This window comes from uncultured Bacteroides sp. (assembly GCF_910585845.1).
Classification (GTDB): Bacteria; Bacteroidota; Bacteroidia; order Bacteroidales; family Bacteroidaceae; genus Bacteroides.
In genome coordinates this window covers 57,672-115,342 of sequence record NZ_CAJUHF010000001.1, presented here as the reverse complement: position 1 = coordinate 115,342, position 57,671 = coordinate 57,672, and the positions used below count along the sequence as shown (strand labels likewise).

60 protein-coding genes and 1 pseudogene (1 of these 61 only partly in view) are annotated in these 57,671 nt (G+C 44.0%); 23 read left to right on the top strand and 38 right to left on the bottom strand.

Annotated elements, in window-relative coordinates:
* Positions 1-301, top strand: the 3' end of a protein-coding gene (gene topA / locus QZ323_RS00565) for a type I DNA topoisomerase (protein WP_294631933.1). Its footprint begins 2,054 nt before the window's first position; the window shows 301 of its 2,355 coding nt (coding positions 2,055-2,355); its start codon lies beyond the left edge, outside the window; its stop codon occupies positions 299-301.
* A 341-nt stretch (positions 302-642) separates the two neighbouring features.
* Here topA and argS read toward each other — a convergent pair whose 3' ends face one another.
* Positions 643-2,436, bottom strand: coding sequence for an arginine--tRNA ligase (gene argS / locus QZ323_RS00560; protein WP_294631931.1), 1,794 nt, complete (start codon positions 2,434-2,436; stop codon positions 643-645).
* Between the two features lie 326 nt (positions 2,437-2,762).
* On the opposite strand from argS, the gene QZ323_RS00555 reads away from it, so the two are divergent.
* Positions 2,763-3,503 (top strand): hypothetical protein, encoded by a 741-nt coding sequence (locus tag QZ323_RS00555; RefSeq protein ID WP_294631929.1) that lies wholly within the window; start codon positions 2,763-2,765, stop codon positions 3,501-3,503.
* Between the two features lie 546 nt (positions 3,504-4,049).
* Here QZ323_RS00555 and QZ323_RS00550 read toward each other — a convergent pair.
* A complete protein-coding gene (locus QZ323_RS00550) occupies positions 4,050-5,180 on the bottom strand; it encodes a glycoside hydrolase family 97 catalytic domain-containing protein (protein ID WP_294631927.1) in 1,131 nt (376 codons plus the stop codon).
* Between the two features lie 1,322 nt (positions 5,181-6,502).
* Between QZ323_RS00550 and QZ323_RS00545 the strand changes: the two genes are divergently transcribed.
* The 5 genes from QZ323_RS00545 (at position 6,503) to secDF (ending at position 14,886) form a co-directional block, all read left to right on the top strand.
* A complete protein-coding gene (locus tag QZ323_RS00545) occupies positions 6,503-7,237 on the top strand; it encodes a rhomboid family intramembrane serine protease (RefSeq protein WP_294631926.1) in 735 nt (244 codons plus the stop codon).
* Positions 7,218-8,108, top strand: a complete 891-nt coding sequence (locus QZ323_RS00540; RefSeq protein WP_294631923.1) for a rhomboid family intramembrane serine protease — start codon at positions 7,218-7,220, stop codon at positions 8,106-8,108. Before QZ323_RS00545 ends, QZ323_RS00540 begins: the two co-directional genes overlap by 20 nt.
* A 155-nt stretch (positions 8,109-8,263) precedes the next feature.
* Positions 8,264-9,358: an endonuclease/exonuclease/phosphatase family protein gene (locus QZ323_RS00535; RefSeq protein WP_294632006.1), complete on the top strand. Its 1,095-nt coding sequence runs from the start codon at positions 8,264-8,266 to the stop codon at positions 9,356-9,358.
* Between the two features lie 118 nt (positions 9,359-9,476).
* Positions 9,477-11,561 carry a M3 family metallopeptidase gene (locus QZ323_RS00530; protein WP_294631921.1) on the top strand — a complete coding sequence of 695 codons (2,085 nt, stop codon included), beginning with the start codon at positions 9,477-9,479 and terminating at the stop codon, positions 11,559-11,561.
* Positions 11,562-11,877: 316 nt separating this feature from the next.
* Positions 11,878-14,886, top strand: a complete 3,009-nt coding sequence (gene secDF, locus QZ323_RS00525) for a protein translocase subunit SecDF (RefSeq protein WP_294631919.1) — start codon at positions 11,878-11,880, stop codon at positions 14,884-14,886.
* Between the two features lie 434 nt (positions 14,887-15,320).
* Here secDF and QZ323_RS00520 read toward each other — a convergent pair whose 3' ends face one another.
* The 23 genes from QZ323_RS00520 to QZ323_RS00410 all read right to left on the bottom strand — a co-directional run bounded on the left by QZ323_RS00520 (position 15,321) and on the right by QZ323_RS00410 (position 39,617).
* On the bottom strand, positions 15,321-15,938 hold the full coding sequence (locus tag QZ323_RS00520; protein WP_065539750.1) for a DUF6549 family protein: 618 nt from the start codon (positions 15,936-15,938) through the stop codon (positions 15,321-15,323).
* The gene (locus QZ323_RS00515) at positions 15,928-16,524 is read right to left on the bottom strand and encodes an N-acetylmuramoyl-L-alanine amidase (protein ID WP_005650556.1); all 597 of its coding nucleotides are present in this window, start codon (positions 16,522-16,524) and stop codon (positions 15,928-15,930) included. The genes QZ323_RS00520 and QZ323_RS00515 overlap by 11 nt, the downstream gene beginning before the upstream one ends.
* Positions 16,521-17,120, bottom strand: coding sequence for a hypothetical protein (locus QZ323_RS00510; protein ID WP_009038912.1), 600 nt, complete (start codon positions 17,118-17,120; stop codon positions 16,521-16,523). Before QZ323_RS00510 ends, QZ323_RS00515 begins: the two co-directional genes overlap by 4 nt.
* Entirely contained in the window at positions 17,117-17,497 is a 381-nt protein-coding gene (locus QZ323_RS00505; protein ID WP_005650559.1) for a hypothetical protein, read from the bottom strand. Before QZ323_RS00505 ends, QZ323_RS00510 begins: the two co-directional genes overlap by 4 nt.
* Positions 17,494-17,922 (bottom strand): hypothetical protein, encoded by a 429-nt coding sequence (locus tag QZ323_RS00500; RefSeq protein ID WP_005650561.1) that lies wholly within the window; start codon positions 17,920-17,922, stop codon positions 17,494-17,496. The genes QZ323_RS00505 and QZ323_RS00500 overlap by 4 nt, the downstream gene beginning before the upstream one ends.
* A complete protein-coding gene (locus tag QZ323_RS00495) occupies positions 17,885-19,072 on the bottom strand; it encodes a reverse transcriptase/maturase family protein (protein WP_008642534.1) in 1,188 nt (395 codons plus the stop codon). Before QZ323_RS00495 ends, QZ323_RS00500 begins: the two co-directional genes overlap by 38 nt.
* Before the next feature lie 332 nt (positions 19,073-19,404).
* Positions 19,405-20,766, bottom strand: a complete 1,362-nt coding sequence (locus QZ323_RS00490; protein ID WP_294631912.1) for a hypothetical protein — start codon at positions 20,764-20,766, stop codon at positions 19,405-19,407.
* Positions 20,767-20,768: 2 nt separating this feature from the next.
* Positions 20,769-21,065: a hypothetical protein gene (locus tag QZ323_RS00485; protein ID WP_024986348.1), complete on the bottom strand. Its 297-nt coding sequence runs from the start codon at positions 21,063-21,065 to the stop codon at positions 20,769-20,771.
* 173 nt (positions 21,066-21,238) lie between these two features.
* Complete coding sequence (locus QZ323_RS00480; RefSeq protein ID WP_257469843.1) at positions 21,239-26,632, bottom strand: LamG domain-containing protein; 5,394 nt, start codon at positions 26,630-26,632, stop codon at positions 21,239-21,241.
* Positions 26,614-27,798: a hypothetical protein gene (locus tag QZ323_RS00475; protein WP_008642527.1), complete on the bottom strand. Its 1,185-nt coding sequence runs from the start codon at positions 27,796-27,798 to the stop codon at positions 26,614-26,616. The genes QZ323_RS00480 and QZ323_RS00475 overlap by 19 nt, the downstream gene beginning before the upstream one ends.
* A gap of 1 nt (position 27,799) precedes the next feature.
* Entirely contained in the window at positions 27,800-28,309 is a 510-nt protein-coding gene (locus tag QZ323_RS00470) for a hypothetical protein (RefSeq protein ID WP_005655404.1), read from the bottom strand.
* Positions 28,310-28,311: 2 nt separating this feature from the next.
* Positions 28,312-33,723: a tape measure protein gene (locus QZ323_RS00465; RefSeq protein WP_065539752.1), complete on the bottom strand. Its 5,412-nt coding sequence runs from the start codon at positions 33,721-33,723 to the stop codon at positions 28,312-28,314.
* Positions 33,723-33,851 carry a hypothetical protein gene (locus tag QZ323_RS00460; RefSeq protein WP_005655406.1) on the bottom strand — a complete coding sequence of 43 codons (129 nt, stop codon included), beginning with the start codon at positions 33,849-33,851 and terminating at the stop codon, positions 33,723-33,725. The genes QZ323_RS00465 and QZ323_RS00460 overlap by 1 nt, the downstream gene beginning before the upstream one ends.
* Before the next feature lie 104 nt (positions 33,852-33,955).
* Positions 33,956-34,612 (bottom strand): hypothetical protein, encoded by a 657-nt coding sequence (locus tag QZ323_RS00455; RefSeq protein ID WP_032592241.1) that lies wholly within the window; start codon positions 34,610-34,612, stop codon positions 33,956-33,958.
* Positions 34,613-34,680: 68 nt separating this feature from the next.
* The gene (locus QZ323_RS00450; protein WP_024986349.1) at positions 34,681-35,190 is read right to left on the bottom strand and encodes a hypothetical protein; all 510 of its coding nucleotides are present in this window, start codon (positions 35,188-35,190) and stop codon (positions 34,681-34,683) included.
* An 11-nt stretch (positions 35,191-35,201) separates the two neighbouring features.
* On the bottom strand, positions 35,202-35,591 hold the full coding sequence (locus QZ323_RS00445) for a hypothetical protein (protein ID WP_294631906.1): 390 nt from the start codon (positions 35,589-35,591) through the stop codon (positions 35,202-35,204).
* Positions 35,592-35,626: 35 nt separating this feature from the next.
* Positions 35,627-36,097 carry a hypothetical protein gene (locus tag QZ323_RS00440; RefSeq protein ID WP_005655410.1) on the bottom strand — a complete coding sequence of 157 codons (471 nt, stop codon included), beginning with the start codon at positions 36,095-36,097 and terminating at the stop codon, positions 35,627-35,629.
* A complete protein-coding gene (locus QZ323_RS00435) occupies positions 36,088-36,420 on the bottom strand; it encodes a hypothetical protein (RefSeq protein WP_005655412.1) in 333 nt (110 codons plus the stop codon). Before QZ323_RS00435 ends, QZ323_RS00440 begins: the two co-directional genes overlap by 10 nt.
* Position 36,421: 1 nt before the next feature.
* Positions 36,422-36,757 (bottom strand): DUF6706 family protein, encoded by a 336-nt coding sequence (locus QZ323_RS00430; protein WP_005655413.1) that lies wholly within the window; start codon positions 36,755-36,757, stop codon positions 36,422-36,424.
* A gap of 5 nt (positions 36,758-36,762) precedes the next feature.
* The gene (locus QZ323_RS00425) at positions 36,763-37,089 is read right to left on the bottom strand and encodes a hypothetical protein (RefSeq protein ID WP_024986351.1); all 327 of its coding nucleotides are present in this window, start codon (positions 37,087-37,089) and stop codon (positions 36,763-36,765) included.
* Positions 37,090-37,100: 11 nt separating this feature from the next.
* Positions 37,101-38,336 (bottom strand): hypothetical protein, encoded by a 1,236-nt coding sequence (locus QZ323_RS00420; protein WP_065539753.1) that lies wholly within the window; start codon positions 38,334-38,336, stop codon positions 37,101-37,103.
* Positions 38,337-38,355: 19 nt separating this feature from the next.
* Positions 38,356-39,003, bottom strand: a complete 648-nt coding sequence (locus QZ323_RS00415) for a hypothetical protein (protein ID WP_065539754.1) — start codon at positions 39,001-39,003, stop codon at positions 38,356-38,358.
* 8 nt (positions 39,004-39,011) lie between these two features.
* Positions 39,012-39,617: a hypothetical protein gene (locus tag QZ323_RS00410; protein ID WP_005655418.1), complete on the bottom strand. Its 606-nt coding sequence runs from the start codon at positions 39,615-39,617 to the stop codon at positions 39,012-39,014.
* A 476-nt stretch (positions 39,618-40,093) separates the two neighbouring features.
* On the opposite strand from QZ323_RS00410, the gene QZ323_RS00405 reads away from it, so the two are divergent.
* The 16 genes and pseudogenes from QZ323_RS00405 (at position 40,094) to QZ323_RS00330 (ending at position 46,282) form a co-directional block, all read left to right on the top strand.
* Positions 40,094-40,345 (top strand): hypothetical protein, encoded by a 252-nt coding sequence (locus QZ323_RS00405; RefSeq protein WP_065540489.1) that lies wholly within the window; start codon positions 40,094-40,096, stop codon positions 40,343-40,345.
* 11 nt (positions 40,346-40,356) lie between these two features.
* A complete protein-coding gene (locus QZ323_RS00400; RefSeq protein ID WP_065539755.1) occupies positions 40,357-40,722 on the top strand; it encodes a hypothetical protein in 366 nt (121 codons plus the stop codon).
* A gap of 43 nt (positions 40,723-40,765) precedes the next feature.
* The gene (locus tag QZ323_RS00395; protein ID WP_024986355.1) at positions 40,766-40,945 is read left to right on the top strand and encodes a hypothetical protein; all 180 of its coding nucleotides are present in this window, start codon (positions 40,766-40,768) and stop codon (positions 40,943-40,945) included.
* Positions 40,946-40,987: 42 nt separating this feature from the next.
* Positions 40,988-41,128: a hypothetical protein gene (locus tag QZ323_RS00390; protein ID WP_162223847.1), complete on the top strand. Its 141-nt coding sequence runs from the start codon at positions 40,988-40,990 to the stop codon at positions 41,126-41,128.
* 11 nt (positions 41,129-41,139) lie between these two features.
* Entirely contained in the window at positions 41,140-41,319 is a 180-nt protein-coding gene (locus QZ323_RS00385; protein ID WP_024986356.1) for a hypothetical protein, read from the top strand.
* Positions 41,320-41,330: 11 nt separating this feature from the next.
* Positions 41,331-41,543 (top strand): hypothetical protein, encoded by a 213-nt coding sequence (locus QZ323_RS00380; protein WP_008642513.1) that lies wholly within the window; start codon positions 41,331-41,333, stop codon positions 41,541-41,543.
* A 164-nt stretch (positions 41,544-41,707) separates the two neighbouring features.
* Positions 41,708-41,983 (top strand): DUF3846 domain-containing protein, encoded by a 276-nt coding sequence (locus QZ323_RS00375; protein ID WP_024986357.1) that lies wholly within the window; start codon positions 41,708-41,710, stop codon positions 41,981-41,983.
* Positions 41,983-43,043: pseudogene (gene dcm / locus QZ323_RS00370) on the top strand (DNA (cytosine-5-)-methyltransferase). Before QZ323_RS00375 ends, dcm begins: the two are co-directional and overlap by 1 nt.
* Before the next feature lie 5 nt (positions 43,044-43,048).
* Entirely contained in the window at positions 43,049-43,282 is a 234-nt protein-coding gene (locus tag QZ323_RS00365) for a hypothetical protein (protein ID WP_128824230.1), read from the top strand.
* A complete protein-coding gene (locus QZ323_RS00360) occupies positions 43,279-43,512 on the top strand; it encodes a hypothetical protein (RefSeq protein ID WP_024986359.1) in 234 nt (77 codons plus the stop codon). Before QZ323_RS00365 ends, QZ323_RS00360 begins: the two co-directional genes overlap by 4 nt.
* A gap of 178 nt (positions 43,513-43,690) precedes the next feature.
* Positions 43,691-43,945, top strand: a complete 255-nt coding sequence (locus QZ323_RS00355; protein WP_024986361.1) for a hypothetical protein — start codon at positions 43,691-43,693, stop codon at positions 43,943-43,945.
* An 11-nt stretch (positions 43,946-43,956) separates the two neighbouring features.
* A complete protein-coding gene (locus QZ323_RS00350) occupies positions 43,957-44,241 on the top strand; it encodes a hypothetical protein (RefSeq protein ID WP_024986362.1) in 285 nt (94 codons plus the stop codon).
* A gap of 5 nt (positions 44,242-44,246) precedes the next feature.
* Positions 44,247-44,576: a hypothetical protein gene (locus QZ323_RS00345; protein WP_024986363.1), complete on the top strand. Its 330-nt coding sequence runs from the start codon at positions 44,247-44,249 to the stop codon at positions 44,574-44,576.
* A 339-nt stretch (positions 44,577-44,915) separates the two neighbouring features.
* On the top strand, positions 44,916-45,191 hold the full coding sequence (locus QZ323_RS00340) for a hypothetical protein (RefSeq protein WP_024986365.1): 276 nt from the start codon (positions 44,916-44,918) through the stop codon (positions 45,189-45,191).
* A 1-nt stretch (position 45,192) separates the two neighbouring features.
* A complete protein-coding gene (locus tag QZ323_RS00335) occupies positions 45,193-45,966 on the top strand; it encodes an ADP-ribosylglycohydrolase family protein (protein ID WP_024986366.1) in 774 nt (257 codons plus the stop codon).
* A complete protein-coding gene (locus tag QZ323_RS00330; protein WP_024986367.1) occupies positions 45,959-46,282 on the top strand; it encodes a hypothetical protein in 324 nt (107 codons plus the stop codon). Before QZ323_RS00335 ends, QZ323_RS00330 begins: the two co-directional genes overlap by 8 nt.
* A gap of 40 nt (positions 46,283-46,322) precedes the next feature.
* Here the strand turns inward: QZ323_RS00330 and QZ323_RS00325 are convergent, their stop codons facing one another.
* The 13 genes from QZ323_RS00325 to QZ323_RS00265 form a co-directional block, all read right to left on the bottom strand.
* Positions 46,323-48,932: an ADP-ribosyltransferase gene (locus QZ323_RS00325; protein WP_065539757.1), complete on the bottom strand. Its 2,610-nt coding sequence runs from the start codon at positions 48,930-48,932 to the stop codon at positions 46,323-46,325.
* Between the two features lie 134 nt (positions 48,933-49,066).
* Positions 49,067-49,396, bottom strand: a complete 330-nt coding sequence (locus tag QZ323_RS00320) for a hypothetical protein (protein ID WP_024986368.1) — start codon at positions 49,394-49,396, stop codon at positions 49,067-49,069.
* Positions 49,396-50,820 carry a phage portal protein gene (locus QZ323_RS00315; RefSeq protein WP_005655441.1) on the bottom strand — a complete coding sequence of 475 codons (1,425 nt, stop codon included), beginning with the start codon at positions 50,818-50,820 and terminating at the stop codon, positions 49,396-49,398. Before QZ323_RS00315 ends, QZ323_RS00320 begins: the two co-directional genes overlap by 1 nt.
* A gap of 15 nt (positions 50,821-50,835) precedes the next feature.
* Positions 50,836-52,266 (bottom strand): phage terminase large subunit, encoded by a 1,431-nt coding sequence (locus tag QZ323_RS00310; RefSeq protein ID WP_008642503.1) that lies wholly within the window; start codon positions 52,264-52,266, stop codon positions 50,836-50,838.
* Entirely contained in the window at positions 52,253-52,645 is a 393-nt protein-coding gene (locus QZ323_RS00305; RefSeq protein WP_226766595.1) for a hypothetical protein, read from the bottom strand. The genes QZ323_RS00310 and QZ323_RS00305 overlap by 14 nt, the downstream gene beginning before the upstream one ends.
* A gap of 182 nt (positions 52,646-52,827) precedes the next feature.
* Positions 52,828-53,067, bottom strand: a complete 240-nt coding sequence (locus tag QZ323_RS00300; RefSeq protein WP_005655447.1) for a hypothetical protein — start codon at positions 53,065-53,067, stop codon at positions 52,828-52,830.
* Between the two features lie 32 nt (positions 53,068-53,099).
* Positions 53,100-53,705 (bottom strand): hypothetical protein, encoded by a 606-nt coding sequence (locus tag QZ323_RS00295; protein ID WP_005655448.1) that lies wholly within the window; start codon positions 53,703-53,705, stop codon positions 53,100-53,102.
* A 6-nt stretch (positions 53,706-53,711) separates the two neighbouring features.
* A complete protein-coding gene (locus QZ323_RS00290; protein WP_032530958.1) occupies positions 53,712-54,827 on the bottom strand; it encodes a DUF4417 domain-containing protein in 1,116 nt (371 codons plus the stop codon).
* Positions 54,817-55,254, bottom strand: a complete 438-nt coding sequence (locus QZ323_RS00285; protein WP_065539758.1) for a hypothetical protein — start codon at positions 55,252-55,254, stop codon at positions 54,817-54,819. The genes QZ323_RS00290 and QZ323_RS00285 overlap by 11 nt, the downstream gene beginning before the upstream one ends.
* A gap of 84 nt (positions 55,255-55,338) precedes the next feature.
* Positions 55,339-55,674, bottom strand: a complete 336-nt coding sequence (locus tag QZ323_RS00280; RefSeq protein WP_294631904.1) for a hypothetical protein — start codon at positions 55,672-55,674, stop codon at positions 55,339-55,341.
* A gap of 104 nt (positions 55,675-55,778) precedes the next feature.
* Positions 55,779-56,195 (bottom strand): hypothetical protein, encoded by a 417-nt coding sequence (locus QZ323_RS00275; RefSeq protein WP_065539760.1) that lies wholly within the window; start codon positions 56,193-56,195, stop codon positions 55,779-55,781.
* Positions 56,192-56,449, bottom strand: coding sequence for a demethylase (locus QZ323_RS00270; protein WP_065539761.1), 258 nt, complete (start codon positions 56,447-56,449; stop codon positions 56,192-56,194). The genes QZ323_RS00275 and QZ323_RS00270 overlap by 4 nt, the downstream gene beginning before the upstream one ends.
* Before the next feature lies 1 nt (position 56,450).
* Complete coding sequence (locus QZ323_RS00265) at positions 56,451-57,458, bottom strand: Fe-S-oxidoreductase (RefSeq protein WP_065539762.1); 1,008 nt, start codon at positions 57,456-57,458, stop codon at positions 56,451-56,453.
* Between the last annotated feature and the right edge of the window lie 213 nt (positions 57,459-57,671).

Here is a 57,671-nt window from a genome sequence, read left to right as displayed (position 1 = left end):
GAAAAATGCAGACCCCATGGAAATCGAACTGGAAGAAGCCTTGGAACTGATAAAGAAGAAAGCGGAAGCGGAAGCGAAAAAGCACCTCAAGAGGTTCGAGGAAGAACCGGAACTGGAAATCATGAACGGAAAGTACGGTCCATACATCGCCTACAAAGGCAGCAACTACAAAATCCCCAAAGATATTGTCCCGGAGGATTTGAACCTGCACGCCTGTATGGAGATCATCAAACTGCAAAGCGAGAAAGCCGCAGCATCTCCCAAACCGAAGCGCGGCAAATATGCCAAGAAAAAGGCATAAGCGCAGCAGAGTTTCATAAACAATCAGCCTCGGAATGTATGGATTCATCATTCCGAGGCTGATTGTTTATACAAGTTTCGCAAAAACGTAACCTTGTCCGCATTCTGAATATGCTTATTTACATTCTGAGTATGCTTGTTTGCATTCTTGAGTATGTTTACATACATGGCTAAGTATCTAAACATACATGGCAAAGTATCTTAAGATACTTTGCTGAATATCTTTACAGGGTGTTTTTCCTATGAGGTGCGCCATTGCATTTTAGACACACCTCACCGATTATTTATAAAACACTGCCCTGCGTTCTATAGGCACAAGCAAGCCTCAACATCGGTGCTCGATTACATTCTGTCCGGCACTTCGATGCCCAGCAGTCCCATACCGAGGCGAACGATCTTCGCCACATTTTCCGACAAGGCAAGGCGGAACACCTTCACTGCCTCATTCTCTTCGCGCAGGATGCTGAAATCATGATAGAACTGATTGTACTCCTTCACCAAGTCATAGGTATAGTTGGCAATGATGGAAGGGCTGTAATCTTCGCCTGCCTGCTTCACGATTGCCGCAAAGTCCGCCATCATCTGGATAAGACCTTCTTCCTTCTCGCTCAACTCGATGCCAGCAGGCACCTCTTCCGGTATGACTATACCTGCTTCCGCAGCCTTGCGGAGCACGGACTGGATACGTGCATACGTATATTGGATGAACGGTCCCGTGTTTCCGTTGAAGTCGATGGATTCCTTCGGATTGAAAGTCATGTTCTTGCGTGCATCTACCTTCAGGATGAAGTATTTCAGCGCGCCCAAGCCGACGATACGGGCAATGTCGTCAGCCTCTTCCTGAGACAGTCCGTCCAACTTGCCCAACTCGTTGGAGGTATCTTTGGCGGTCTTCACCATCTCTTCGATCAAGTCGTCAGCATCCACCACCGTACCTTCACGGCTCTTCATCTTGCCTTCGGGCAGTTCCACCATACCGTATGAGAAATGCACGAGGCTCTTTCCCCACTCAAAACCAAGCTTGTCGAGCAGGATGGAAAGTACTTGGAAGTGGTAGTTCTGCTCGTTACCCACCACGTAGATCATCTTGTCGATAGGATAATCGGCAAAACGGAGCTTGGCGGTACCGATGTCCTGCGTCATGTACACAGACGTGCCGTCCGCACGCAACAACAGTTTGTGGTCCAGTCCCTCGGGAGTCAGGTCCGCCCATACGGAACCATCCTCTTTTCGATAGAAGAAACCTTTCTCAAGGCCTTCCACCACTTTCTCCTTCCCTTCGAGGTAGGTATTTGACTCATAATATATCTTGTCGAAGCTGACACCCATCTTACGGTAGGTCTCATCGAATCCCTCGTACACCCAGTTATTCATCTTTGCCCAAAGTGCACGCACCTCAGGGTCTCCGGCTTCCCACTTCACCAGCATCTCACGCGCTTCGTTCATTAAGGGGGAAGCAGCCTCGGCCTCTTCCTTGGTCATGCCTTTCGCCATAAGCTCCGCCACTTCTGCCTTAAAGTGCTTGTCGAAAGCCACGTAGTAGTCGCCTACCAGATGGTCGCCCTTCTTACCGGAAGATGCCGGTGTCTCACCGTTTCCATACTTCAGCCATGCCAGCATGGACTTGCAGATATGGATACCGCGGTCGTTTACGATGTTCGTCTTTACGACCTTGTTGCCGTTTGCCATAACGATATTGGCGAGGGCATTGCCCAGCAGGTTATTGCGCACGTGTCCCAAGTGGAGCGGCTTGTTGGTGTTGGGCGAAGAATATTCAATCATAACCAGCGGAGAATTATCCGTAGCAGCCACGATGCCATACTGCTTGTCGGCATGGATGCTGTTCATCAGTTCAATCCAGGCGGAAGAAGCGATAGTCAGGTTCAGAAAACCTTTAATGACATTGAATGCAGCTACCGAAGGCTCATTGGCTTTCAGGTATTCGCCAATCTCCTGCGCAGTCTGTTCCGGTCCTTTTCGGGACATGCGGAGGAAAGGAAAGACGACCAGCGTGAGATGGCCTTCAAATTCTTTCTTTGTTTTTTGCAGTTGCACCTGTGCGGCAGGCACATCTTGTCCGTACAACGTCTTCAGTCCATTGACAACGGACACTACCAGTTTATCTTCTATATTCATGATTTAAAAGTATTTTCCGAGTGCAAAGATAGTTCAAACCGGAAGCAGTACAAAATATGCCTGCTTATTTTTAATGTCAAGTCACGGTTTTTCACGGCTTTGGCACTTGGTTACACAACTCCGAAATCCCGGCCAGAAGCATGTATTCTACGTATTTTCTCCGTACTTTCTCCAAGCAAAGGTACTTTTGCACGGAGAAAGTACGGAGAAGGTACGGAGAAGAAGCGTTTCGGATACAACGCGGACAGGGGCTTAACAAGCCAATAATTCTGCCAATAGTTCTTGCTAATTCAATATTTATTCTGCACTTTTGTCTCAGAAAAGCTATGAAACAGACCATACGAACCATATTGCCCCTCTTTTTCCTACTTGTCCTCTGCTCTTGTAAGGACAAGCCGAAGGAGGCTACGGAGAGTTCGAACAACTGCCTCACCGCCATCACCATTGCCAGCATACTGATACTGATCCATTCGAATGCCTATATAGACAACCTCAGGCAAAAAAGAAACCAAAACAGAATATTCGCCCAACAACTTGAGACCATTAAAGAAAATATCTGCCAGGAAAACGACCGGATTATCAAAGAGAGCCAAAAGAGAATTGAAGAACTGGAACGGAAGATAGAAGACACGAGCCATGCGAACACCCTCTTGCAAGCCCAACTCCAAAAACAGAAACACATCATCTTATGCACCAACAAGCCCGCAACTACAGCCTTGAATGAGCAGGAGCAGGCCGAAACGAACTTCCGGAACTCAGAGATTTATCTCCGTTTCAAAAGGAATATCGATACCCCGAAAAGCAGTTCCGACTGGCAGGCATTGCAAGATGCCGTGGATAAAACATACAATAACTTTACCGAAAGCCTCTACAGATTCTACAGTTTCAGCAATCACGAGTTGCAAGTCTGCCTTCTGATAAAGATAAACATGCAGCCATCGGATATAGCCAAGCTGACCAACCATACCAAGGAAGCGATCACCGCCACACGAAGGAGATTATACGAAAAAGTCTTTCAGGAAAAGGGAACTCCCAAGTTATGGGATGAGTTCATCCATGCGCTGTGATGCCCCGCACACATAAACCTACGGCCACTCGGACTGCCCACCTGTCAAATGTACACTAATTGTACACAGCAAATTTTTGCCCAATAACCCAATTCCGCTTCTTTTGCAGAAAAAAGTTTTCAATTATCCACTATTCAATTCGACCGATTATGGAAAGAAAGAATCAAAGATCAACTCCGGAAATGATTATTCATTTTCTCCTCCACAACAGATTAGTAAGCTGTGTCAGCAATATCCTGTTCCTGATCATATTTTGCTTGATCTCATTCAACAATAAAAATGTAATAAGCTATATCTTTACAGCACTATTAAGTATCATGGCTTTGATTGATGTCACTGCCCTGCTATATTTGTCTTGGAAAAAGTACAAGAAGAAGAACAACAAGAAGAATAAGAAATAAGGATAAAGGCAACGCGTAATATACAGATTCGGCGGATAACCGCAGACTGTTCACTGGTATTCAAGGGAACAATCCGAGGTCATCTGCCGAATGCAGGATTTAAGCAACGGCGTATAAGCCGCTTCGATGTATTCCAGCCCTACGATTATTCGGCCTTCGTTATCCTGATGGCATATCCGCCTCCGGCAGCTGTCCAAATTTTCAGGCGGGTTTTAGGAGTCACTTTCTGGCTGCTGATGGTGTATGCCTGCGGATTCTCCTTATAGTGGGCATCTTTTCCGTCCTTGTAGATGGTGGCAACATACTTGCCAGCAGGCAAGAAGCTGAGGTCTACCTGCGAGGTACGCGGCTGTTCGCCGTTGGTGCCGCCTATGTACCATTCGTCTTTGCCTTTCGCCTTACGGGCGATGGTGAGGTACTCCATCGGTTCGGCTTCCAGATACCAACTCTTTTCCCAGTCTATGGCTACATCTTTGATGAACTGGAAAGCATCGAGGAATCTATCATAGTTCTCCGGCAAGTCGGCAGCCATTTGTAACGGGCTGTACATGGTGACGTAGAGCGAGAGTTGGTTGCACAGTGTAGTGTTGACCCAGGAATGATTGTCGGGATTCAGCTTATGGATATCATTCTCGAAGATACCCGGCGTGTAGTCCATCGGGCCTCCTATCAGACGGGTGAAGGGAAGGATGGTAGTATGGCTGGGCTTGCTGCCGCCGAATGCCTGATACTCGGTACCCCGTGCGGACTCGTTGCCGATGAGGTTGGGCCAGGTACGGCAGAGGCCGGTGGGGCGTACGGCTTCGTGGGCGTTGACCATGACTTTATAGTCGGCTGCTTTCTTCACGGCATAGAGGTAATGGTTCACCTGCCACTGGTTGTAGTGGTTCTGGCCGTTGGGGATGATGTTACCCACGTAACCGCTCTTCACGGCGTCATATCCGTTCTCCTTCATAAAGCGGTAGGCATCATCCATGCAGCGCTCGTAGTTGCGGATAGAAGCGGAAGTCTCGTGATGCATAATCATCTTGATCCCCTTCTGCTTGGCATAGTCGCGTATTTTGGCTACATTGAAGTCGGGATAAGGGGTAACGAAATCAAAGACTTCATCTTTGGAGTTGCCGAACCAATCTTCCCAACCGATGTTCCAGCCTTCGACCAACAGGGCGTCGAAGCCGTGCAGGGAGGCGTAATCGATGTAGCGTTTCACGTTGGCAGTAGTGGCACCATGACTGGAAACAGAGTTTCTGTTCTTTTTGAGACGCATATACATCACGTTGTTCTATCTCCCGGTCCAATACCTTAAGGATAGAATCAATGTTCATTCCAAAGTTCTGCTTTGAGGCGGCGGCCGAGGCTGCACAAATAATTAGCAGAAAGGAAAACAAATGCCTCTTGATACAAATATTTTTCATAGATGGCAAAGATAGTCTATTTATTGAAAAAACAGATTGATATTTCATGAAAAAATGCAGTTTTCGTAAATTAAGCTGTAATCTCTAACGTTGAGTTTATTTAAAGTACTCCATTAAATTAAGTACAACACTCATATTTCAGATGCCATCAATTTTGAAATTAACAGGATGCAGCCTACCCTGCCAAACAATCGGTTAGCGGAACCGGCTTTAGAATAAATTCGGGTCAAAACTTTATCAAAACAGACGCCGCTCCGTATCTGCTCCGTACTTTCTCCAAGCAAAGGTACTTTTGTACGAAGAAGATACGGAGCAGATGCGTTTCGGATATGGCGCGGATAAAATAATTATCAAATTTCAGCCTCACAACAAATTAATAAGTTGTGTCAGCAATATACGCGATGCGCTATCCGGTCGCGATTGAATCAATGAATCAATCTGTACCAGCCACAGCACTTGACACAATAACTCCCATGGATTAATACATTTTCATCCCATGTTTCAATCCAATAGAATCCTTCATTATCAATCAGCCACAGTCGTGGTTCAGCTGCTCTACAGTTATGGTTCACGCTCTCCACGGATGTGGAACAGCTAATCCACGACTGTGGAGAACATGAACCACGGATGTGGAAATATAAACAACATCGGAGGTCAATCGGAAGAACATACGTGGTTATCCGAACAAAAACAGGATGTTATCACAAATAACTCCCGCCCGAAGCCAACGGATGCAAACATGAATACTGGGAAAAAACAAGAAAAACAGCATGGGAAAGAAAGAAAACACGTCCAAACCGGAAGTGGTGTAGGCAAATTTACCTACACCGTATCTACACCCCTGCCTACACCAATCATATAGCATTGTTATACAGCAAGATATCTCAGATGGTGTAGGTGGTGTAGGTAAAATGTGCAAAACTTTCATGTATGCGCGCTCGCGAGAGAGAGAAGAGCATAGGGAACAAGACGGGCTAAGAAAACAAAACGAGAACAAAAAAGGGTAAAAGAAAGGAAAGAGAAAGAACTTTCCACCCGACACGAAGACGCTAACAATTCTGAATATCAAATAAAAACATTAAAAAACTGCTCTCTTTTCGCGAAAAAGAAGGAATAGGGTACTGTTTTTCTGTTATAGAACAGAAATTATTCGTATTTTTGTCGAATTGAAACAATAGAATGTATGAATGCGATACCGACAGTTACAAAAAACATACTGATCATCAACGTCCTGGTTTTCTTCGCGACCATAGTCGCTGCAAGCTACGGCATCAATCTGGACCATTACTTAGGACTTCATTTCTTCCTTTCCGAAGACTTCAATGCCGCACAGTTCATCACCTACATGTTCATGCACGGTGGATTCACCCACTTGTTTTTCAATATGTTTGCCGTATGGATGTTCGGCCGTATCCTCGAGCAGGTCTGGGGACCGGGGCGATTCCTGTCCTACTACATGATGTGCGGCATCGGTGCAGGACTGATCAACATGCTGGTGGTCTACCTGCGCATCCGGTCGGTAGAAACCGGAATGACACCGGAGATGATTGACGTCGTCTACCAAGAAGGAACCAAAATATGGCATCAGAGCATGAACTACACCGACCCTGCCATGGCAAGCCTGAACGCACTGATCAACGTACCGACCGTAGGAGCTTCAGGAAGTGTGTACGCCATCCTGTTAGGATTCGGAATGCTGTTCCCCAACCAGCCGCTGTTCATCTTTCCGTTTCCGTTCCCGATCAAGGCGAAGTATTTCGTGATAGGTTATGCGCTGATTGAACTCTATTCGGGCTTTGCCAACAATCCGAACGACAACGTTGCCCACTTCGCACATCTGGGCGGAATGATATTCGGGTTCATATTGATTACGTATTGGAGAAAAAAAGACAGAGGAAATGACTACTATTATAACTGACCTTAAAGAGGCGTTCCGCAGAGGGAATATCTATATCCAGCTGATTTACATCAACGTCGGCGTCTTTGTCATCACCACACTGACGGAAGTCCTGCTACAATTGTTCAACCGCAGCCTTGGCGGCGTGTTCGAGTGGCTGGAATTGCCGGCTTCTGTAACGCGGCTTGCCTTGCAGCCCTGGTCGCTGTTCACTTACATGTTCATGCATGCGGGATTTCTGCATATTCTGTTCAACATGTTATGGCTGTACTGGTTCGGGGCTTTGTTCCTCATGTCGTTCTCGGCGAAACACCTGCGCGGAGTGTACGTCTTGGGAGGTTTGTGCGGCGGACTGCTGTACATGGCGGCGTATAACGTCTTCCCCTATTTCCGCCCGATGGTGGACTACTCCTTCATGCTGGGTGCATCTGCTTCCGTACTTGCCATTGTGGCCGCTACGGCTTACCGCGAACCGAACTATCCGATACGTCTGCTTCTGTTCGGCACGGTAAGACTGAAATATTTGGCGCTCATCGTGATCGGTACGGACTTGCTATTCGTCACTTCCAGCAATGGAGGTGGACATATCGCTCATCTGGGTGGTGCGCTGGCGGGTCTATGGTTTGCCTCCGGCATCAGCAAGGGAAGAGACGTGACCGCTTGGATCAACAAGTTTCTGGATAGTGTCACCGCGCTGTTCAGTGCCAAACCCCGCAAACCCAAAATGAAAGTGCACTACGGCAACAGCCGCCAGCAAGATTACGATTACAACGCCCGCCGAAAGGCGCAATCCGAAGAGATAGACCGTATCCTCGACAAACTGAAAAAGTCGGGCTACGACAGCCTGACCACGGAAGAGAAGAAGAGCCTGTTTGATGCAAGCAAACGATAGGATACAAGCAAACGATGGGATGTGAAGAAATGGCAGGATGTGAAGAAATGGCAGGATGTGAAGAAACGACAAGATACGGAGAAACGATGGAGTGGAGAAGCGATAAGAGGCAGAGAAACATAGATGCGAGCAAACAATAATAGAAGGAAATGAAGATAAAGCATATTGGTAAAGTCGTCACGTACCTGATTTTGGCGGTCAACACTTTCTTTATAGGTCTGTTGTTGCTCACCGCCTACAGCCCGCATATCAAGCCGGTAGCCCATCCGGTTGAGTCCTGTTTCGGACTGACTTTCCCCATTTTCCTGGTGATAGACATCTGTTTCCTTCTCTTCTGGCTTATCATCCAGAAATATAAGTTTGCACTCCTTCCGCTGACAGCCCTACTCTTCTGCCATTCGCAGATCCACACGTACTTCCCCATCAACTTCCATACGCGGAACGTACCGGAAGGAAGTTTCAAAGTGTTGTCGTACAACATTATGGGATTCAACGGAGCCGTCAAGAAAGAGGGAGAGAATCCTATTCTGAACTACCTGAAAGAGAGCGGAGCCGACATCCTGTGTCTGCAAGAGTATCAGACGATAGAATCGCCGCGCTATCTCAGGCAGAAAGATGTGGAAAATGCATTGAAAGATTATCCCTATCACCGTATCCATACCGTAGGTAAAGGAAAAAATCATAGCAACCGAATTGCCTGCTATTCGAAGTTCCCCATCCTCACGGCGCATGAACTGGATTATGCCAGTGAATACAATGGTTCGATAGCCTACGAATTGAAAATCGGTGAAGACACTTTGCTGTTAATCAACAACCATCTGGAGTCCAACAAACTAACCAAAGAGGACAAAGTGGTGTACGAAGAAATGTTCAAAGATCCCGAAACGGAAAGAGTGAAAAGCGGTGCACGCCTACTTATCCGCAAACTGGCAGAAGCTTCCGCCCTCCGTTCGCCGCAAGCCGACAGCATCGCACGGGAGATAGCCTCTTCACCGCATCCCTACATCATCGTATGCGGCGACTTCAACGACACTCCGATCTCCTATGCCCACCGTGTCATCAGCCGAAACCTGAACGATGCCTTCACCCAATCAGGGTGCGGACTCGGTATCTCCTACAACCAAAACAAGTTCTACTTCCGGATAGACAATATCTTAGCAAGCAAAAATCTGAAATCTTATAATTGCACCGTAGACCGTTCGATAAAAGAATCCGACCATTATCCTATCTGGTGTTATTTTACAAAGTAAATGAAAAATGGAAAAGGGGAAATGGGGATTCGTAAATTATAAACCATGAATCATAAACCGTGAATTATAAATCATAAACCGTAAATCGCAGATTATAAATTATAAATCAAATCTAATCATGTTCAAAAAATCCATTCTAATTTTAGCAGCAAGTTGTATGATGTACTCCTGTACCACGCAAACGGAGAGTAATCCGTTCTTAACCGATTTCCAGAACGAACATGGTGTACCGCCTTTCGACAAGATCAAACTGGAACACTACGAACCTGCCTTCATGAAAGGTATCGAAGAGCAGAACACGAACATCGATGCCATAGTAAACAACCCGGAAGCTCCGACATTCGAGAACGTAATCGTTGCCTTCGACAACAGTTCGCCGATACTCGACCGCGTCGGTGCCATCTTCTATAATATGACGGATGCGGAAAAAACGGACGGACTGAACGATCTATCCATCAAACTCGCCCCCACCTTGTCCGAGCATAGCGACAACATCTCACTGAACCAGGAACTCTTCAAGAAAGTAAGCGCCGTATACCAGCAGAAAGATTCCTTGCAACTGACCATCGAACAACAACGTCTGTTGGAGAAGACCTACAAAGGATTTGTCCGTTCCGGCGCCAACCTTCCTGCCGAGAAACAAGCACGCCTGCGCGAAGTCAACAAGCAACTCTCCACATTAGGTCTGAAATTCAGCGACAACGTGCTGAACGAGAACAACGCCTTCAAACTGTATATAGATAAGGAAGAAGACCTTGCCGGATTGCCCGAATGGTTCCGCCAGAGCGCAGCCGAGAAAGCAAGCGCAGACGGGCAACCGGGCAAATGGCTGTTCACACTGGGTAATGCCAGCCGTATCCCCTTCCTGCAATATTCGGCAAACCGCCCTTTGCGCGAACAGATGTACAAAGCCTACATCAACCGCGGTAACAACAACGACAAGAACGACAACAAAAAAATCATAACCGACATCGTCAGCCTGCGCCTTGAGAAAGCCAAACTGTTAGGTTTCGATTGCTACTCCAACTTCGTACTGGACAATACGATGGCAAAAAACTCAGCCACGGTCATAGAGTTCCTGAATAACCTCTGGAGCTATGCCCTGCCGAAGGCCAAAGCCGAAGCTGCAGAATTGCAGAAAATCATGGATAAAGAAAGCAAAGGCGAGAAACTGGAAGCATGGGACTGGTGGTATTACACCGAGAAACTCCGCAAAGAGAAATACAACCTCGAAGAAGACGAAATCAAACCTTACTTCAAGCTGGAGAATGTGCGCGAAGGTGCTTTCAGTGTCGCTAACAAGCTCTACGGCATCACGCTGACTAAGCTAGACGGTATCCCTGTGTACCATCCCGACGTCGAAGTCTTTGAGGTGAAAGATGCAGACGGCTCGCATCTGGGCGTGTTCTACGTAGACTATTTCCCCCGTCCGGGCAAAAGCGGAGGCGCATGGATGAGCAACTACCGCGAACAGCAAGGTGACATCCGTCCGCTGGTATGCAACGTATGCAGTTTCACCCAGCCCGTAGGCGATATGCCTTCCCTGCTGACCATCGATGAAGTGGAGACTTTGTTCCATGAGTTCGGTCATGCCCTGCACGGACTGCTGACCCGCTGTGCCTACAAAGGCACTTCCGGTACCAACGTAGCACGCGACTTCGTAGAACTGCCTTCTCAAATCAACGAACACTGGGCTACCGAACCCGAAGTGTTGAAGATGTATGCCAAACATTACCAGACCGGCGAAACCATCCCCGACAGCCTGATCGAAAAGATCCTGAACCAGAGGACCTTCAACCAAGGCTTCATGACTACCGAACTGCTGGCCGCTGCCATTCTGGATATGAACCTGCACAACCTGACCGACACCAAAGGACTGGACGTGCTGGAATACGAAAAAGACGCCATGACCAGTTTGGGACTTATCCCGGAAATCGCTCCGCGTTACCGCACCACCTATTTCAATCACATCATCGGTGGTTATGCCGCAGGTTACTACAGTTACTCGTGGGCGAACGTACTGGACAATGACGCCTTCGAAGCCTTCAAAGAAAATGGTATCTTCGACAAGCAGACAGCCACACTCTTCCGTAGCAATGTCCTCGAAAAAGGCGACAGCGAAGATCCGATGATGCTTTACAAGAAATTCCGCGGTACAGAACCACAACTGGAACCGATGTTGAAAAACCGCGGAATGAAATAAAAAGCGATGCCGTATAGAGGCAGTAATTTCGTTGCCAAGTGCAAATATTTAGAGAGGCTATAGAGCCTGTTTGAATTTTATTCAGCATTTTTTCAGAGTTCCTGTTTTCTTGCTTTTATAAGGAGTATAGTGAGCTATGTGACAAATAAAAACAAGAAAACAGTCCGAAAAGAGACTCAAAAGAAGCTGAACAAAAAACTTTTTGAAGAAAATTTAAACAGGCTCTTACTTCCAAATGTGAAAAAAAAACTATATTTGCAGCCTTATATACAACAGAAATTAATTAAAAAAGTAATCATAATAAATTAAACGTAACATGCAAAACAAAGGATTCGTAAGGATTTTTGCAGTATTGCTCACACTGGTATGTGTGTTCTACCTTTCCTTCTCTTTTGTTACTCGCCACTACAACAATAAGGCTAAAGAGTATGCAAATGGAGATGTGAAGTTGGAGCAAGACTACCTGGACTCTCTGGCTAACGAGAAAGTGTGGTTCGGCAACTGGACACTGAAACAGTGTCGCGAGATGGAAATCAGTTTAGGTTTGGACTTGAAGGGCGGTATGAACGTCATTCTCGAAGTTTCCGTACCCGATGTAATCAAGGTATTGGCCGACAACAAAACCGATGAAGCATTCAACCAAGCATTGTCAAATGCCGCTAAACAGGCTATCACAAGCCAGGATGACGTCATCACTTTGTTTGTGAGAGAGTTTCACAGAATAGCTCCGGATGCCCGTCTTTCCGAACTGTTCGCCACGCAACAATTGAAAGACAAAGTCAACCAAAAATCTACCGATGCAGAAGTTGAGAAAGTGCTGCGTTCAGAAGTTAAAGCAGCTGTAGACAACTCATATAATGTACTCCGTACTCGTATCGACCGCTTCGGTGTGGTTCAGCCCAACATCCAAAGTTTGGAAGACAAAATGGGCCGTATCATGGTGGAACTTCCGGGTATCAAAGAGCCTGAACGTGTAAGAAAGTTACTACAAGGTTCTGCCAATCTGGAGTTTTGGGAAACATACAATGCGAAGGACGTTGCTCCCTATCTGCAAGCAGCCGACAACAAATTGCGCAGCATTTTGACCGCTCAGACTCAGAACGACGACGCTGTAGAAGCAAACGACGCAACTGCAACTCCCGCAGTAGCGGAAACGACCATCAGCAAGACCGACAGCCTTGCCGCCGCATTGAAAGGCGAAAACAAAACTCCTGCTTTCGACATGGAACAGCTCAAGAAAGAGCATCCGTTGCTGGCTATCCTGCAAGTCAACGGAAGCGGACAAGGTCCTGTCGTAGCTTATGCCAACTATAAGGATACGGCAGACATTAACCGCTATCTCTCCATGAAAGAGATTCAGGCAGAACTGCCGAGAGACCTTCAACTGAAATGGGGTGTTTCTCCTTTTGAATATGATCCGAAGAAACAGACTTTCGAACTTTACGCTATCCGCTCTACCGAACGTAACGGCAAAGCTCCACTGGAAGGCGATGTCATGGTGGATGCCAAGGACGACTATGACCAATACGGCAAACCGTGCGTAAACATGACCATGAACTCTGACGGTGCACGCCGTTGGGCTCAACTCACCAAGCAGAACATCGGAAAGAGCGTTGCCATCGTATTGGACGGCTATGTATATTCTGCTCCAAACGTACAGACTGAAATTACGGGTGGAAACTCTGTTATCACCGGTCACTTCACATTGGATCAGACCAAGGACTTGGCAAACGTATTGAAATCCGGTAAGATGCCTGCTCCTGCACGTATCGTTCAGGAAGACATCGTCGGTCCGTCACTGGGACAGGCTTCCATCAACGCTGGTGTATTCTCATTCATCGTAGCATTAATCCTGTTGATGATCTATATGTGCTCCATGTACGGATTCGTTCCGGGTATGGTAGCCAACTGTGCACTGGTTCTGAACCTGTTCTTCACGCTGGGTATCCTCTCTTCTTTCCAGGCAGCCTTGACCATGTCCGGTATCGCCGGTATGGTATTGTCACTGGGTATGGCTGTGGATGCCAACGTATTGATCTACGAACGTACCAAAGAGGAGTTGCGTTCCGGCAAGGGTGTGAAGAAAGCCCTCGCAGACGGTTACTCCAATGCGTTCTCTGCGATCTTCGACTCTAACTTGACGTCTATCATCACCGGTATCATCCTGTTCAACTTCGGTACAGGTCCTATCCGCGGTTTCGCCACGACATTGATTATCGGTATCCTGATTTCATTCTTTACCGCCGTATTCATGACACGCTTGTTCTACGAGCACTTCATGAGTAAAGACAAGTTGCTGAACCTGACGTTCTCTTCTAAGATTTCCAAGAACCTGATGGCGAACGTACATTTCGACTTCATGGGCGGAAACAAGAAGTGGTTGACCACTGCCGGCGTTATCCTTGTCTTCTGCATTGGTTCGCTCGTTGTACGTGGCCTGAGCCAAAGCATCGACTTCACTGGCGGTCGCAACTTCAAGGTACAGTTTGAAAACCCGATAGAGCCAGAAGAGGTACGTGCATTGATTTCCAGCAAGTTCGGTGATGCCAACGTAAGTGTAATCGCCATCGGTACAGACAAGAAAACCGTACGTATCAGCACGAACTACCGCATCGAAGAAGACGGCAACAACGTAGACTCTGAAATCGAAGCCTACCTGTATGAAACTCTGAAACCGATGTTGACGCAAAACATCACGCTGGAGACATTCATCGACCGCGAGAACCACACAGGCGGCAGTATCGTAAGTTCACAAAAAGTAGGTCCGAGCATTGCCGACGACATCAAGACTTCCGCAATATGGTCTGTATTCCTTGCCCTGATTGCCATCGGTCTGTATATCCTGATCCGTTTCCGCAACATTGCTTATAGTGTAGGTTCCATCGCAGCGCTGACCAGCGATACATTAATGATCCTTGGTGCTTACTCGTTGTGCTGGGGCTGGATGCCGTTCTCTCTGGAAATTGACCAGACGTTTATCGGTGCTATCCTGACAGCTATCGGTTATTCTATCAATGACAAGGTGGTTATCTTCGACCGTGTACGTGAGTTCTTCCACCTGTATCCGAAGCGAGACAGGAAGCAGTTGTTCAACGATTCTCTGAACACGACTTTGGCTCGTACCATCAATACTTCACTGAGTACGTTGATTGTGTTGCTGTGTATCTTCATCCTTGGTGGTGATTCCATCCGCAGCTTCGCATTCGCTATGATTCTTGGTGTTGTCTTCGGTACGTTGTCTTCTCCGTTCATCGCATCTCCTATTGCTTACATGATGTTGAAGAACAAGAAGATTACTGAACCGGTTGCAGAGAAAACGAAATAATATATTTATTAAGGAGTTATCGGAAGATAAAAGGGTTATCACTCCCGATAACTCCTTAACAACAATCTCCTAAGAACCAAAAAGGGGAAGCCGATTAATCGTCGGCTTCCCCTTTTTGGTTCTCACATCTTTCTGAGTAGTCCCGAGGGGAATCGAACCCCTATCTAAAGTTTAGGAAACTTCTAATCCAACTTTGAGTATCAGTCACTTGCGAGACTATTTCAATTTTTCGTAGAACTATAGTAGAACTTTTGCATTTTTGTTGAATACCCCTGCCTCTCCAAAAGAAGAATACAGGGGTACAATGCAACACCGATTTTCAGAATCGGTACTGCAAAGATATGACTTTTATTTCAAAGGACAAAGAAAAACCGGGCGCACTTCACAGCGAACCCGGCTCAGAACAAAAGTTCTACTCTATTACTAACACCTAATCATTTCTTTTTCCGTTTCTTCAATTCTATATATTCCGAATACACTATTTTGGTATGGGGATTGCTACTTACAACTTCTTGCCTAATAGCCTTTGTTCCCCATCGGAAAAACAACCATTGCTTAGGCACTCTATGCACTACTTGAAATAGGGTATCTACAGATTGTATGCGTAAATCCAGTTTCTTATCGGGCATGATTAAGCCATCAACATTTATCCACGGGTCTTTCCATCGTATTGCTTGGACTTTAAGATAGGATGTATCACGGTATATAATGCTATCCTTAACTATGGTTTGTACCTCCACCTCCGTTTTTGTTGCATTCGTGGAAGCCGCTTGTAACCTCTTTACTTTCAAGTCAAGTTCCTTAACGGTATTCGTCAAGTCGGCACAATGCTTTTCCACCTCAGACTTGGATAAAGTCAATGCCTGTACAGAAGCAGCGGATTTTCCGGATTCTGTTTGGTAAAATTTAATTTTCTCCAACAAGGCGGTTTGGTTGCCATCCAATCTTTCCTTTTCTGATTTCAACTTGGAACAATAAGCCCATAGCCCAAAGGTAACCGCCATCAAAAGCCCACAGAGGGCGATTAATATCAAAAACGCTTTATTTCTCATATTCCTTGATGTATTGGATTATACCCTCTACGTGGGTGTTCACAATGTTTTGTTTCCCCTCCATAGATGTAAGGTAAGCAATATCTTCCTTGTTATCCATGAAGAAATTTTCCGTCAATACAGCCGGGCATTTCGTCTTGGAAAGGATGTAAAAATTTTCCTCCCAATCCGGGTCGCCATCCGAATAGTCACGCCTAATCTTTTGCCCGGTAATAAAGCAAGCGGCAGCATCATACATTCGGTTTGCCAGTTCGTCAGCTTTCGTTTTGCCCTTAGTGGTATAGGCAGACCATCCACGGGCATTCATCCATTCGCCATTCCCGGCAGCATTGCAGTGGATGGAAACAAGCAACACGTTATTAGCTCCATATCGGGCGCAAATCTCGTTCACACGCCTTGCACGTTCAGCCAAAGGCACGTCCAAGTTCTCCTTAACAATGCGTTCCGCTACATAGCCACGTTTAGCCAGTTCACGCACGACTTCATCCGCAATTTCTCTTGTATAGGCATACTCCCTGAAAGTTCCATCCGGGCTGCGTTTACCCGGTGTATTTTCTCCATGCCCATTGTCTATAAGTATCTTCATTCTTGATTCAATTTATGGTAAAAATCTATTTTAATTCTGTCATATACCATTTGTACATTGGTATAAGCTCTGCCATTGTTCACCGTTTCCGCATAAACCTCTGACAACACACATTGCTCTACCCATTCAATCCATTCGGGCGAAGTGTAGCTTGACAATCGTTTCCCTCGATACGAATGTGCATCAAATCGGCTGTTTCTGTCCTCGTGCATATTCATAATCAAGGTGTGTACTTTCGCTTTCGTGGCTTCACGGTCTGCGATGTGGTTTTCTTCACGCACTTTCTTTATTATACGGCAAACCCTCTCAACGGCAAGGTCAAAGTAAATGCTTGATATGTTTTTTATCCGCAACTGCGTTTCGGGTCTTAACCCCTCTGCAATGTCAGTGAGCATATCATTTTGGGTTTTGGTTTCCGTCAGAAGTTCGGCTACCATAGACTGATTGCTTTTAATCATGTCGTTAATGATAGACTTGAACCACTTGAAACAAGCTACCATAAGTGCAGCCGCCAAACAGAGAAACACAGCGCACACTATCACCATAAAGCCAAAATCGCTTATGCCTTGTGCTACTTTCAAACTTTCTTCCATCATCGGTTTTTCTTATACTTGTTTCGCTTGTAATACTCAAAGTTATCCCTATCCTCCTGCGTGATTGGAGTATTCGGTGGAAAGAACTTAAACCCGTACATCGTTCCATAGCGTACCACTTTGATTACGGCACGAAATGGATATTTGCGCTTCGGGTCTAAAACAACATCTTTCAACTTCTTACTATCAGTATAGAAAGCGGATGCACCGATACCCTCGCCATAGGCGATTAGTGTTCTCGTTCCGTTCTCTGTCTGTCTTTCCTTACATCCCGTAAACACCGTGACCTCATTAATCACGGCATCTACTGAGGTGTATTCACAATCGAAAATATCTTCATTCAAGGATTCTGTTTCCTCAAAGTCCATTACCTCGTTCATAAGTCCATCGGTATATTATAGGTTTCACAATCGGCATCCACCATTTCACGGATAGCCAAACGGTCTTTCAAAAAGTTCTCATAGGGGGATTTCGCACTTTCGGCAAGCAATCCCAGCATGGCAGACTGATATTCGTTTACCAGCTTACTTTCTGTCTTAGCCGGGTATCTTGCAGTAAGCAACGTGCTGAAAATATTATCAGCCGTTTTTGGATATTCCACCCTCACGCTGTCATATTGGAACATCGTGCCTGTGGCACGTTCCGCATCAGTCGTAATCTCAATGCCACCCTCTTTGTCTGCAATAACCTTAACCTCTTTGATGTTATGGTTATAAAGGAACGTTCCCTGCCCGTTATTAAGAGAATCTATCACCTCCGGCTTAGTCTTAGCCAGCAGCCCTGTAGTCAAAACATTTGCTTCCATCGTTCAAACAATTATTAAAAATGAATTTACTGTGTTCCTCCGAGCATCTGATTATCCAGCCATATTCAGATGGGAAGAAGTGTTTAATATCCGTTTCATCTTTGATTTCGTATTTATTGATGGTGCGGTGGAATTTCTTATAAAACCTTTTCAGAATACCGCTTCTTAGCAATATGCCGTAATGGTTTTGTTTGAATCCCACATAATCAATGCTACGAGCATCAACCGGGAATATCTGCCAGTTGCTTTTAATCTCTACTTTCAATTCGCCACCCAAGTAAAGCCCCATCATGTCGAGTACGAAATGCAGTGCCTCTTTGTCAGCGCATAGTATCACCATATCATCCATATAGCGATAGTAGTAGATTTTCACCCCAAAACGCTTCATCACTATCTTAGCCAGTTCTTCTTTAACCCAATGGTCGAAATATGCTAAATAGAGATTAGCCAAATATTGACTTGTGAAATTGCCTATTGGCAGCCCCTTGTCTTTACCGTTACTATCTATTATCTTATCCAACAGCCTTAACAGTTGTTCATCCGCTATAGTGTAGCGGATTATCCTTTTCAATGCTGCGTGGTCTATGTTATCATAGAACTTCTTGATGTCAATCTTCAAACAGAACCTTGTACCTTTTCTGTCTATGATTAAAGCCGTATGCACATCCTCCATACATTTATGAATACCACGCCCTTTGATACAAGCGTATGTATTCGCAATGAAGAAGTTAGTCCAGTAACGCCCCAACACATTGATAATGCAATGGTGTACTATCCTGTCCGGGAAGAACGGGGCAATCATAATCACCCTTTCTTTCGGCTCATATATAACCTTAATCCGATATTCACCGGGGGTATAAGTTTCATTGCGCAAGTCCCAGTACAAGCTATCCAAATTCTCCAAAATGTTCTCATTGAACTTGGATATTTCGGTACGCTCTCCTTTGCCTTGCTGTGCCTTATATTGCGCCCGTATGAGGTTGGAGCATTCATATATCAGGTGATAAACATTCTTAATTTTCTTAGCTTGGGAAATGAATATCTTTCCTGTATCACCGACATATAAACCGCAATCCTCAAAATCCGAGTATTGATTAAAGCAGGTATCAGCCGTATAACATAACCCGTATTCAGTCTTTACTACACCCATTTGTGCCGTTGTTCTAAAACAGAGCTTTCAATTACTTACTTGCACCGTCCTAATCCATATTATTTTACCAACTATCAGACGTGCCGATAGTCCCTGTGAGGTAAGGGCGTGGCAGCAACAGTTATAAGTTGAAACCACGGTAAAAGCGGAACCCAATGTTCGCATTCGCATTCGAGGAACGATTATTCGCATTCAGATAACCGAAACCCGCATTCGCACCATTATTCGCATTAGCAGACAAAAGGGCACCAGCCGCCACAACCCTGTTATGTTTTTATTTTTTTCAATCCAACGCCATTTTCGTTGCTCCGTTCACCGAGTTTTGCAGTCCGTCAAAAACGGCACAAGCGGAACCCAACGTACGCATACGCATACGAGGAACGATTACCCGCACGCAGAGAACCGAAACCCGCAAACGCACCATAACCCGCATTAGCAGACAAAAGGGCACCATACCAGCCTACAGCAGACCACGTACTACCACCTGTGGGAGTCCAATAGTAATCGCAATACCCTTTATTACTTGAACCTCCTACTTTTTCGGCAAAGGAATAACCTTTAGTGGAATGAGCCATAGAAAGCACATAGCCCTCAGTTCGTGGAAGCTCCGTAATGGCTTCATATCCGATAGGTACGGTAGTAGCACTATCTGAATGAGAGGTGAATTTTGTCGGGTCTTCGCATACATAGGCAATAGACACATCCGCTTTATGCCAAATTAGTACATCATCAGCAAGCATCCACAAGTATTCATAAGGAGTTTCCAAGCCACGGTAAGAGGTTACTTGTACCACCTTATCGCCACCAGTCCATCCCTTGATGGTGTAGGACACCTTACCCGTGTTGTTTCCCAGCGTTGCAGTAACACCGCAAGGCACAAAGGGTCTGTAACCTCCCCATGTATTCCACTCCGTACCATTAACAACCGGACCACTCCCTAAGCCTCCTTGATGGAATCCGTCAGCAGTCAGCGTTTCGGTGTAAGCATCTTGGCAGTGCAATGAGGCATATTCCACACGTTGCAACCAAGCAATTTCATTGTACACCCTGTACGCCCCGTGGTGTGTTCCGTTCTTGCAAAGAGGACGAACACCAGCCTTTGAAATGGAAGTACGAGGCATACCCAACATGGAGTTGTAAGTACCATCCTTAGCGGCATCACCAGCACCCGAACCACCTCTGAATTGTGCGGCATTCGCTTTGAGTATAACAAATCCGTCTGAATCCCTTGCAATTTCATCGCCATTCCAAGTGAGCCAACATCCCGAAACGGCTACAGAGTTGGTAATATCCACCGTTGCATACCACGGGCTTACCGTCTTTCGTTCCATCTTGATAAAGCCGGGCAACGGATATTCGGAATAGGCACGAATCCATTTCGTCCCCTCTATCTCCAACTTGAAGTAATATTCCGGCTTTTCAAGCATTACATTACCGTCCGTGCTGTCAATCACAGCCGTTGCACCCGAATCCTTTTTACGGCTGTCATTTTGGTTAAGGTAATACTTAACCGAGCCGTCAGGGTTTTCCACAAAGCGTTTCAGCTTCGCTTGAATGGGTAATGTACGGTGCAAATCCAAATTACCCACACGCTTTAGTTTGTAGTCCTGTGAGTTGAAATCACCTTGCACCCCATACCATTGGTCGTAAGGATATTGCGGTTTCGTGTTTCCGCTTCCCAATAATAATCCCATAGCTATAAGTTATTTAATGTTTCACCAGCACCCCAATACACATCATATACCGAAAGGTCGATACCGTTTGGGGATATTACGGTTATCGCTCCGGGCGTCCAATCCCCGATAGGTACGGGGAACATACTAAATTCCTTATCACAAATGAGCTTGCATTTAAGCAGCGTACTTGTTTCCATCGTAACCTCTTTAGGTCGTACAAAGATGGTAAACGGAACACCACCCAAAGCAAAACCATTGGAAAGGTCTGTAACCTTGCCTTTGGAAAGAATCCGCAGGCTATACATTGTTGTTTCCATAATTCACTAAGTAAATCAAGTTTATCTAACTGCAAATATAATCATAAATGTGTTCGCTAAACACATTTTCAGACAAAACTAAACACATGAGGGCTATTTACATCCACCCTTGCCTTTTTTACTTGTTTTCTTACCGCCTTTCTTTGCCATTATAAACACCTCCTTTCAATATATCAATATTTATAATCCCAATCCGGGGCAAACACTACAAAATTGAAATTGCCGTCATTCCTTGAACTATCATCGGAAGTCATTACCTCAAAATAGGTAGAATATTGTACATACACATTCGCCTTTAACGGGTTAGAGCCTCCGCTTATAGTACCATTTCCGCAAACCATTACCATGTAGCCGCTTGGCAGTGTACCATTCGCAAACGAAAGTCTGTAACGCCCGGTATCTTGTCTTGATGCGGTAAATACCTCTCTTAGGTTTCTGCCATCGAAAAACTTGCCGCTTACACTTGCGCCACTACTACCATAGAACGTACCCATCGCCATAATACGGGCAAAACGCCCAGTAGCTCCATTTGTTATAAAATCATCTCTTGAAAAACGGCTTGTTATCGTCCACTCTCCAAGAATTTTACTTGGCGTACTTCCCTTACGCTCAAAACAAGTCATTTCGACAATTTCTTGCGGTCTTATTAAAGCATATAAAGATGAACTTGACGAAGTAACATTATCAGTTATTGAAAACGTATTCATCTCAACAAGATAATTGGCTTTACCAAAAGCCCCACTATTATAAAGCCGACATACTTTACCTATATCCTCTTTTTCATAGCCCATAGTAATATTGCGTTCGCTTGTCGTTTCCGGAAGATAGAATAGGTTTACATCGGAGAAATTGCCGCTAAATCCTGTTGATAGTTGCAATGTGCCTTTTAGACGTACTTCGCCTTTATTCCCGTCCATATATACATTTCCATTCTGACTTTCCAAACGTCCGTTACGGAATACCCACCCGGCTATATTGGCGTTTTCAGCCAACAATAGGTTGGTTGCCACACTCTCGAATTGCGCCCCAAAAGTATTCCATTTGCTTGTGTTGGTCGGCACGACACCCGAGAACGTTCCTGCATCAATACGGGCAACATAAAACACATTATTGTACTTTACCACATCTAACCTGTATTTGTTGCCGTAATAAGTTTTGCTACTACTGTACAATCCTTGATATACAGCAGCCGGGCTATCTCCTTTTTCGCCCTTATCACCCGGTTCGCCTTTATCACCTTTCGACCCCGTGACACATATTGCAGCCGTGGTGTCGCTCGTTCCATTCGTATAAGTGATAACCGAGCGTGTCCATATATACCATTTATCTTTCCAAGTTGGGCGTGTTGTACCCCATGAGCCACCAAGCAATGAGGTTGCCGAACTGGATAGGTAGTATTGCTCCACAATGGACGATACCCCAACACCAGTAGTACCCTTGCCGCCTGTAATACAAACCGCCTTAGTGTATGTGGTCGTATTATCGGAATAAGACACTTTCGTTCTACTCCATATATACCGCCCGTCAATCCATGTAGGAGCGGTTGTCTGCCACCCCGTAGTAGGCGCAACGGTATTAGACGTGCTTTGCGCATACTCCACATCTGCCAACGTTACACTCGTACCCGGTTCGCCTTTATCACCATTATAGGAGTTTATACGTACAGGGGTACTCCATTTCTGTACCATCGTGTCTGCCTTGCCATTCATCACGGAAGCAATATCATTCACAGGCAAAGCTCCCATCAGCAAACGCACATCATCGAAATATACGGCAGAGCCGAATACATCATCATCGTAAATAGCAAAGCCTACAGCCATGATATTAACACTGCCACTATGTAATTGCTCCCCGTTTTTGAATACCGTAACGGTGCGGTCATTGAAGCGGAATGCAAGGTGAAACCACGTGTTAGGCGTGATTGCAATACTCTTTTCCACATAGTGCCTACCGTTATACCCGTTCAACATCCACTTTATTTGCCTTTGTTCTGACTTCATCCAAAAACAGAGTGTAAAACTTTCCCCAAAGGGTAAATCATAAGGAATACGGCTCTCCATTCCACCACTCAGATTGAGGGCATATCTCGTTCCGTCCTTTACCACCGTTCCACTACCCAATACGCCATTGTAGCCATTACCCGAAACATCAGAAAAATTGTTTTCCTCAATGGGCAAATAGAACTTGGTACGGTCTGCAAGCCCGGACTTCTTAGCCATGATGCACCACAAGTATTCAAACTCATCAAGTGTTGGCATTTCCGTAGTCCATCCGGCAGGATTGGAAGAATTAATATCCAAAGTGGGGGGCGTTGAAGTCGAGCCATTTTTAGCGTAACGGTATTCGTAGTATTCGCCAGCTCCGGCATCCGTTCCACCCGTACCCGATTCTCCTTTAATTAAAGCCCACGTGTAATCCATCGGGTTGTCGCTGTCTTTCTGCACATAGTCGGTGTATTGCCCTATGTAATCGCCCGGCTCTTCACCATTGTTTGCAGTGAACGACATTCCCCCGTTGTCCGAATACTTGATATGGAAGTATGGAGTACGCCCATCTTCACCGGGTAAACCGGGCGTTCCGTCTTGTCCTTTCGTGTCGCTCCACTTGTAGGCACTTGGTTTGTCGCTATCGGTGGGTATCATATCCACATACAAACCCAACCATCTTCCGGGTGTTTCACCGTTTCCGGCTGTGAACGTTTTGCCGCCATCATCGGAATACTTCTTATGAAGATAGCTACTCTTTCCATCTTCCCCCTTAATAGCTCCAACATCTTTCCAGTTCGTGCCATCCCAAATATAGAGGTTGCCCCCGATTAGATAAGCATCGCCCTCTGAATTTCCAACGGTAGGCAGTTGTGAAACATTGTCCTTAGAACCTTTGATATTGATTGAAGTACCATCAGCACCACGCACACGAAAAGGAATACCCCACGCACCCTCCGTATCGGTCTTGGCGTTCTTTATACTCATCCAAACCACGTTTTCGGACGAAGTTCTGTGCCAACCTCCCGTAGAGCCATCCCCCGTAGGGGTGGCAGGCTTGGTTTCACTGTCATTATAGGTATAGAATACGGATAAACCGCTTTCTCCCTTATCCCCAGTAGAACCTTTCGCCACAACCGACCAATATACGGAATTGGTAGGCAGGTTGCCCATGCTTGGCGTGGGGTTGGTGTATCGGTAAGTACACGTTTCACCATTCACCGTATAAGTCACCTCATCCCCGGCATAGTACACGTACTTCGGATTATATGTGCCACGGAACACCCCGATATGTGAGGTGTCCCCACTATCAGAAAGCAAACGGACGTTGTGCAATGTTAATTGGCGTTTTGCCGTTACGTTCCAATCAATAGAACTTGAAGAATCACCGATACGGAACTTGTTGCCGTCCAAATCCAAATAGCACTCCTTATCGCTTGTTATAATCTTACCCGTAGTGATAGTGTTTCCGTTGATACGGGTAAATCCGTAGGTAGTGGTAAAGTCCCTGAAATCATCATCCGAATGCACCGACCCCAATATACCCACTTGGAAATAATAGTTGTTCGGGTCTTCGGTTGGTTCAACCTTTAGTTGTTCCTGTGTCACATACCAAATGCCATCCGTGCTTTTCTTGGAGCACTTGGCAAACACATAGTACCCCTTTGGGCTTGATAGAGTGAATGAGCCAGCCGCCATGTTCCAATGCTTGATTATCTCATCATCAATAGTCAAGTGAGCCAATACCCCGGCAGAAGCATCAAAACGATTGGATATTCCGTTTACGTTGGCTTGCAGTATCACATCTATCAAAACAAATTGTTGGCTCTTAGACCCCACCGTAAGCATATTGGTGTCAATGGAATTGGGCTTGATGTTTTCGGGGTCAAAATAACCGTCCGTATCATACACCATTGTACGCAGTTCCTCTGTTGTACGCCATCCCCTCCGTGCCTTAGTCAAGTCCCGAAGCCGATTGTTTTCTATGATTGTTTCGTGCCGTCCCACATCCACAACCGTTTGAGTGATTGGGGAAATGGCTGTAATGTCCGAAAGGGTCAGTGTATAGTCATGCTCCACAAGCAGGTTCTTTGTCACCTTTTGGATGCGGATATTCTTCTCAATACCGAAACGCTCATCTTTCACGGGTACATAGTTACCCACATGAAAGACGGTTGTTTCGCTATCGCTTGGCAAAGCGTTCAGAAAGTAGGAGCGTTCAAAGGTAAGCTGATATTGCGCCCGTGCCTGTGTGCGTGGCTTGAACTCGTTATATCCGGCATACCATAAATCTTCCTCTGCATCATCTTCATAAGATTTAGGCAGGTGAATATCCGTAATCTTATACGTGTCACCCTCCGTTATTCGGTAAGCCTCGCTTTCAGTGGTAGGAATAGTTAGCCCCCTGTTGTCCGTAAATGGAATGAGCGTAAACCTTTTTGTTGCATGGTCGTATCCTCCCTTTTGCGCCAATTCAAATTGTTGTCCGGCTAATTTACCCGAAATGAAAGTAATCTTTGCCGATACCTCGTTAATCAGATACTTTGTACCTTTATCGTCTTTCTCGTTCAGGTCAAAGTCCATTGTATCATCAATGAAGCTGTTTATATCATCAGCCACCAAAGCAGTAACCGTACCCGTCCGTTTCGGGAAAATATTATCATACGTCACAGCATCCTCATCACTACCCAGTGCATCCCTCAAATCGCCATCCTCCAAATAACGCTTGTTATCATCGGATATGCCTATATATTCGCTCTGAGGCGGTACTATTGTACCGTCCCATAGTCTGTGTTCCTTTTTGTTCAAACGCACTGGAAACGGAAGCTGTAGGCGTTCTGAATAGTCCCTGTAATCACTCCGAATGTTGGTCGTGCCACCCTCCACCCAAAGTCTTGTGATAATGGTCTTATCATCTACCTTTTGCTCTTTGAGCTTGTACAAGCCGTTGCCTTTGCCCCACTCAAAGAAAGCGTTGCCACCCGGGGGCACAACTTTTGCACCGAACTTTCCTATGTGGATGGTACGCACCCCGTCCTTTTGGGTAATGAGAAACTCCAAATCAAATTCACGGTCACTGCAAAGCATTTGCAAAACCTGTAGGCAATTGTTACGGGCAAAGGAAATGGTACGGGGTTCTGTGTCCGGGCAATTAGCTTCATCGAAAGCCCATAAGCCCGGATAGTCACGGCTCACGTTGTAGATAAGCACCTTTACAAAGTCCCGGATATTATAAGTGAGGTCAAACGTGCTTTTGCTGGATTTCCCGTTTGCATCGGTGTTTCGGTACAGGCTTTTCATCAGCTCGTACATCACTCCGTAGAAAGTGGCATCATGCACATAATGGTTGTCCGAAAGCATTTCACGGTTCACCTTAGTACGGATGGTGTATTCTTCACCCTCCACTATGATTTTATCTCCCTTGCCTAAATTAAGCAACTCAGAGGAAACAATGGAAAGCTGTACGTTATCATCCCCCATTAAGGAACTGTTTTGAGCGGCTGATTTCAGCGTACAAAACGGCTCTTTGGAAAACAAGCGTACCTTTTCACCGTTGCGCCTGATTATTTCAAGAGTTCCCATATCACAATAGCATTGGTTTCAAATTTTTCAATGTCTTCAATCACGCCCGAAACGATTATCTCGTATTCACCGGGTGTAACGTAAGTGTGTTCTATCGTTTGTTCGCTGCCGGACACATCGTAAGTGTGCGTGCCGTCACCCCAATAGATATTAAGCAGCTTGGACGAAGTGACGGTAATCGTAGCCTTGCCGTTTGCAGTTCCACCTATATATCTAAGCACTTTTTTCACAGGTTCATCTTCCACCAGCTTTAAACGGAATGTACCCACCATCAAATCGTTGCTATATTGTCCCCAGCTCTTTTCCGGGTCTGCCTCATCCAGCAATTCCACTTCATATACCAAAGGCTTTGCCTTTCCGTCATAGTCCACACGCAAACGGTGGTTCCCCTCCGCATCGAATTGGGAAAAGAAAAGGTTTACCCATTCCACATAGGCGGCACGTCCCGAAGCCTCAATAAAGCAATCCAGCGTAATGTTGCGTTCCTTGTAGCGTGGTCGCTTCTTATCCCTTACAATACCGTGGTAATTGTCCCAGTTCACTTGCAAGGCTTCTTTGCGCTCCAACCGTCCAACCAATCCGGCACTTTTGGAAACGAATACCCCAAACTCCTTGAAGTTCTTTCCGTCTATGAAATATTCCACATCCGTATCTTTCTGCAACTCGAATATTTCACGGGGTTCTTTCGCCACGTCAAACAGTTTCACTTCGTCCAGCAAGGCTTTCGTCCCAAAAAGTGATTGGTCGTTGATGGAAAGCCCCGTTGGTGTCTTTGGTAATATTTCACTGAATATCCGGGTCGTGTTCTCATAGACGGTAAACATATTGCCGGACTTAACGAAAGCAAAGAAAATCCAGCCATCGGGCATTACATCAAGCCATTGCTCTTTATAATTGTCTATACCGGGCATATTCAGCACCCAGCCTAACTTTTGAGAAACAGGCAGCACCCAAAAACAAAGTGTAAAATTACCGCTAAAGGGTATGGAACGAGCTGTTTCGCATTCGCCCGTACCATTCAAAGCAAGTGATTTACCCACTTTAGATTTCTTAGAAAAATCCGCACCATCCGATAAGGTGGCATCGTTGCGGTACTGTGAAAAGTCGTAAGCTATACTACCGTCCGGGTCATCGAAAGGCAGGTGTAAAATCATGTTCTTATCCATATCAGTAAGTATTTTTATTCATTTGTCTAACTTCTATCCCCACTCCCTCTATATCCGCTTTGGCATTGCCATACAGATTCACAAGCACCTTTGCATCCGTTCCGGCTACCGCCACATACAGATACGAGTTATCGAAAGCGTCTATGGTAACAATCGCATTGTCCGACACGTTTACGGCACTATGGGAATCATGCCGTGCATATACCCGTGAAACAGAATAGCCGTCATACTCCAACATAGCTTTGCAGTCACCATTCAGCACCACATCGGGTAAATTCACCTTATCCGTAACCTCATCATCCACAAACACCCCGTAAACCTCGCATTTGCCTTTGAAGTGTTCCCGTATAAAGTCAAGCGTGGGGTAATTCTCCGATATACAGAAATCTATGCCCTTAATGTAAAGCTGTATCAGTTGCTCATAGTCAAGCCCCGTTCTTAGCTTCATTTGCCACATCCGGCAAAGCCCCTTTGCCTTGCCATCCTCTTTAAGTTGTTGTACCAGTTCCATAACTATGCTATTCCTTGTGATAAAAGTGAACTATCTTTATTTTCAATGCGCTTCAAAGTAGTTTTAATCTCCGTCAGCTCTGATGCACTCAACTTCGTGTTGGCGGCTATTTCTGCTTGGTAAACAAGTGCCTGCCTCATAATAGAGGTTTGGTCGCTTTGGTTTATGACAAAGGCATTCAACCGCCCGGCTATCACACCGCCCGTTTCCTCACTCATGGAAGTAACCGCACCCGTAAGGGGGTCTTGCTGTACGGTTTCTTCCTCCACATCCTTAATCCAATCACCAATACCCTCCAATGCGGAATTGAACAAATCCCCGGCAGCGTTCACCATCCTTTCAAATTCTCGCTTCTCTACATCGGTCAGTTTCCCGTCTTTCATGGATTCTCCCAAATAGAGAACGGCATCATTGATTCCCTTTGCCAAAAACTCACGTTTCAACGCTTCCACAACCGCTTTTTTAAGGACTTCTTTTGTCTTTTCGCCCAATGCTTCCGCTGCATCCTCACCTTTGCAATAAGCATCTACCAACGCATCGGCAAATTCATCAATGGCGGTTTTTACATCCGTTCCGGCAAGCGTTTCCATCATTGACCTATCCAAATCCTCTATCTGTTGGGTAATGGATTCTATTTGCTCGTTCCACTGTTGGATTTTTCCGTTATCGGTTTTCTTCTTATCCTTTTCAGCTTGAATTTGCTTTCTTAAATCCTCTTGTTGCTGTTTGAGGTTCTTTTTCTGAGCCTCATAGATAGAAAACATATCTCCGTTTTCTTCCGCATTCTTCAACTGTTTGTTGAGTTCCTTAATCTCCTTGTTGAGTTGAGCGTAACGGGCAAAATCCCAATTCTTCTTTGCTATATTGGCTTCTTGTTCCAAAGCCCGTATTTGGTCGTTAATCAGTTGGATATTCTTTTCGTAGGCTTCACGTTGGCTATCATTGAACACCCAATAAGTATTATTGTAGGCTCGTTCCAAACGGTTGTAGGATTGTTCCAGCGCATCTATTTCCTTTTGCAGATTTTGAATTTTCTTCTCATACTTGGAATCATGCAATTTGGCAAATATGCCCACTACAGAAGTAACGGCACTTACCATACCCGTAACGCCTCCCAATATGTCACCGCTCATCATTTTACCTACAGAGGCGGCGGCATTGCCCAACTGCCCGAACAACTCCATTGCAGTGCCTAAGCCGTTTGCCAAATCATCCTGTCCCAAATCAGAAAACATGGATGCAATGGCATTGCCGCACGTGGTAGCCGTATCGGTAATCGTTTCAATGGACTTGGTTACGCCTTTGGCGGCTTTCTTCATGTCAGCCTCTGCCTTTTTCACATCCTCATCCGTACCCTTTCCGGCAGCAACATTCGCTTTGGCTTCTGCCAGCTTCTTTTTGGCTTCAATGTAATCATCATAGAACGTGCCTAAAGCCTTAAAAGGATTCTTTGAAATAAGCGTTTCCTTTGCTTGATTCAAACTATCAATCAAAGCACGGTAATCTACGGGATTCAGTTTCAAATCCGCATCTTTTAGCTTTGTTTCAATATCAGCCACCAACTTATCTATTTCAGCTACAGAAAGGCTATCCAAATCGCCAAATAACTTCTTCCAACTATCCGATTGCTTTAACATATTGGCGGTAAGGGTGCTTAACGCTTCTGCCTCCGACTTGTTTACTTGGTTAATCCGTTCTTGGTCGCCCGTCTTTTGAGCGGCAGCACGCAGCAAGGCGTATTCCTTTTGGATGTCATTTCTTTGTTCCTCAAAGGTTCTGTAAGAGGAAAGTATCTTTTGCTGTACTTCTTCCTGTAACTTTTCATCTTCTTCTGAAACAAATAAAGTGGCTTCCGCTTTTTCGTCAGCACCCACAAGCCCGGAACTTCCATTAGCCAGCTTCTCTTTTGCATCGGCTATGGCTTCCAACTTCTCGGCAAGTGTTTGGGCTTGCTGAATGGTCTTAGATACAGATTCCTTGAAAGAATCCATAGCGGACTTTGCCCCCGTGATTTCATTGTATTGCATATTAAGGGAAATAAGTTGGTTACTTTCTCCCTCTGTGAGTGTTCCGGCTTGTTGTTTATCCTTTAGAGCCTTGATTTCATTTTCCACATACTCCTTGTACGATTTACCGCCTTTTAAAAGCGTGGCAAATTGGGTATTGGCTACATCTTCGCCCATGTTACGCACCCAACGGAAATACAAGGCATATTGCTGTTTCTTGTACTCTATTTCACCGTCAAAGAGTTTGTTTTGGGCTTTGTCATATTTCTTGTTTTCAAGTGTTCGCCTTTCATCGAAGCCGTCCTTTTCAGACTTAGATAAGCCACCTTTTCCGGCATCCTTACGAGCTTTAGCCAAAGCCTTTTCCTCTTTGTCTATATTATCCAATGCCTCCTTGTGTTGGAGCGAAAGGGTGCGCTTGCGTTTTTCGTAGCCCTCTTCCAAGACTGCAATACGGTCAGCCTCCAATTTGCGGTCAGCTTCAAGTTGCCTTTCACGTAGTTGCTTGGCGGCACTATCCGCTTTATCCCCCGTGGTATGCTTGGGTAAACGGGCTTCCAACTTCTTTATTTGCGTATCATAGCTCTTATAGTCAGAACTACCGATAATGGCAGCTTCACGCAAATCTTTAAGCTGCTTGATACGGTCTGATATTCCCTTTTCCGTGTTAAGGTTTGTAGTCTTGGTGTTTACAGCACCATTCAATTTATCCAACAAGTCTTTCAACTCTTTCAGTTGGGTATTATCGGCTTCCACCTTTACCTTTTTGGCATTGAGGGTATCAATACTTTTCTGAGTTTCACCTATTTTCTTATCCAGCTCGTTAAACGACATAGCCACATAGTCGGTACTTTCTGTTACAGAAGTCGTATCTTTCGGAGCAATGAACGCTTCTAATTCCTTATTCACCTTGCCTATGGTTTCATCCGCCTTTTTTGCTGATTGTACAATACTTTCAAGATATGTTTTTATGTTACTTTTGAAAGCATCCATTTCTTTATCAGTCGCACTTGTACTTTGCTTGACTTGTGAAACAATGCTGTTTAATGAGTTATTGAACGCATCGGTATAGGCTTGACCTGTTAGCCCTTTCAATTGGTTTGCGGATTCTACCGCCATAGATTCTACCGCATCCCATACAGCCCCCGAAGCTCCACGAATAGAACTTGAAGCCACATCAACAACCTTATTCATCATAACGGTTACACCCTCCGGGGTGGTTTCCATAACTTCTTGAATTTCTTTGTAGGTTGCATCTTCGGCATTCTCTTTCAGCTTATCAAGTGCATCCGTTTGGCTTTGTACCAGTTCTTGCATAGCTTGTTCGGTATATTTAGCCTTGATTTTTTCGGCTGTAGTTTGCTGAATGGCTGTAGTCAATTCCTCATATTTAAGACGCTGTAAATCAAGTGTAGCGTTTTCATCAAGCAATGTCTTATTATATTGTTTACATACGGCATTGATTTTTTCAATCGTATTTTTATGTGTTTGAGTTCCTTTCTCCGTATTTTGCAATACGGCAAAAAGTAAATTCAAATCGTCAATCTCTTTTTTCGTGGTATCTTGAAATTCACCCGTTGCCGTGGTCGCTTCTTTTTGTTTGCCCGTAAAAAGAGTAATTACACTGACTAATGCACCTATCAATCCCATTACCCAGCCGATAGGATTGCTCATCATGGAAGCCCAAAGAGCTTTCACCGCTACCGTTGCTTTTGTCGTGATTGCAGTCAGTACGGAAGTTACAGCCCCTTGTGTTGTCTTTGCCGTAGTATCTGCCACGGAAGCGGCTGTGGATTGCTTGGTGGCTGTAGCTTCAAGTAGTTTTTTCTTTGCGTAAAAATCGGATTGGGTGGCTAAAGCCGTCTTTCGTGCGATAGCTGCGTTATCCTCCGCTGCCTCCATCTTCTTAGTGGCAATGGCTATCTTTTCAGCGTTCCCAGTCTGTTGTGCCCTGTACACTTCCAAATAGGCACGTTCTACAGCCGCCTTTGCCGCCAGTGCATCAGCCCGTGCCGATTCCATCTTTACGGCTGCTGCCTTGACATCGGTACGCATGGCATTTAAGGTAGCCGCACTGTTTTGTGTCTTAACGGCAACCTCATTTTCCAAAGCGGCACGATACACGGCACTTTTAGCCGACAAGTCTAACTTGCTTAGAGCTTGCTTTTGTTCAACGGTAAGAACACTCAGAGCCACCGCCTCATAATTGGCAGAAGAAGCCGTTAGATTCAAATTGGAAAGGTATTCTGCTTGTTGGATGGTAAGCATTTGTTGAATGGTGGCAATGCGTAACTGCTTTACCATGTTGGCGTGTTCCTCTACCGTCAGTTGCGCTTGCAATGCTGCGACATGGCTGTTTTGGGCTGCAACCATCGCTTTTGTCTGAGCTACCATCTGCCCAGTAGCAACGGCTTCCAACTTCATTAAGGAAATCTTAGCCTGCCTTGCCGTGTTATCCAAAAGAGCAACGCCCGTATATCCCTTTGTGGCTAATGTATTCAGTACAATAGCGGCTTTCACGCTTCCATAGCCTATAGCAACGGCTTTCAAAATACGCAAAATATCATCCAAATGCTCTGCCATATAGGTAGCACTTTCAATAGCTCCGGCAAAAACATCTTGGTTATCCGCACCCAACTTGTTTAACGATTGTTCCCACGCATCACCCATGTTGGAAATCATACCCGTTAGGGACTTGCTTTGTTCTTGCATGAGGTTGTAGTAAGTCCCGGCTTTACCCGTCATGTTTTGGAAAGCCTTTTCTACTTCCGCAAAGCCAACCTTACCCTCCGTTACAAGGTTGGAAACTTCATCTTTGGTTACGCCAAGCACTTTAGCCAGTTCCTCATAGATGGGAATACCACGCCCGGCAAACTGCCTAATATCCACGGTAAATGCCCTGCCTTGTGTCCGTAGCGTTCCATAGAGGTAGGCAATATCCTGTAGTGGCGCACCCACGCCCGAAGCCACGTTACCAAGCATTACCAGCTCATCCACCACATTATCCACGGTTGAGCCGTAAGCAAGCATCTGTTTGGCACTACTCGCAATGCCCGAAAGGTCAAACGGAGTTTTGGCGGCTGTATCAATAAGCCTATCCATCAAGCCCTTTGCTTGCGTACCACTTTTGAGCATGGTTGTAAAGGCAATTTCCAACTGTTGAAACTGCCCACGTGTTTGCACGATACTTTGAAGCAAAGTCCCCATACCCTGCCCAACGAGGTAGGAAACAATGTATTTCGCCCCATTTTGCGCAAAGCTCTGAATGGAGTTATCCATCACAGACGATTCCGATACGGCTGTGGATGAAACCTGTTTGATACTCCTTTCCATCGCTTGTGCCGACACGTTGAAATCATTTATATCAAGGGTGGCTTTGAACGCCAACGCTCCGTTTATATTATCCATTACATTATTCCTTTCAGATAATTCTTAATATCATCCTTTGTCTTTAGCTGTACAGGCGGCTTCCCACCATCTTTGTTTCCGTCCGTTTGCTCCGGCTCTTGTTCCACACGTGCCGCATCTGCCAGCATGATTTGTACGTTTAGCCAACTGATACCCCAAAGCAGATAATCGTAAGTCCAGCCAAAGGACTTGATAATTTCCCCACGATTACCCCACGGGCTATTTAGCCCGATTACTCTACTCGGTTTGCTTTGAGTTTCTTCGGATTGGTCGTTCCTATCTCCCGTATTGACCGAATAGAGGACGTAAAACCCCCGGGATTCATCATTTGGCTTATCACGTCTGCCAGCTTTTCAAGCCGGGTAGATGTAAGGTGTTCCATGAAAAACGCTTTCAAGGCTTTCACCTCTTTGTCTTTAGAGGGGTCAGCTACCACGGGATTGTTAAGCACGGCTACGGCTGCAATCTCAGCCATCAGAGGAATATACTTGAAAAGGCGTTTGCTTTCCTGTATGGGTTCGGCTTGTATCTTTTCCTCATCGTATTCTATATTCAGATACAACCGCCTCAAACAATCCATCGTACCCAAATAAAGAGGCTTCAAATGGAAGTGGCGCATATATACACGCTCCATAGTTTGCAAAGCGGCATTGGGTACTTCTGTTTCGGACACATCCCAGCCTTTGGGAATACGTTTGTCACGCCACATCCTTACATGGTTCGGAAAATGCTTATTCCACCAACGGATGAAGCGTGGCGGTTTTACCGGGTTAATTTTAAGCGGTACATTGAATTTCACTCCCATGTTCACAAGTGCCTGTATCGCCTTTTCTTCGATTTCCAAGCGTTCTTCACGGGTCAATTCACGTTCATTATTCAGTTGTTCCATTTGTCTTAAAAGTTAAAAAGCCCCCCATCCGGGGATAGGAGGCTATCGGTTCTCAGACTTTTTCAGTGTCATGCTACTGTTGGGTCGCTCATTTCCTCGCTTGCTTGCAAGTTTGATTGGAACTTGATAGTCATAGGCACAAGGCAGATACCCTTTGAAGAATAGGTAATTTCGAATGTCGGGATGATACGCACATTGGCACATCCGACAAACAAGCCCTCTTCCGGCTCAATCCACATAGCCCATTCCTTGTATTCCAACTTCTTGGGACGAATCCAAACACGCTTACCATCTTCCCCGGTAGGTGTTCCACCGAAGTAACGTGCAAGCTGTGTCAAATCCGGGTCCATCAAGGAAAGTTCAATAGCCGTAGGTGTTTCACCAACAAGCGTGATAACCTTGCTTGAAGTTTCCGACTTGTGTTCCGTGATTTCCGGGGAATCGTCTTTCAGACTACAAGTGTCTTGATAGACATCGCCCAAATCAAGCCATTCATTGCCTTTTGCGGGCATATTTCCGTCACTTTTGGCAGGGGCGATATAAATCTTTTTCAACCCCATTGTTGCTAAAATCGGCATAATCTTAATTTTTATTGGTTGATACTCTTTTCTCTTACTGTAAGCTCCAAAGCAAGGGAAACAAAATGTTCGTTTTGGTCTTTCTCCTTAATCGGTGGGTTAAACCGCCCTATGTTCCAGTTATAGCCTTTCCCACTTTCATAATGGTTTTTCAACACCTCAACCACCTTTGCCCTTATCTCTATGAGCCTCTTAAAATGTGTCCTGTAAACGGCTTTCCCCTTGCCTTTGGCTATCACCTTATCCGGCACATGAATATTCACGTTTATCTGACCGTAGCGCACGGATGCTTCACCGTCTATCGTATGAGGGACAATTATCACATCCTCTTTGGTGTAGTCGTTACGCTCGTAATCAATCACACCCGAAATGAAGTTTTTCACCTCGCTTGCTTGAAGCATGGCGTAAATCCTTGTTGCTATTTCCTCAGTCGTTATCATGCTGCGTTCCCGAATAATTCGATTGCTTTCTTATTAGCTTTCATCACCAACTTGTTAATCTCGGCAGGTAGTTCGCTTTTGGCTTTCAGTTCGGCAGGTAGAATCACGTTGTACCCTTTGGCTTCCACGTAGGCGGCATAATTCATTCCGGCTACTATAATGAGGGAAAAAGTGTTTGGCAGCGTGGCGGCATACTTCATTGCAGCCTCCAACATGGCTTTCGCACCCTCTCCGGGCTGGTCTGACCCACCATAGTAAACGATTTCCTTATTCTGTACCACGGCATAGCCTATAGAGTTGGTTAAATTGCCCGTTTGGTCTTGGTAGTTGTGGCTATCCTTAGCATACTTAGCCAGCTTTTCGCCCATGTATTTTAACAAGGTTACGAAAGCCAATTCAAGTTGCTTTTGGAAAGCAGCCACGGGGTTTAAGATAGCCCCTTTGTCAAACATCGGCATTATCCCCATATCTCTATGTATTTAGGGTTTGTATCATCTATTCCCGAAATGGTGAACTCATCCACACCTCCACGCTCCAAAGTCACTTCCACACGTGCGCCTATACTCAAATCACCCTCAAAGTAGGATGGTAAAAACACATCAAAGGTGTATGAATACATTTGCCCGTCCGTTCCCAATCGTTGCTTGGCAGGTATGAATTTCTCCACTTGACACTCACAGCCTTTCACCCACACGGGCGCATCATCGTCCGTGTAAAATCCCGTTGCTTCATCCCTCGTTGCTTCAAGGGGCAAAGCGGTGTATCTGAAAGTTCCGTTATTCCGTGCCATATCACCACAAATTAGAGCCGTCCGTAATGGAAGAAACTTCGACAAAATCCGAAACGTCCAAACCGTTCTCGTTGCAAAGGTCTTTAATGCGCTTCTCCAACTTCTCCACGCTGTAGCCTTGTGAGGACTTACCTAACGTGTCATTGGTAAGCACAATCATCCGCTTTAGCACCTTTATAGCGGCTATGGCTATCGTGCGTTGGTCTGTGTCGGCATTGTACTCACTATCCCAGTCGCTTATCTTCACATCAGCAAGTGCCTTTTGCAAAGCAAGGCGGCTTGGGGTATAGGGTTCAAGCTCACCCACCAACGCATTGTATTTTGTCAAAGTTCCCATCACTACTATTTTTCAAGGGCTTCTTTCAAAGCCGTTACACTCTCATCTGAAAGGGCTTCAATCGCTTTGGTTACACCTTTAACCCCGGCATTTTTGGCAACGGGGGCATTGATGGATTCCAAAGCATCCTTTACCACATTCAAATCATATTCATTGTCTTGGAAAGTGACCTTTTCAGCCTGTTTGCTTTCCAAAGACTTAATCACACAAATGCCCCTTGCAACCAAATCATTAACTCGGTTAAGCTCATCGGTATGCAAGGTTTCACCTACCTTGTAGATTTTGCCTTTGTCGTTTTTGTCTATAAACGCTTTCTTTACTGTCAGTTCCATAAGCAAAAGGTTTAGCCTACTTCAAGAGCTGTTGCACTCTCAAATTCGGATTTAGTCCAATAGGTACGTGCCACACCGTTTGCATCGGCTGGTACTTCCTTTTCCTCAAAGCCACGCACCTGTAAACAGATGATAGCACCAATTTCAGTGATAAGAGGCAACAAACGTCCAGAGCCTTGTGTATATTCGGCTGCAACTTGACCAGTGGATTCCCCGGTACGCCACTTGGCGATACGAATACCACCGCCAGCGTTCATGTAGTCCACGTTTTCTTCCTCTATCAACTCGCTATCTTCAATGGCGGGCTGAATTTCACCGATAACCCCGGCAGGCTTGATACAGATAAAGTTGTGATTCCACGGTTCAAGCGATTTACGCTTACCGTCCATATCCATACCCATTTTACGGGTAATCACCGTTACAGGGGGGATTTCATTACCAGCAAGCAAATCTGCCATCTGAGCCGTTGTTACGGTCTGAGCCTTTTTATCGTTACCATGTACCAACAAACGGGTCGTTTCGTCCATACGCAACCAAAAATAGAGGTCTTGGCTCATAAGGATTTCGCCCGGCTCAATGCCACGGTTACGCAGGTCACTACAGATAGCCGACAACATCAAGACTGGGGACAACTTGCCAGCTTTGGTATTGGCAGAGTTCCACAAGAAAGCTGATACCAGCTTGTTTGTTTCCGGCATTTGATAATCCACCTCGTACTTACGTCCACCCGGATTGTTGATTTCCGGCACGAACTGAGCCACACCCCAATTAGAGAATGCCATCAGAGCGATAAAGTCCATCACGTCCTTACAGCCCAAATAAGCATCTTTCATGTCGTGGGTAAGGAGCTTTTCAATTTGCTTCACCTTAGCTGATTCACTCAAACGGGGATTTTCGTAAACCTCCATCAGTTTACGGTAATCACGTGCGTACATGGGGAACTTGTGACCCACACGGGGGATTTCCTTAGTCCACACATCGAAGCCGTCAGAACGCCTCATAGGTGTAGGTGATTCATCACCAATCAATGTAGCCATGAAACGCAAGTTGTACTTACCTACAAGTGCCTCGGCAGTCAATGACATTTGGGGCGTGTTGGTAGTAAACCAGCTATCACAGTACATCTTCTGAAAAAGGGTTGTTTCACGTTCGGAAGCCTTATCAAAAGTCTTTTTCCACGTTGCCAAAAAGTCAAGCGGTTTGCCGTCCTTGTGAAGCCCTTTGAATGTTGAAAAAATAGATTTCATGTCGTTACGCTAATTTTAGTTAGTGTGATTTCGTTAATTTCACGTGGGGATTCCCTTTCAAGTAATCGCCCGTAGTGTCCTTTTGCCCGGCAGGGATAGGCGGCACACGTCTTTCGTACATCGCGTATTGCATGGTGTCGGCAGAAACATCTACAGAGGTTTCAAACTCGCCTACTTCCACATCGGCAATCAGTACGGAGTTGGAAGTGCCACGCTCCTTTGATTTTGCGGCAGCTTGTCCGTCCGAAACAACCTCTACCAATACATCATCCTTTACAAGCCCGGCAATGGCTTTGGAGAGAGTGACAATGTAATTGTTTCCGTTTCGCTCAATCTTTTCGATTGTGGGAACATCGGCAATGGCTGTAGCGGCTGTGCCGTCTTTCAGCACCAAATCACCAACGGCAAAGCAAGGCTCGTAGAACTCATCTACGTACAGGCTTACTTTCTTGGTGTTTTCCGCATCCACTTCCACCACTTTTGCAGTCTTGATGACTTGCACCGTCCTTTTCACCTCATCCTTGATAGCAAGCGTTCCGGCAGGCACGGTATCGCCAACAGCGAAATGTTGGTTTTCCACGTCCAGATTGAAGCCGCCTTGCACGATAGAGGGCGAACCCGTGAAAATGGGTCGCATCCCGGTAAATGAAGCAGTCTTTCTTTTCATTTCATCTTTTATTTTACGGTTATTGATTCCAGCAAGCTATCAGCAGCTTCATCAATTTGCTTTTCACTTGCCGCCTTAGAACCCCCTGAGTGTTCATCATCAAGCCCATTTGTAATAAGCTCCTGTTTGTAAGCGGAAACGGCATCCTCAATATCTTCATCATCGGAGATTGATTTTGCCAAACGGTCACGGAGATAAGCCGGGATTTTGTGCTTTTCCATAGCCTTAACTACTTCCTTTGCACGGGCTTCCTTGCTTTCTTTGGCTTCGTAGTTAGCAATCTTTTCCTCCATTTCCTTTAACCTCTTTTCAGTCGCTTCGTCCAAAGCCACCTTGCCCTTACGTTTAGATTCTTCTTCCTTACGCTTTCTTTCTTCCTCTTCCTCATCCTCGGTTTGGGTTGGTTTCTTTTTGTTTGCCCATCGGGTTGCTTCACCTTGACTTTCCTTAGCCACTTCCGCAATCAGATTTGCCGTACTTTCTATTGCCTCATCATCGGTAGAATCATCCTCAATGCTGCCACCCATTTTTTCGGTTATCGCTTTAAGGTACTTCTCCGAAAGACCAGTGTCTTTACACAAGCCTTTGACTTTCTCAAAGAGTTTCTTATTCATTGTTGCTTTTGTTATTTAGTAAGTTGAACTTCTACAGAGCAAAGATATGAAATAAAATCATATATGCGTTCCATAAACACACATATTTTACTCGGTAAATTACTTGCCTATTAGCATCTTACGCTTAAAAACAAGACGTAAAAGCGATTTTTCATTTGCTATATTCAATATAACAAATATGTGTTTGATTAACACAACAGGAATAATAATTTTCACTCAGCAAAAATATATCCTCAGAAAAGCACAAAATATATCCTGTTTTGCAGTAAATATATCCATTCGAGCATTCCCACTCATCTTAAATAAAGGAAATCACCACTAAAAGACTATCAAAACCAACTATCACATAGGTATTTTGAAAATATATCCAAAAATATATCCAAACACTTTGTTATATTAAATATATAGCCTATATTTGCAACGTAATTGAATTGATTACGAATAAAGAATATGTAACACCTAACAAATTTCAGATTATGGCAATTAAGCGTATTGATGAAAAGAAAACATTAGAGTATGCGGTAGCTTTTCACTTCCACACTTCGGGAAGCATAAACTTTATGATGGGCAATATCATGTACCAGCATATCAAAACCATTTATGACGAAAGGGCAGACGGCAGAGGGCAAAACACATTAGAGGTAGTTTACAACTACAAAAAAATGAAATATGAAGTGCTGTGCCTCACAGACAGCAAATTAGCTCAAAAAGAAATATCAATACTATAATACATATTGCCATGACACAAAAAGAATTTGAAGAAAGAACCGGGTTGAAGCTAACAGCGGACAACTATACAGAGGTTGAAACTTGCTACATGAATACAGACCTTGATAAAGATGCGTTTTGCAAGTTGTGGATGAAAAACCCGGCAGCTCTGAAAGAAATAGAGCAAAAAACGGTGTTAGTCCGTGAACTTTACGAAGAACGCAAATGTCTTGAAAACTTTCTTATAGAACAAGCCGAAAAGTGGAGTGCATTAGATTTAAGAGAAAAAGCAATAACCATGATTGGCGAGCGTGAATACCTCAGAAGAAAATTAGCAAAAGGATACAACCTTTGGGAATTAGACAAAGAACTATTAGACGAAATTTTAAGAAAGTAATAACCAGTAGGGTAGCAATCCCCTACACAATACAAATAAGATTATGAAACTTTTAGAGATACATAAAAAGGGTATTAATGCCCACAATAAAGAAGTAAGCTATTACGGCTTAGATTACACGACTAAGAAAGTGTTATTTGAAGTCGAAGAACTCAATGAGGCTATTGAGCAAGCCGTTTCTTTTGGCTATCAAAAATGGGCTGAAATAACAATGATGTTCTAAGTTTAACCCGGTAGTCTTTGGGCTACCACAATGCAACACCGAATGAAAAGATATTATTTGCAAGGCAAAGAGATTAGCGAAAAACAAGCTAAAGCCATTGAAGCCCAAAATCAGAAGTACATAAGCAGCAATGATTTTACGCTTTGGGCAAAGTGCCAATTTGTAACAGTAGTAACCAAGTAAATTTCAGAATTATGAATGAATACACTTACATCATTTTCGACCATAACGGCAGACGTTTGGGAAAGATTGAGTTTGGAGTGCGCAACAGCGTACCATCCGCAAAAGAAATAAAAGAAGCCATTAAAGATGGCTTTCCCAACGGGACGACTTATAAATTACTCGTTCCAATAAGCGTGTGTATCAACCAATAAAATTTTAGTATATGGGAATATTGAAAGATGCAATTTTAGCAGCAATACAGCAGGAACACCCGGATGCTCATTGGGTGGGAAACGAAAAGCCCCACATGATAGAATCTACAGCGCAAGCAAAATACAATGACGTTAGACGTGTTGAACGCAATTATACTAAAGGCGTTCACAAGGCAAGAAAGGAGGCTCACAATGGCAATAGTAACAGCACAAGACATTTATAGATGTGATTCATGCAAGGCAGCATCAGACGAATTTGGAAGAAGATGTAAGCATGGTATGCTCTTCCCTCTAATGCTTATAATGGGAAACTTTACTGAGTGTATGAACTATGAGTTTGATACCGAAAAGGTAAAACTTCAACTAAAACGAAAGGAGGCAAAATAAGATGGCAACACTTATAAAGACAGACGGAAGTAAATTGGAAATCCAACCTCAAAACGGGCTGGACTTCCAACTGGATGAACTGCAAAAGTTCGTAGATGGTTACATTGATATTATAAACCTACACAATGGGGATATTCTCGTAATCAATGATAATGGGAAAGACGTTTTAGATTCCAACGAAACAGCCACGGAAATAGCGCATAAACACAATGCTATTTTTGGTTGGGATTATATTTGTGGCGATGTCGTTATGTGTAAAGATGAGGAGGTGCAATAATGGAAATTCATAAATTCCCTTATAACTGGAAGCTGGCAGAAGCCAATTTCACTAAAGACAAAGGCAAAGTGTTTTCTTGTTTTGCGTGTGGTGGCGGTTCAACTATGGGCTACAAGTTGGCAGGGTTTGATGTGATAGGTTGCAATGAAATAGACCCTAAAGTGAATCAGGTGTATGTAACCAACCATGCACCACAGTTCAATTTTTTAGGGGATATAAGAGAATTGAGAGAGAGCTACCGCCCGAACTTTATAACTTGGATATTTTGGACGGTTCACCCCCATGTTCCACTTTCTCCTTATCTGGCAACCGTGAAAAGGATTGGGGCAAAGAAAAGGTGTTCAGAGAGGGGCAAACGGCACAAGTTCTTGATACACTTTTCTTCGACTTCATTGCTTTGGCAAAAGCACTTCAACCAAAGGTTGTGATAGCGGAAAATGTGAAAGGCTTGCTTATGGGTAATGCCATAGATTATGCAAGACGCATTTACAAGGACTTTGAAGATGCTGGGTATTATTGCCAACACTTCTTACTTGATGCTTCTAAAATGGGAGTACCACAAATGCGAAATCGGGTGTTCTTTGTATGTATTAGGCATGATTTGGGCGTGAATTTCTTGAAAGTGTCTGACCTCTTCAATGTTGAGCCACATATTAGCATGGACTTCAACGAGCCGGGGATTTGCTACGGAGAATTTGCGGATTACATGGGCAAGCCATACGGCAAGCGCATGAAAGAAATGTTTGATAATAGAACACATGGGGATATTGATATGTCAAATGCTTATCGGAAGCTGACAGGCAAAAGAGGATTTTTCAATCAATGTTATTTGTATGAGGATAAAATTTGCAACACGCTTACGGCTCATGCAGACAGCACGATTCCTTTTAATAAGCCTGTGTATTTATCAAAATCTGAGGTGTGCAACGCTTCTACTTTCCCGCAAGACTATGATTTTTGCGGTTTTTCACCGCACTACATTTGCGGTATGAGTGTACCGCCTGTTATGATGGCGCAAGTGTCTACACGAGTTTACGAACAATGGCTATCAAATTTATAATTGGAATGAAAACACTAACAGTTGGAGAACTTATACAAAAACTTAAAAAAATGCCTAAAGCAGCCAATGTTTGGATGCTAACAGATAGAAAAGAATCAAATTGGGATGAAGATAATGCGACTTTTAGGCGTGTTCATGGAATAACTTACGTTGAAAAAGAAATCGTATATCCAAACGATGGTTTTACAGATAAAACAGAAATTAATGTTTTACTTGAAATAGAAGAGGATGAGATATGAGAAAGTTACGTGCAATATGGCAGCTTATCAAAGCTGATAAATGGGCTTTATTCACTTATGAAAATGCCCCGGAAGACCCAGTATGGGCAACTTTCCCATTTTTTCGGTGGAACATATCGGAGAAATGCGACTACTTTTTCAGACTGATTAAAGAACGTCTGTATAGTATTGATAATTACAACAGTGCTTTAACTAATGAGCGTAAAATATATGAGGATAACGAACAATGATTGAAAAATGGTACGAGGTATCTTGTGATATATGCGGTTGTAAACTTATTCAATATGCAATGTTTCAGCCAACGCCTACCGAATTACGGAGAAACGGTATAAAAGTTAAAATCTATAATGGCAAGATTCACACTTATTGTGATGAATGTTATGAGAAGATAAGAAAAGGAGGTAAACGATGAACACTACATTAAGAAATGCTTTCAAGAAAGCGGAAGATAAACACCGTGAATCAATTATAGCACTACAAGCTATTGATAAACATCTTGCTTTTTCAGGATTTAGAGGGAACGAGCCTAAAATATCAATGGCGGCAGGGGATGATATTTTACTTGTGTGGCAATGTAAAGAAATGGATAAAGAAACAATCATCGAAATCATGGAATCAAGAGGGTATATAACACCCGATGATTTTGTAGGAGTGTTCGACTAAAGTATAAAGCAATGAGGTACGCACTTAGGAAGCAAGCTAAAATAGCCTCTGTGTATAGTGAGGCTTATTTGAAAGAACACATCATAAGCAGCCTTGATTCTTATTTTGGCAAATGCGATGATGAGCGTATAACGGATGATATTTCACAAGAGGGATATGTAACCAGTACTGGAGAAGATTATCCACTTTTGAAAATAAACGACCTTGCGGATGATAACGCTATGTTGGAGTTCGCCGTTATAGGTTTGGAATGTGATATATTAAAATTGTCTTTTTTAGGACGAATAAAAGGATAAACACAATGAATAAAGAACTGATTAAAAAGGAAGCAGATGAATTTGCTAATAAAGAATACGAGATAAGCGATATTGATAGAGATGCTTTACATAAAGGGTTTTATCATGGTGCGGAATGGCGCATAAATTCGGTATGGCACAATGCGGATAAGAAACCAAAAGACGGAAAGTATCTAACAATAATAAAGGTGAAAGGAGAGCTTATAATTGAAATAGCCCCGTGGAGAAATGGAAAATATCAAGGGACACACCATATTGGAGTGTATTTTGGTCATGCTACGATTGTCAAATATGCCAATATTTACGATTTACTACCATCAGAACAAATCGAATAAGAAAGCATTAACCATACTAAGTACAATAAACTTGGTAAACATTTGTTTTATTAAATATAATATGGTAATTTTGCGTTTATAGAACACATATAGCAATGAAACAGCAAAGAAAGGTCATTCATGTAGAATTGAAAGAGCCATACAAGGGCAAACGTCACTACTATTTTGGCAGCATTACCGCTATATATGAGCTGTTGCCCACCGAAGTAGTAGGATGCTCGAAAGAAACCCTTTGGAATGTTCTAAGGAATGACGAACACAAGGGTAGAAAAGCCATTATACGATATGGCACACTCCATACAAAACAATCAAATAGAGGCATAAGAAAGGAGGCTAACAATGGATGAATGTATTACGAAAGAAATGACAAAATCCCTTTTGAAAGCATTTGAGGGTATAAACGAATCTTTAGAAGATTTTCAAAAGGCTTGTGCATCTACAATAGAATCTACAGAAAAGCATATTGTATCGGCTCTTTTTTTAAGAGAATCTGCAATGCTCATTAAACTGGCAGAATCTTCATTTGTTACACGATGGTACTACAAACATAAGTACCGTGAAGCTAAATATCATAGAATTAAAGCAGAGCGTTTTTTTAATCAAAATTTCAAGTAATATGTTAGGAGCAATTATAGGCGATATTGTAGGCTCACGCTTTGAGTTTAACAATACAGATAACTACAACTTTGAATTATTCACAAAGGATAGCACGTTTACAGACGATACCATTTGTACTATAGCGGTAGCGGATGCAATCAATACGGGCGCAAATTACAAAGATAAGTTTCTCCAATGGTGTAGAGCATACCCCAATCCGAAAGGGGCATACGGCGGCAGCTTTGCCCGCTGGATAGCCTCAGACACCCCACAACCATATAACAGCTTCGGCAATGGCTCTGCAATGCGTGTTTCCCCGGTTGCATGGGCTTATGACAACTTGGATAAGGTTTTGATGGAGGCAGAGAAAACGGCTATAGTAACCCATAATCACCCGGAGGGAATTAAAGGAGCTGTAGCAGTCGCACACGCTATTTATTATCTGAGGACAACCCACAATCAGAAAGCATTTGAGAATATAATGCAATCGTACTATCCGCAATTCATGGTAAACGATTATTATGCCGGAGTATTTGATGAAACGTGTCAAGGCACTGTGCCGCTTTGTTTGAAAATTATTCGTGTAAGCACCTCTTTTGAGGATGCAATCAGACGGGCTATTTCATGGGGTGGAGATAGCGACACGATAGGGGCAATAGTCGGCTCAATGGCAGAAGCCCTTTGGGGTGTCCCCAAAGAAATTTCAGACAAGGCATTTGACTTGTTGCCTACTGATATGCTCAATGTAGTTGGTGATTTTTTCGGAAACTTAAATAGAAAACAATATGTATAAAAACGATTTACAATCATTTTGCCGCTTCTACAAAGGCGAAACGGTATGCCCGTTCAAAGATGGCGATAAGCAAATGTTTTGGCTTTGTGAAAAATGGTGGACTGAGCAAACTATACCTGCCACCGATGCTGGATGTGAACTCATTACCCCAATTCTAAAGGAATACACTGATGCCGGATTATCCAGTTTTGAATTGTACGATGGTGTGCCCATCACATTGAAAGCGGTGCTTTTCAATAGGTACTGCAAATATGCTGAAAGGGTGGATATAGAGGATTTTAGAAAGCTGTATCGGACTACATACATAAAAGATTAAAGTAAAGGCGCACCGTAATTGATGCGCCTTTCTTTTGTTGTCAATACTTGCAATAGAATCCCATTGGAGTAGAAACCATTTCCTTTATCACTTTCGGGCTTTGTTCCAAAACTTCCATATCTATATACCATTTGCCATTTGTGTATTCGGCTTTAGTGATTCTGAATTTAGTGCCACGCTGTAGGATAATTTCATTTTCCCCCGTTGTTGTAGGCTTAGAAGTTCCGTTCCACTTCTTACCCGGACAATAGTCCCCATTGTCATGGCTTGAACCAAATGCAGAAAAAGGCTCTGCGTAGGTCATTTGTGTACCTTTCGGACAATAGATATTCAGACAAACGGGCTTACTTCCAAAGTTCGTATTCCGGCAATTACCACACGACATAAAGGAATCATCCGTACCAACCTTGCCAACAAGCTTAGACGGGTCAGATATATAAGCATCCAAATCAGACAGCCCAAACCGATAGTTTACAAAAGCACTGATTTCGTCACGCTTTACCCAAACATCATCTTTAAGTGTGCTTCGGGCTATATATTGGGTCATATCGGCAATATGCTTTTCAGCTTCGGACAATCTACTACCATAGTAGTGATAATATCCCTTGATAGCACGCAAAGGCTCTGTTATGTAACTACTACCAGCCGTATATTGATACATAGCCGCCTTTTCATTGGTGCTTGCAAGTTTCCACATATCCACGGCATTATCAAAGAAATAATCGTTTGCATCTGAACTATGAATAAACCATTTCGCCTCATCCTTTCTTTCCTGCGTAAAATCGGAATCCTTAAACTTAACCTCCTTTACTTTTGATTTACGCTTGGCAGCGGCTTTTTCAATGCTTTCTTTCCTTGCATTAAGTTCCGCAATGGTTTGTTGTGCCATTGCTTTATCATTGCCATTGATTGCATTTTCAAGCTGTGCAATGAGCGATTGGTAAGGCTTGGACTTGGTAGAGAACTTAGATAGGTCGGCATAGCTATCCTTAATGGCATTCCAATCTATCTTATCTTGAACAATGCCAAGCTGTTTAATATAGGCTTGTTGTGACACCTGCCACGTTGGGTACTTCTGTTGTACATTATGATAGTTACCACCTAAAAAGTCGTATACTTCAAAATTCAGTTTCTTTAATTGTTGTTCCAAAGAAAGGCTATCCCATTGTGCCAGCTTATCAGCAACCGCCTTGTTTACGGCTTTTGCATCGGCTAAAGAGAACTTTTTAGCCACCTCCATAGGGCTATCTATGTAACCCAGTGAATAAATCTCCTTACCTATGGCTTTCAGTTTATGGGCTTCCAACATGATAGCGGACAAATCAGGGTGTTTTAGAGCCTCAGCTAAAGCCGTAGTATCAACGTCTGAAATACCACCCATAACACGGAGCATATTATTACCATAGTGATAGGTCGCTTTCCTCACATTCCACCGTTGCCGGATGGCATTTGCTTCCGCTTCCGTCCGGGCTTCGTGCCGGGCTTTTGCTATCTCTTTTGCTGTCGGTGGATAGATAACCTTTTCATTGTCCCGTAGGAAGTAGGGCAAAGTCCCTTTCTCCGTTGCATCCTTGATGCGTTGCTCATTATCTTGCATCCACCCGGTAAATTGGGATGGCAGCTCTTTTACCTTTTCCTCACATTCCACCGTTGCCGGATTATCCCCGTCCAAAATCTTATCCAGCATTTCGTCCAATTCTTCTTGCTTTGCCAGTACGGGCACTTGATAGCAACGGCAATTCGGGTGCCACCCTTTCCAACGGAATGTTTTAGGGTACACACCTTTCAAATCATCGCAAATGTCAGATACGGGATGATTGTTGGATAGCTTGATTTCAATGCCTACCACAAAGTCGAGTTGCGCCCAACGCTCAAAATCGGCTGTACGATACGCAATGTTGGTTTCAGTCCGTGCAAGCCTTTGGGCGTTACGTGCGGATGAACGGTACACGCCACGCCCGGGATGAAAATGTTTCGGGTTATCATCCACCCATTTGTAGGAGTTGGCTTCTTTGTCCCAAACCCTGCGTTTCCACTTTCTACCATAGATAGGTTGCCCGTTCTCATCTTCCCCTACCTTGATACGGAAACGCCTGTAAAACTTATCGGGGTCTTGTAGATACTTCTTTATCTGAGCCGCCAAACGATTAGCCGGAACACCCTCACCAATCGCCAAATCTAAAGTATTTTCCAGCTCATCACGGAACATACCCGTATATCGCCAAACCTTTTGAGAGAGATTCAAACCACCGTCACCACTCTTACGGGCAAAGAAAGCATCCATAGCCTCTTTGTTGCGCTTGAAGAAACGTGCAAAGTGATTATCTTTTATTGATTGTTCACCGAACACACTTTTAACCAAAGCATCGTTATTCTCGTTAGATGCAAGCCATTCCTTTTCTACACCGCCCCGGATAACTTGGTAAACACGGCTGTACATATCCCTAAGAATGGGCGTAACTTCCTCACTATACCCATAGTCGGCAAAAGAGAAAGGCTTCCCATCCTCCAACTCCGTACCCTTTACCAAGTTAATTATTCGCTCAAATGCTTGTTGGTAGATGATACGGACATTGGCAGCGTAACCCTCCGTTCTATTGAAAAGCTCCGCTTGCATCTTCTTATAGTCTATGTACTTCTTCTTTGCCATGCCACTACTTTAGTTTGAAGTTGGTGCAATAGTCCTTATCTAAAAACTTGCTGTATTTATGGAAAGGGCATTTGCATAAGAACGGTTCGCCTTTCCAGTTCAATTCGTGGAAGTCGAAAGCGTGTTTGCAGTCCCTACAATGGTAGTTCTGCGTTGATGCTTGTTTTTTCTTTGCCATAGTCGCTATCATCTAAGAAACTGTATAACAAATCTTTTTTAGTATTGAAGCAATTACATTCATTATGCTTACAAATTGGGTCTTTATCACCAAAACTTCTATACTCACTTCTTTGCACCTCTACATATATAATTTTGGTATAATACTCCCCCGAAAGGGAACAAGTACCTACAGGTACATCACCTATTACCTCCACTTCAATATTGCTAATTTGGATTTTCTCCGGCTTATTATTGCGCATAATCCAAACCTTATCGCCAACATTGTATTTTGTCTTTATTTCCATTATTCAGCCCCTCCGAAAACGTCCATTTTGTTTAACTCCATTTGTTGCTCCATCCGTTCCGCTTCTTCTTGTTTTAGCCGCTCTATTTCTTGTTTCGCATCTTTTACAAGGTAGGACAATTCTACATAGGTTTCACGGCTCAATGCCCCATCATTGTATTGCTTAGATAAGTCGGCAAGCAATTCGCTCACATCTTCCCCGAAAGGCTCTTGGAACTCATGCCTTAACAGCAAGGCATCATATTCAGCCTTATGCCGATAGTCAAGCACATTACCTAAAATAGCTATCATAAGGTTAGCGTGGCGTTTCATATAATCATCGTGCTTTTCCTTGTGGCGTTCAGCCTTAATAACGGCAAGCAACATCACTTTGCGTATAGCCTTTGCCGAAAGGTTGCCTAATGATTTCATATTGTCAAAATCAATGTTGGGCGTGAAAGACTTTGAAAGAATGTGTTTATCCAATCTTTCAAACTCATTCTTTTTGCTTTCGCTCGCCTCATTCCATGTAAGGTAGCGTACATCACCGCCATTTTTGAGAATAAACAGTTTGGCTTCTTCTTCCGACTTTGGCAAGCTATTGAGGATTTCAGAAGTAGCCACCATTGCCGGGTTAGAAAAGCGGTCATTAGTATCTGCATCGGTGCTTTCCATTATTTCAGAGCGTTCAATCATGGGTTGCACCTCCTTATGTTCGGGCGTTTGCTCAAATATCAGCACGGGAATTTTCCCTATTGGATTATCCTTTATCTCAACCTCCCAACCCATTTTGCCACGTTTGGCACGATATACAGTCTCTTTAGTGTATATATCCACATGGTAAACGGTATTGTTGCCTGCCTCTGTCAGATAGTAACCCCATGCAAAAGCGGTAATCCGTTTGTATTGGTCACGAATGGTATAAATATCATCGTTGTTTTCCCGGCTCAACACATTCAGCAAAAGGGATGGTTTATTATCACTATCCCGGTACACATGGTAAAGAATGGCAGAAATGCCCTCCGCACCAGCCAAACGTTTAGCCTCTCTAACTTTGGCATTGAAATGTATTTCATTCAGCCAATCTTTGTAGTTCTGAAAAGCATAATCCGTACCCGTTGAAAGCTGTTGCCATTTTACGGGTCTGCCATAGAGAAACACCAAAGAAATTTCATTGATGAATTGAGGGTAAGGAATAGGGATTTTCCACCGTTTACTCCAACGTAGAAAGTTGCCTTTCTTATCGTAAACGGCTCTATCCTTACGCTCCATCACTTTGTGAGTGTCAATCTTATACTCACGTAAATTATTGGCGGCTTCTTCCGCATGGGCTTTCATCATGGAAAGAGCACGGGTCACATCCTTAGCCGTCAAAAGGTCGGCAAAGTTTTGTTGGTAGCCAATAGCCGCCTTTACCTCGTTAGAAATAATGTTTAATAATCCCATTTTGCTTTATTGTTTTTAAGCGGTTATACCTAATCTGCGTTCTATATCATCGGGTATATCATACTCGTTATAGTCAAACCATGCTCGCATCAGAAACATATCCCTCCAGTCCGGGGAACAACCAATATCCATCTTGATTTCTTCTTTGGGTTTCAATTTTAGTTTCCCGTCCGAATCAGCTTTCCATGTTTGCAGTTGTTCCAGTTCCCTTATGATTTCTTCCTTATCGGCAGTGCTTATCAAATCCTCATCTATCCCCACTTCCGTAGCGTTTATGTGGTCTGCCAGCTTGTAGCCGCATTGAGTCTGTAGGTTTTGGTAGTTTTCACCATTGAAAGGGGTAGAGTTGTTCACGAATCCCTGAATGTCGCAATTATCCACCACTCCACCGCCTACACCGTCCTCATCAACGATACATTTATGGTTGGGTATTCTATACTTCTTTTGCTTGTTGATTATCCACGTCTGAATGTCGGTAGTCTTAGACACGGGAAAACATTGTAGCTCTATGATATGCCAACCGTCCCAAACGGCAAGACGGGCATAGTCAGCTCCGAAGCGTGCAATATCGCCTGTAATATAGTTTGTACCTGTCTTGATTGAAATCTTATTCCCGAATATCTCACAGATTGCATCATGTGAACAAAGGGCGTTGGGGTTATCGTCATATTCCCAATTACCTTTCAAAAGACGTTCACGCTTTACTTTATCCTTTGTGGTTTTCAAGCCCTCTATATAATCGGGGTCTATGAATGGATTTTCTTGTACAAGGCAAGCAAGGTAGTACATATATTCGGGCAATTCCCCTTTCTTATCCGGCTTGTAGAATGTATCATACATCCAATTCTTTTTAGGGTTGCACGTAATGAATAACTTTCGCCTCAACCCCAGTTCATTGTTAAGGTGTCGCCCGATACGTGTTTTCAATGTATCATAAGCTCCAAAATTCACCTCGCCACCCTCTTCAATCCAGCCGCCTGTATATTCGATTGAGCCGTAACGCTCATACAGAGGGTCGCCCGGCTTATATTGCAAGTCCAGCAAGTCAATGCGTGAACCGTTGAAAAATTCGATATAATTGTATTGCCCGTTATACTTGTACAAGGTATCATCAACCCCATATTGATTGCAAACCTTGTAAAATGTGATAAGTGTAGATTGTGTGATACGCTTTAACTCGGCACGTCCGATAAACCACTTTGAACCGGGATAACAGAGGCACATAAACAGAAGCCACACCGCACCCGTCCATGATTTTGCACCCCCGGCAGCACCTCCGTACAAAAGTTCAACGTGTTCATTGTCGGTAAGTATCTTCAAAGCGTGTTCTTGCTTCTCATGCTTCAAACCATCCTTTACGGTGATGAAGTCGAAACAACCACGCTTGAAAAGCTCAATCTTCACTGCAAGTGCCATCGGCACGTCTGTAACCTTACTTCGTGCCATTGCCTGCCTTTATTTTTTCCAGCAAGGAATTGTATTGTAGCAACTCATCCGTAGTAAGAGCCGACAAATCCATGCTGTTGTTGGTTACTTGTGCGTTTACTTCGCTCTCTATCTGTTGGGTGGGTTTACCGAAAACCCTATCAAACAGACTATCTACCGTATAAGTCCTACCATAGCGAATATCTGCGTTAATGGCAGACACCACATTTAGCACCCACACGGGCGTTTTCTTGTTGGGCGTTCCGTCTTTGTTCTTAACCAACCCCTCCAAAGTTTCGGGCGTACTTTCCATCAAGAAACGGATAACCTTATAGTAGTCCTCTTTGCTCATTTCCGGAGCTACCTTTTTGCCCGTAATATCTTTGATGTATTTATACACGGACGGCTTCCTACCCGAATTTTGGGGTTGGTTATCAGATGAAAATCTATTCCCTATTTTATTTCCTTTCTCAAAAAGTGCCATCCGTTGATTTATCGTTGGTTTATGTGTTCTGCAAACACATTTATGAAGTAAAGAAAATCGGATAGCGTGATACCGTCCGATTCCCTTTACCCGGTTAATTATTCTATGATACTCTCTTGTGCCTTGTACTTATCCCAAAACCAAAGGATGGTATCACCGCCCTTTTCGTCTATCATTTCATCGTAGGCATCCAATTCCTCCAAAAGGGCGTTCGCCTTGTCAATTACCGAAGTGAGATGCTTTTGCTGATAATCATCAGCATTCCAAACCTCGATTTCACCATTTAATTGCTGCTTGATTACCTTAATCTCATCAGCGGTTAATTCTATCTTCTCCATGTTGCATTGAATTAATTTAAGCAAAAATACCTCTATAGTTTGTATTTCTTGCAGATTTCCTTTACTTTCTTGGTATATTTATCACTTTTACCATGTATCGCTTTAGTAACGGTTTCAGCCCAGAACTCCGACACATTGGTTTCCGCATACTTTCCATACCCGGATTTCTTATTGTCTTTCTTCCAAGACTTAAATAATTTATTCACTTCCTTTCCAGCCGCTTTTTGGTTTGCCCCTGTCATATTTGCATTCCATGTAGCGTGTGCCAACTCATGTGTTACGGTATGGGCTACCGCTTTGTTGGTTTTCGTACTCCACCCACTCGCATAGCCTCTCTTGTGTGAAGCTTCCACAGCTTTTTTCGTTTGCATGAAATGCTTTTTATTAAGGTAAACACCCTCCGACTTCCCATTAGCCGTAACGTGTACGCCATAAGTGCCAGCCGATAGTTCTGCCAACTTTACATTCTTTTGCCTTACACCAAGTACGGAATGATAGCGTGAAATAGCTTCTTTGGTTGCCTTATACAGAGCCGGGTCTTTCATGTTTACCAAAGGCTCAGGCTTACCAACAGAGCCTTTATATGTTGCATCACCCGGTTGCAGTCCTCCACGTGTTCCACTTGAATTTCGTCCCATAATACTTTACTTCTTTTTTGCGTTAATAAAATCTGTGACGTACAACAGCCCATGTTCACGGCAGAACTTCTGAATTTCCGTACCCCCACCATAAACGATAAGGTTTGGTTTTTCAAGCCCGCTTATTTCTTGGGCTACTTGCAAATCAGATTTAAGGCTTTCCATCCAACCGTCCAGCCCACGGGTAAAGAAAGCATTATATCCTTTGGGAATACCCATTTTGTTGTACTCAATAAACTTGTGAGAAACATTCAAGTCAGCATAAACCTTGATTCCGCATTCTTGGAAGTAACGAGAAAGCCAACGTTTCTTGTAGATAAGCTGAATGCCCCACGCTACAGGCGTTTGGTCGTGGCAACTACAATTCGGCTCTACCACCGCCTTGCATCCGCTTGTGAGTAAATTTATCGGGTCTTTGAAAAGAGCCTCAAAGCGATAATCGTCCACATAGAAATGATATGTCGCCACATCTTTACGCAAACGGCTGTTAGCACCCCACGGAGATAAAGGCAATTCTACCTTTCCAGCTTGCATATCCAATAAGAGATTGGGAATTTCAAAGACGTTATCGCTTTCATAAAGAACGTCCTTAAACATGGAACGGTAGAAAGATTCCTTTTCGGCTTCTTCCTCGCTTTGTTCCTCATCGTCCATTTCTTCCTCTGCGCTTTGGTCGGCTTCCGTTTCCTCTGCCTCTTTAGCCGCTTTCTTCTTACCCTTTCCGGGCTTCTCATCATCGGATGGAAAATCAAGCCCAATAAAGCCGAAATCTACATCTTTCCAAAACTCATCCATTTGTAAGGCATTGTAAGCCCAATCGCCATTGTTGATATTATCCCTCAGAATAATATCCTTTTCCTCATCCGGGGTCAGTTCCGAATAAAGAATAACGGGCACATCGGCAAGTTTCAGCTTTCTTGCAGCCTTCAAGCGTTGGTTTCCTGCCAATACCACCAGTTTACCGTCACGCTCCATAACCGCCAAAGGTCGGTGTTTCCAAAAGCCGTTTATCTTTATGGAATCCACCAGCCTTTCAAAGTCATTCTTCGTAATGGTACGTGGATTTTCAGGCAACAAAACCAGCTCCGAAACTTTCTTGTATGTAATCTCACTACATTTCATTCTCAACCTCCGTTTCGTCTTTGGTTTCGTCATTCTCCGAAGAATGGGAATCCGGCATTAATTGTTCCTCATCATCTTCTACACAGAAGCCCTTTCTAAAAAGTTCACAGAGCTTCACAAAGCGGTAACGCCTGCGGTACTTCACATATACCAGCTTTGCACCTACGGAATCTTTGCCAATGGCATAGAAAGAACCCCGGTAATCAACGGGCAATGCCACCGCACCATAGATACTAACCGAATCATCGGACACGCTCGTAATGGTTGCGTGCCTATCGTATTTGCCATTGATATAAACGTGTATCTTTTCCCCTTGCTTCAAATGCTCTTTTGGGGCAAACCTCCAAAAGTTCCTACCTATATACTCAGACATGAGCAACAAGGCTAAAAAAAACAGCGTTAATCCGATAAGAATATACATACCCATAGCTTATTTGTTTACTTGGTGAATCATATTGCAAATATACTAAATATGCGTTTATCAAACACATATTTGACCGTAAAAAGAATACTAAAAGCCATAAACCAACATTGCGCCATCACGTCCATGCTCATTTGTCTGTTTTTGCCATCCAGTCAAAGCCCTAAACCGTTCTTGTGTCAGCTTGGTTACATTGCGTTTCGGGGCAACCATTTCATACTCCACGCCCAACTCTTTTAGATAATCATCCCATATAGAGGCATCCCGTTTCACAGAGCCTACACCTTGCAACTTCTTACGTTCCATTTCACGGCTCATACGTTCCGTTCCGAACCACGTTCTTTGCCGGGGGTCTTCCACCCTTACAATCACTTTGTCACCTATACCAGCCTTATACTCATCATACAAGGAACGTACACGCTCCATCGCTTTATGTATAGGCAAAGAGCATACTTGAAGTAGGGAACGCTGCTTGCTATCCCAAACAGCGAACCCAGTATTTACACCCGTATCAATCCCTACATAAATCATTATTCAGCCTCCATTTCTCCGTTGGGAATCTGATACAGAATAACGCCCTTAATCTCGTTTGCTTCGGCTCTATCTCCGAAAATCTGAGCCATCATAAGGTTATTAGGCAGATATTTGTACCTCACCTCTTTAATGAGCGGCAAACCTATCGGGGCTTCACTTATCACGTGCAACGTCCATAGCCCATCATCTTTAGATATGGTTACAAAGGCATTCTTATAGAGGAAAGAACCAACTTTATACACTCCGTAATCATCCACATCGGTAAAATCCGCTTTTGCAGTTTCTTCCAGCTTCTTTATGAAGTCGGGGCGCATACGCTTCTTTTTCTTCTTGAAGTATTCAGGGTAAACCACCATACCTTTGTTCTCTGCGTTGGCTTTCGCCAATTTTGCTTGCAATTCCTCTTTGCTCATAGGTCAAATAAATTTTTATAATACTCAAAATTCTTGTTTTCTATCTTTATATCTTCCGGGTAATGAGTGGCGCATCCGTACCATTCATTGTAGCATTTAGGACAAAACCAGCAATTTAGCACGGCTACATAATAGCCAGTATTAGAAGTACCGTTACATCTATCGCAAATACCAATACCGCCAATTTTAGCCAACTCGTTTCGGCTCAATTCAATCACCTTAAACCTTTTGGGGTTATCTACTATTTTAGCCATATCAGTATATTGTTTCTTGGTAACTTGAAGTAGGAACTTTCCCGGATAGGATAGCGTTGCCACACGTGATAAGCCCGTTATCTTCATCATAAGAGGGGACAAACACAATAACATCGAATCCGTTGCCTTTCAAATCTTCCTCCACGGCTTTATATGGGGTAAACAGCTCATAGCCTCCGCTTGTGTGCAAATCGTTCTCATCACAGCTATTTGTTCGGTGCAATGGGGTAATCTTACACATAAATTTATCGGGGTTGAAAAGCTCTCTCAAACGCTTGCCGTCTATATGCGTATCATCAGCCAAAGCAAAGTTTAAGGCATATTTCCTGCCAACAGGCATAGGCAGCGACTTTCCAATTTCTGATATTTCACCAAGTGAAAGCGAACTACCCGAAAACAGATAATTTCTTTCTTCATCATTCGTTGTATTGATGGAGAATTGAAGTCCGGCATCACCTTTATAAAACTCGTTCTTTATGTAACACCACTTATGTAAGAACTCAACCAGCTTCTTATTTTTCTTTGGCAGCATTGTACTTATAACCGGGTGTACCAAAGAATCGCCTATAAACGGCTCTATGTCTTTCTTTATACTGATTGCATGAAGCAACACATTTGCGTTCCATGTAGGCTCTCCCATACGTGCATAATGTATGTTTAGACGTTTCGTGTGCTTCACTTCCGGGTGTTGCTTGATAGCCGTTAGCACTTCTCCTTTCAAATCATTAAAAGTGGCATTTCTCCCAATACCCACTTTTGGAACATCGCAGAACTTGCAGCCCATAGAGCAACCGTACTGTGTGGAAATGGTAATCACCCATTTTTCAGTAAGAGGCATCGGCTCGCCATTGGGTACACCGTTCAAATCACGGGTAATCCCCAAAAAGTCCGCTTTGATATTAGCGTTCTTACCATAATCTCCAACCGTAAGGAACTCCAACATTCCCTTTTCACCTATAGCGGTATATATTTCGCCCGTAGGCACTACTATCTTCTTTTTAATTTCCATATCTTCAAATCATTAAAATGCAAATACTACTTTTTCACCATTCATAGCCCTTTTTCGCAGGGTGGGGTATCGCTCATAAACTTTGTTAGCCATATCCTCAATATCGAATTTGAAAGCCGGGCAATACCTATATCTGAAAGCCGCATAAAAGCGGTCATTCAGCATTATGTCAATCATCAGCGTTTTCATGCCATCTATTTACCACAACAAGGT

What these genes read in the sequence shown, in the direction of transcription:
- argS (WP_294631931.1), bottom strand. Translation starts at nt 2,436, where the DNA reads ATGAATATAGAAGATAAACTGGTAGTGTCCGTTGTCAATGGACTGAAG.
- QZ323_RS00555 (WP_294631929.1), top strand. Translation starts at nt 2,763, where the DNA reads ATGAAACAGACCATACGAACCATATTGCCCCTCTTTTTCCTACTTGTC.
- QZ323_RS00545 (WP_294631926.1), top strand. Translation starts at nt 6,503, where the DNA reads ATGAATGCGATACCGACAGTTACAAAAAACATACTGATCATCAACGTC.
- QZ323_RS00540 (WP_294631923.1), top strand. Translation starts at nt 7,218, where the DNA reads ATGACTACTATTATAACTGACCTTAAAGAGGCGTTCCGCAGAGGGAAT.
- QZ323_RS00530 (WP_294631921.1), top strand. Translation starts at nt 9,477, where the DNA reads ATGTTCAAAAAATCCATTCTAATTTTAGCAGCAAGTTGTATGATGTAC.
- secDF (WP_294631919.1), top strand. Translation starts at nt 11,878, where the DNA reads ATGCAAAACAAAGGATTCGTAAGGATTTTTGCAGTATTGCTCACACTG.
- QZ323_RS00520 (WP_065539750.1), bottom strand. Translation starts at nt 15,938, where the DNA reads ATGAGAAATAAAGCGTTTTTGATATTAATCGCCCTCTGTGGGCTTTTG.
- QZ323_RS00515 (WP_005650556.1), bottom strand. Translation starts at nt 16,524, where the DNA reads ATGAAGATACTTATAGACAATGGGCATGGAGAAAATACACCGGGTAAA.
- QZ323_RS00510 (WP_009038912.1), bottom strand. Translation starts at nt 17,120, where the DNA reads ATGATGGAAGAAAGTTTGAAAGTAGCACAAGGCATAAGCGATTTTGGC.
- QZ323_RS00505 (WP_005650559.1), bottom strand. Translation starts at nt 17,497, where the DNA reads ATGAACGAGGTAATGGACTTTGAGGAAACAGAATCCTTGAATGAAGAT.
- QZ323_RS00500 (WP_005650561.1), bottom strand. Translation starts at nt 17,922, where the DNA reads ATGGAAGCAAATGTTTTGACTACAGGGCTGCTGGCTAAGACTAAGCCG.
- QZ323_RS00495 (WP_008642534.1), bottom strand. Translation starts at nt 19,072, where the DNA reads ATGGGTGTAGTAAAGACTGAATACGGGTTATGTTATACGGCTGATACC.
- QZ323_RS00490 (WP_294631912.1), bottom strand. Translation starts at nt 20,766, where the DNA reads ATGGGATTATTATTGGGAAGCGGAAACACGAAACCGCAATATCCTTAC.
- QZ323_RS00485 (WP_024986348.1), bottom strand. Translation starts at nt 21,065, where the DNA reads ATGGAAACAACAATGTATAGCCTGCGGATTCTTTCCAAAGGCAAGGTT.
- QZ323_RS00480 (WP_257469843.1), bottom strand. Translation starts at nt 26,632, where the DNA reads ATGGGAACTCTTGAAATAATCAGGCGCAACGGTGAAAAGGTACGCTTG.
- QZ323_RS00475 (WP_008642527.1), bottom strand. Translation starts at nt 27,798, where the DNA reads ATGGATAAGAACATGATTTTACACCTGCCTTTCGATGACCCGGACGGT.
- QZ323_RS00470 (WP_005655404.1), bottom strand. Translation starts at nt 28,309, where the DNA reads ATGGAACTGGTACAACAACTTAAAGAGGATGGCAAGGCAAAGGGGCTT.
- QZ323_RS00465 (WP_065539752.1), bottom strand. Translation starts at nt 33,723, where the DNA reads ATGGATAATATAAACGGAGCGTTGGCGTTCAAAGCCACCCTTGATATA.
- QZ323_RS00460 (WP_005655406.1), bottom strand. Translation starts at nt 33,851, where the DNA reads ATGCTGGCAGATGCGGCACGTGTGGAACAAGAGCCGGAGCAAACGGAC.
- QZ323_RS00455 (WP_032592241.1), bottom strand. Translation starts at nt 34,612, where the DNA reads ATGGAACAACTGAATAATGAACGTGAATTGACCCGTGAAGAACGCTTG.
- QZ323_RS00450 (WP_024986349.1), bottom strand. Translation starts at nt 35,190, where the DNA reads ATGCCGATTTTAGCAACAATGGGGTTGAAAAAGATTTATATCGCCCCT.
- QZ323_RS00445 (WP_294631906.1), bottom strand. Translation starts at nt 35,591, where the DNA reads ATGCTTCAAGCAAGCGAGGTGAAAAACTTCATTTCGGGTGTGATTGAT.
- QZ323_RS00440 (WP_005655410.1), bottom strand. Translation starts at nt 36,097, where the DNA reads ATGGGGATAATGCCGATGTTTGACAAAGGGGCTATCTTAAACCCCGTG.
- QZ323_RS00435 (WP_005655412.1), bottom strand. Translation starts at nt 36,420, where the DNA reads ATGGCACGGAATAACGGAACTTTCAGATACACCGCTTTGCCCCTTGAA.
- QZ323_RS00430 (WP_005655413.1), bottom strand. Translation starts at nt 36,757, where the DNA reads ATGGGAACTTTGACAAAATACAATGCGTTGGTGGGTGAGCTTGAACCC.
- QZ323_RS00425 (WP_024986351.1), bottom strand. Translation starts at nt 37,089, where the DNA reads ATGGAACTGACAGTAAAGAAAGCGTTTATAGACAAAAACGACAAAGGC.
- QZ323_RS00420 (WP_065539753.1), bottom strand. Translation starts at nt 38,336, where the DNA reads ATGAAATCTATTTTTTCAACATTCAAAGGGCTTCACAAGGACGGCAAA.
- QZ323_RS00415 (WP_065539754.1), bottom strand. Translation starts at nt 39,003, where the DNA reads ATGAAAAGAAAGACTGCTTCATTTACCGGGATGCGACCCATTTTCACG.
- QZ323_RS00410 (WP_005655418.1), bottom strand. Translation starts at nt 39,617, where the DNA reads ATGAATAAGAAACTCTTTGAGAAAGTCAAAGGCTTGTGTAAAGACACT.
- QZ323_RS00405 (WP_065540489.1), top strand. Translation starts at nt 40,094, where the DNA reads ATGGCAATTAAGCGTATTGATGAAAAGAAAACATTAGAGTATGCGGTA.
- QZ323_RS00400 (WP_065539755.1), top strand. Translation starts at nt 40,357, where the DNA reads ATGACACAAAAAGAATTTGAAGAAAGAACCGGGTTGAAGCTAACAGCG.
- QZ323_RS00395 (WP_024986355.1), top strand. Translation starts at nt 40,766, where the DNA reads ATGAAACTTTTAGAGATACATAAAAAGGGTATTAATGCCCACAATAAA.
- QZ323_RS00390 (WP_162223847.1), top strand. Translation starts at nt 40,988, where the DNA reads ATGAAAAGATATTATTTGCAAGGCAAAGAGATTAGCGAAAAACAAGCT.
- QZ323_RS00385 (WP_024986356.1), top strand. Translation starts at nt 41,140, where the DNA reads ATGAATGAATACACTTACATCATTTTCGACCATAACGGCAGACGTTTG.
- QZ323_RS00380 (WP_008642513.1), top strand. Translation starts at nt 41,331, where the DNA reads ATGGGAATATTGAAAGATGCAATTTTAGCAGCAATACAGCAGGAACAC.
- QZ323_RS00375 (WP_024986357.1), top strand. Translation starts at nt 41,708, where the DNA reads ATGGCAACACTTATAAAGACAGACGGAAGTAAATTGGAAATCCAACCT.
- QZ323_RS00365 (WP_128824230.1), top strand. Translation starts at nt 43,049, where the DNA reads ATGAAAACACTAACAGTTGGAGAACTTATACAAAAACTTAAAAAAATG.
- QZ323_RS00360 (WP_024986359.1), top strand. Translation starts at nt 43,279, where the DNA reads ATGAGAAAGTTACGTGCAATATGGCAGCTTATCAAAGCTGATAAATGG.
- QZ323_RS00355 (WP_024986361.1), top strand. Translation starts at nt 43,691, where the DNA reads ATGAACACTACATTAAGAAATGCTTTCAAGAAAGCGGAAGATAAACAC.
- QZ323_RS00350 (WP_024986362.1), top strand. Translation starts at nt 43,957, where the DNA reads ATGAGGTACGCACTTAGGAAGCAAGCTAAAATAGCCTCTGTGTATAGT.
- QZ323_RS00345 (WP_024986363.1), top strand. Translation starts at nt 44,247, where the DNA reads ATGAATAAAGAACTGATTAAAAAGGAAGCAGATGAATTTGCTAATAAA.
- QZ323_RS00340 (WP_024986365.1), top strand. Translation starts at nt 44,916, where the DNA reads ATGGATGAATGTATTACGAAAGAAATGACAAAATCCCTTTTGAAAGCA.
- QZ323_RS00335 (WP_024986366.1), top strand. Translation starts at nt 45,193, where the DNA reads ATGTTAGGAGCAATTATAGGCGATATTGTAGGCTCACGCTTTGAGTTT.
- QZ323_RS00330 (WP_024986367.1), top strand. Translation starts at nt 45,959, where the DNA reads ATGTATAAAAACGATTTACAATCATTTTGCCGCTTCTACAAAGGCGAA.
- QZ323_RS00325 (WP_065539757.1), bottom strand. Translation starts at nt 48,932, where the DNA reads ATGGCAAAGAAGAAGTACATAGACTATAAGAAGATGCAAGCGGAGCTT.
- QZ323_RS00320 (WP_024986368.1), bottom strand. Translation starts at nt 49,396, where the DNA reads ATGGAAATAAAGACAAAATACAATGTTGGCGATAAGGTTTGGATTATG.
- QZ323_RS00315 (WP_005655441.1), bottom strand. Translation starts at nt 50,820, where the DNA reads ATGGGATTATTAAACATTATTTCTAACGAGGTAAAGGCGGCTATTGGC.
- QZ323_RS00310 (WP_008642503.1), bottom strand. Translation starts at nt 52,266, where the DNA reads ATGGCACGAAGTAAGGTTACAGACGTGCCGATGGCACTTGCAGTGAAG.
- QZ323_RS00300 (WP_005655447.1), bottom strand. Translation starts at nt 53,067, where the DNA reads ATGGAGAAGATAGAATTAACCGCTGATGAGATTAAGGTAATCAAGCAG.
- QZ323_RS00295 (WP_005655448.1), bottom strand. Translation starts at nt 53,705, where the DNA reads ATGGGACGAAATTCAAGTGGAACACGTGGAGGACTGCAACCGGGTGAT.
- QZ323_RS00290 (WP_032530958.1), bottom strand. Translation starts at nt 54,827, where the DNA reads ATGAAATGTAGTGAGATTACATACAAGAAAGTTTCGGAGCTGGTTTTG.
- QZ323_RS00285 (WP_065539758.1), bottom strand. Translation starts at nt 55,254, where the DNA reads ATGGGTATGTATATTCTTATCGGATTAACGCTGTTTTTTTTAGCCTTG.
- QZ323_RS00280 (WP_294631904.1), bottom strand. Translation starts at nt 55,674, where the DNA reads ATGGAGCGTGTACGTTCCTTGTATGATGAGTATAAGGCTGGTATAGGT.
- QZ323_RS00275 (WP_065539760.1), bottom strand. Translation starts at nt 56,195, where the DNA reads ATGAGCAAAGAGGAATTGCAAGCAAAATTGGCGAAAGCCAACGCAGAG.
- QZ323_RS00270 (WP_065539761.1), bottom strand. Translation starts at nt 56,449, where the DNA reads ATGGCTAAAATAGTAGATAACCCCAAAAGGTTTAAGGTGATTGAATTG.
- QZ323_RS00265 (WP_065539762.1), bottom strand. Translation starts at nt 57,458, where the DNA reads ATGGAAATTAAAAAGAAGATAGTAGTGCCTACGGGCGAAATATATACC.